Source organism: Mesorhizobium sp. M0894 (assembly GCF_040319725.1).
GTDB lineage: Bacteria > Pseudomonadota > Alphaproteobacteria > Rhizobiales > Rhizobiaceae > Mesorhizobium.
Map to the genome: position 1 here is coordinate 510,222 of NZ_JAMYOG010000002.1, position 55,099 is coordinate 565,320.

Below are 55,099 nucleotides of genomic sequence, written 5' to 3' on the forward strand. Positions count from 1 at the left end.
CGGTGCCGCCGCTCTACTCGATCCGGCAAGGCGGCAAGGTCGCCTATGCCCGCGACGATGCGCACAAGGACGAACTTCTGCGCACCGAATTCACCGGGCGCGGCAAAGTCGAAATCGGCCGCTTCAAGGGGCTGGGCGAAATGATGGCCGCCCAGCTCAAAGAAACCACCATGGACCCGAGAAAGCGCACGCTGCTCAGGGTGGACGTCATCGACGCCGAGGCGGCGACCAAGGATGCGGTCGACGCATTGATGGGCACCAAGCCCGAGGCCCGCTTCCGCTTCATCCAGGAACGCGCGGAATTCGCCGCGACGGAAGTGCTGGATATCTGAGCGTCTTCTGCTAGGCGAGCCGCGGACGGCGGCTGTCACTGTGCGCAAGACTTTTCCGGATTTTTCGCGAAGGATGAGGCGTGGAACGGTTCAGCGTTTCACGGAAACGCCGAACCGCTCAGTTTTTTATTTTTTGACGCAAGTCGGAAAACCGTTTCACGCTTTTCCTGGAATTGCTTTAAGCAGCCGCGATCGCCAGCGCGTGCCCGCGTGCGTTCTCGCGCAGCGCATCGAGATGGATCGATTTGACCAGCCTGGCGAGATCGCCTTCGGCGGACTGTCCGCCCAATTCCTTCAGCATCAGCCAGCTGACTTCCTGGACGCCGGCGAGGCGTTTGCCATTGGCGACCTCACGCCAGACCTTCAGCGCGCGCAGGATGATGGCGTGGGTGGCGGCGGCAAGCCCGGCGCTGCGGAACAGTGCCTGCAACGCTATGTCATGCCCGCTGGCCAGCAGCGCCCTCACCCGTTGCTCGGGCTGCTGGCTGAGCGCGACCAGCGCCGAACCAAAGAAGTCGACCTTGCCGTGCGCGATGGTGCGGATGACGAAGCTTGCGGTCAGGTCGCCGCGCAGGCGCAGATGTTCGACAAGTGCGGTATGTTCCTCCGCCCGCGTGCCTTCGATCAGTGTCACCGAAGCCTTGACGCAAGCATCGCGCGTGATGCGCTCGGCCCTGGCGGCGCCCATCAGCGCCAGCACCAATGGCGACCCCTTGAGCATCTCCCCTAGCTTGACCAGCAGCATATGCCGGCAGTCGGCGGGCAGCCGGATGTCGGCGATCAGCGCCTCGCGCACCAGAGGCAGATGGCCGTGACGCTCGGCCATGCGGCGAAAGCTGACGGATGCGATGTCGGCGCCGCTATTGGCGAGCAGCGTGGTGCAGGCTTCCGGCTCACCGACCTCGGCGATCGCCGCCGCAACCGACATCGAGACGCGCGGCCGGTCGGCGATCACCTTCTGCGTCGCTTTCTGGCCGCCGGCAACCCGATCAATCAGGTCGGAATCGGTAAGCAGCGGCGAGCGCGCCAGTACCAAAGCGGCCACCTCGGGCTGGTCCGAAGCCAGCGCGCTGACGATCTGCGGCGGCGCATGATGGCTCATGGAAAGCGCGTCGGCGATCGCCAGCCGCACCTTCGACGATGCGTCATCGAGCAGCAACGTCAGCGCCGCCTCGGCAGCGCAGCGGTCCTCGAAAGGCAGGTCCGAGTCGACATAGGCGCGAGCCAGCGCGCTTGCCGCCGCAGCACGCTCCGACACCTTTGCCGTGTGGATCCATTTCAGGAAATGCGAAACGACCATGTCGCCTGCTTACGCCCTTTGCCAGAACGCTTCTGGCGCCTGTCGAGACCGTAGGCACAAATGGTTTACGAACGGTTCACCATGTTCGTTAACTGGCTTGCGAGCCCGGTATGCAACGCCTATCAACCCTTAAGCATTGGAGGAGACAGACCATGGCCGGCCTTTACCTTGAGGAGTTCGTTGTCGGCCATGTGTTCAAGCACACGCTGCGCAAGACCGTGACCGAAAGCGACAACATGCTGTTTTCGGTGATGACGCTGAACCCGCAACCGCTGCACATCGATTTCGACTTCGCCGCCAAGAGCGAATGGGGCAAGCCCCTGGTCAATTCGCTGTTCACGCTTGGCCTGATGATCGGCATCTCGGTCAACGACATCACCGTCGGCACCACCATCGCCAATCTCGGCATGAAGGAGACCGTGTTTCCGCACCCCGTCTTCCATGGCGACACGATTCGCGTCGAGACCACCGTGGTTTCGGTGCGCGATTCCAGGTCGAAACCGGACCGCGGTATCGTCGAGTTCGAGCACCGCGCCTATAACCAGAACGACGTGCTGGTTGCAAGATGCACGAGGCAAGCGATGATGATGAAGAAGGCATAGCCGATGCGTTCACTGCTCTTCGTTCCCGGCGATTCGGAAAAGAAGCTGGAGAAGGGCTTTGGCGTGGGCGCCGACGTGGTCATCGTCGATCTCGAGGACTCGATCGCCTCGCAGAACAAGGGGCTGGCGCGCGACACAGCGGCGCGTTTCATCGCCGGGCACAGGCACCGAACCAGCTCCGCGATCTATGTGCGCGTCAACGATCTTTCGACCGGACTGACCGACGACGATCTGGCGGCGCTCGTGCCAGTGAAGCCCGACGGCATCATGCTGCCTAAGTCGAACAGCGGACTGGATGTCCAGCATCTCTCGGCCAAGCTCAGGGTGCACGAAGCTGAAAGCGGCCTGCCGGATGGCGCGATAAAAATCCTGCTGATCATCACAGAAACGGCCGCCGGCGTTCTGGCCGCCGCGACTTACGCCAAGGCAAGCGCGCGGCTTGTCGGCGTCACCTGGGGCGCGGAAGATCTGTCGGCGGCAATCGGCGCGCGCTCGACGCGCGACGCGAATGGCCGCTACACGGATGTATTCCGCTTCGCCCGCACCATGACCCTGCTTGCCGCGAGTGCCGCGGAAGTCGCGGCGATCGACGCGGTCTTTCCGGATTTTCGCGACATGGCCGGCTTCGAGGCCGAATGCGCCCAGGCCGAGCGCGACGGCTTCACCGGCAAGATGGCGATCCATCCGGCGCAGGTGCCCGTCATCAACGCCGCCTTCACGCCTTCGGCGCAAGCGGTGAAAAATTCGCTGGCGATCGTCGAGGCATTCAAGGCGGCGGGAAACCCCGGCGTCGTCGGCATCGACGGCAAGATGTACGACCGGCCGCATCTCAAGCTCGCCGAGCGGCTCCTGGCGCGAGCCAGGGCAGCGGGGCTTGACGCTTAGGGTCTGGTTCCGGGTCGAAAATTATCCCACCCACGGCCCCGAATAGTCGGCGTAGAGCTTTGCCGGATCGGGCCGTGGCCGCTCCGGCGCTGGCCCCTGATAGGAGCCGATATGGACAAAACCGACGACCCGCTCATGCGGCGCCAGACCGAGGATCGCCCTGCCCTCTGGCACGTCGGAATACCAGTTGCTGATCATGTTGGTACCGTAGCCCAGCGCATTGGCGGCAAGCAGCAGGTTCATCGCAGCCATGCCGCCGGACAAGAACATCTCCCATTGCGGGATCTTTGGATTTTCCCTGGGGATCGAGATCACGCCGATGACCAGAGGCGCCCGCGAAAAGCGTGCCAATTCCTGGTTGCGGCGGCCTTCCGGCAACGGCCCTTCGCGCTGTTCGGCAAGTGCTGCCAACTCCTTGCCGATCTCGACGCGAGCCTCGCCGCGATAGAGGATGAAACGCCAGGGCTCCAGCCGGCCATGATCCGGCACCCGCGAGGCGGCGGCGATCATGGTCGCGATCTCCGCATCGCCCGGTGCCGGCTCTTTCAAATCCGGGATCGGCGCGGAATTTCGGGTCAGCAGAAAATCGATGATCGGCGACGCCATGGGCGCAAGTCTCCTGGAATTTGAGCTGAAGCGCGCCATCGGGATATCGGGCGGCTCGGGGCATTGGCGCGACGCGCCGGACAAAGAGCCCTCTAGCAGAAGCCGACCGGACTCTTAAGCCTTGAAATTGCCACCGCATTGGGCTTCAACGCAAGGCATGTTTGAGGGGACATTGCGTCTTTTCCTGATATGGCTCGCTGCCGCACTGTTGATGGTGCCGGTTTCGCTTGCCGCCGCCCAGAATGTAGACGGCCTCAGTGATCTGAAACTTCCCGGAATTTCGGGCTATGCGCCTCCGAAAAGCGAGACATCGCTGGCATTGGGCAGCAGCGGGGCGATCACGCTGTCGGCGCAATTGACCGACAAGGGTGCCGACATCACGCGCGGCATCGTCTGGCGCGTCTTCAAGCCCGAATCGGCCGACGGCAAGCTGCCGATGGTCGCCTCCGCTCATGGCGGCACCGCCGTATTCCAGCTCGAGCCAGGTTCCTATCTGGTCCATGCCTCCTACGGGCGGGCCGGCGCCACCAAGCGCATCACCGTCGGCAAGGAAGCCAAGCGTGAGAGCCTCGTGCTCGATGCCGGCGGCCTCAAGCTCGATGCCGTGCTGTCGGGAGGGGTGCGCATACCGCCGAAGAAGCTGCGCTTCTCGATTTATGAGAGCCACGCCGCGGCCGATGGCGATCGCGCGCTGATCATACCCGATGTCGAGCCGAACAGCGTCGTGCGGCTCAATGCCGGCACCTACCACGTTGTTTCGACCTATGGCGCTGTGAACGCGGTCATCCGCTCCGACATCCGCGTCGAGGCCGGCAAGCTGACCGAAGCGACGGTCGAGCATCGTGCCGCCGAGATGACCATGAAGCTGGTGCGCGAGCCGGGCGGTGAGGCGATCGCCGACACCTCCTGGTCGCTGCTGAACGAGTCCGGCGACCCGATCAAGGAGACCGTCGGCGCCTTTGCCTCGATGGTGCTGGCCGAGGGCGACTACACCATCATCGCCAAAAACCGCGACCGCATCTACCAGAAGGATTTTACGGTGGTGGCCGGACACAATCAGGACATCGAAGTCCTGGCAACCGAAGCTTCGGCCATCGATTCCGAGGAAGGCGCCGACTAAGCCGCGCCCCCTCTAGGCTGCTTTGCGCATGCGTCGCGCCAGCAACGGCACGCGGCCAGTCGTCTCGGCCGGCGCCAGATCGAAGACGCCGCGCTGAAGGCGGTCGAGCAAGGCCTTGCGGTCTCGCAGCGGCTCCAGTTCGTCCCACCCCAGCACGTCGCCGACGCGCACGTCGATCGATTTGCCGGAGAGCCGCGCAAATTCACGGATGAGCAGCGATGTGCGCAGTGTCAGCGAGGCCTTGCCGACGAATTTCGCCACACGCCCGTCGCGTTCGGCCATGTTCATCGGTCCGCTGACCAGATGGAACAGCCGGCCGTTCTGGCCCGAAAAATGCAATGGGATGACCGACGCCTTTGCGTCCTGAACGAGACGGGCCGGAAACACCTTCCACGGCAGATCGCGTGCCCGGCCAAACCCCTTCGGCGCGGTGGCGACACCTCCCGCCGGAAAGACGACGATGGTGACGCCCTCCTTGAGCAGCCGCACCGCTTCATGGCGGACCGCCATGTTGTTCTTCAGCGCGTCCTTGGTCTCGGAAAAGTCGATCGGCAGCGAATAGGGCTCCATCTCGCGGATCTTGAGCAGATCCCTGTGGATCATGACGCGGAACGGTCGGCCGAGCTGCTCCGCCAGCGACAGCACGGCAATACCGTCGCCGATGCCGAACGGATGGTTGGCAACAATCACCAGCGGCGTGTCGGGCAGGTTTGCCGGCGGCCATTGACCGGCGGTCCGCACCCGGACGTCGATCAGCTCCAGCATGCGGCTGAACACGCGCTCGCTGTTCGGCACCACTTGCCGGCGCCAGAAATCATAGAGTGCGGCGAAGCGATCACGTCCCGACAGGCCTTCGACCGAATGGATGAACCAGCGCGTCAACGCCGGCTGATGCGGACCGGCATAGGAGAGCTCGGGAAACGGTCTTTCGCGCATCTTCAGCTTGAGCATGGGGCTCGCTACACAACTGGCGTGACAAGCATATGAAAATGGCGGTGGAGCGATCCACCGCCATTTCGTTGCTGATTGGCCGGCTCAGGCCGCGCGGCGCTTGCGGTCGGGTGTCACCGCCTCGTCGGAAAGCAGTTTCACGGCGGCCGCGAGGCCAAGCGATTCCTGGTCGCGCGACCCGAGACGGCGGACATTGACCGTTTCTTCCTCAGCCTCGCGCTTGCCGCAAACGAGGATGACCGGCACCTTGGCAAGGCTGTGCTCTCGGACCTTGTAGTTGATCTTCTCGTTGCGCAGGTCGGTTTCGGCGATCAGCCCCGCCGCCTTCAGCTGCGCAACGACTTTTCGCGCGTAATCGTCGGCATCGGAAGTGATCGTGGCCACCACCACCTGCAGCGGCGCGAACCAGAGCGGGAAATGGCCGGAATAATTCTCGATCAGGATGCCGAGAAAACGCTCCATCGAACCGCAGATGGCGCGATGCACCATCACCGGCTGCTTCTTTTCCGAATCGGAGCCGATGTAGAAGGCGCCGAACCGTTCCGGCAGGTTGAAGTCGACCTGCGTGGTGCCGCATTGCCAGTCGCGGCCGATGGCGTCCTTCAGCACATATTCGAACTTCGGCCCGTAGAACGTGCCCTCGCCCGGATTTACGCCCGTCTTGATCCGGTTGCCCGACCGCGCCGCGATCTTGTCGAGCACGTCCTGCAGCACGCCCTCGGCGTGATCCCACATCGCGTCGGTGCCGACCCGTTTTTCGGGGCGGGTCGCCAGCTTGACCGTGATTTCGTCGAAGCCGAAATCGGCATAGGTCGACAGGATCAGGTCGTTGATCTTGATGCACTCGTCGGCGAGCTGTTCCTCGGTGCAGAAGATGTGGGCATCGTCCTGGGTAAAGCCGCGCACCCGCATCAGCCCGTGCAGTGCGCCGGACGGCTCATAGCGATGCACATTGCCGAATTCCGCAAGTTTTACCGGCAGATCGCGGTAGGACTTCAGCCCGTGTTTGAAGATTTGGACGTGGCCGGGGCAGTTCATCGGCTTCAGCGCAAACACCCGGTCGTCGTCGGTGTCGTCGCCGGCGACCGTCACCTTGAACATGTTGTCCCGGTACCAGCCCCAGTGGCCTGAGGTCTCCCACAGGCTCTTGTCGAGCACCTGCGGCGCGTTGACCTCCTGGTAGCCCTGCTCGTCCAGGCGGCGGCGCATGTAATTGACCAGGTTCTGGAACATCCTCCAGCCTTTGGCGTGCCAGAACACGACCCCGGGGCCCTCCTCCTGGAAATGGAACAGGTCCATCTCACGGCCGAGCTTCCTGTGGTCGCGCTTCTCGGCTTCCTCCAGCATCGTCTGATAGGCTTCGAGCTGCGCCTGGTCGGCCCAGGCCGTGCCGTAGATGCGCGTCAGCATCGGGTTGTTGCTATCGCCGCGCCAATAGGCGCCGGCGACCTTCATCAGCTTGAAGGCGTTGCCGATCTGGCCGGTCGAGGCCATGTGCGGACCGCGGCAAAGGTCGAACCAGTCGCCCTGCGCATAGATCTTGAGATCCTGATCCTCGGCGATGGCGTCGATCAGCTCGAGCTTGTAGCGCTCGCCCTTGTCGGCAAAGATCCTTTTCGCCTTTTCACGCGACCACACCTCTTTGGTGAACGGCTTGTTGCGCGCAATGATCTCGCGCATCTTCTTCTCGATCACCGGGAAATCGTCGGGCGTGAACGGCTCGTTGCGGGCGAAGTCGTAGTAGAATCCGTTCTCGATCACCGGCCCGATGGTCACCTGCGTTCCCGGCCAAAGTTCCTGCACGGCTTCGGCCAGCACGTGCGCGGCATCATGGCGGATGAGCTCCAGCGCACGCGGATCCTCGCGGGTGATGATTTCGAGCTTGCCTGATTTGCCGATCGGGTCGGAAAGGTCGCGCAACGTGCCGTCGATGCTGTAGGCAACGGCCTTCTTGGCCAGCGACTTCGAGATCGATTCCGCCAGGCCGGCGCCGGTCATCGCCGCGTCGTAGTCGCGGACGGAGCCATCGGGAAATGTCAGGGAGACGGAATTCAGCATTAAATTCTCCTATCCAGTCCCGCAAACGAGCGCGGGTGGTAAAATGCACGTCGCCCAAAACTGCGTAGCGATTTTGGGGTTGCGACTTACATCAAGTAAGAGCCGGATGCGTCCGGCGGCGAGCGGTCTTTTATGGGCAGTTTTCGGCGCCGTAAAGCCGGATTTAGGTCACCCGAGGAGATTCGACAGCTCTTTCAGGAACATCGCCCGCGTCTTGAGCCCCTTCGGCGTGTCGGAACGTTTCGTATCGACTACGAGGCGGGCAAAGACGATCTTGCGAGCATCCTTCTGCGCCCAGCCAACAAACCAGCCAAGCGAGCGCTTGTCGGCATCGTCGCCACGCCTGGTCGTCCCGGTCTTGCCCTGCACCGTCCAGCCGCCCGCCCGGAAGGTCGGGACAATCGCATTGGTCATCGCATGGGCCTTGTCCGAGACCGGCAGATTCCGCGCCAGCAGCTTGCGCAGGAAATCGACCTGCTCGACCGGCGATATCTCGAGCGAAGAATTCACCCAGGAATGGGTGAGGCCGTCATTCTTGCCGGAATTGCCGGAGACGTCGGTGTTGCCATAGTCCAATCTGGACACATAGCCGGCAAACTGTTTGCTGCCGAGCCGGCGCGTGATCTCGCGTGAGAACCAAAGGACCGAATCCCTTTCCCAGATCGTCGGGTCGACGGTCTTGCGGTCCCGTTTCGGCGCGTTGAACTCCGCTTTGTACTCCCAATTCGGTGTATGCTCGTCGCCCAGGATTCCGGCGTCATAGCCGATCAGCGCCAGCGGAATCTTGAATGTCGAGGCGGGGCTGACGCGCTGATCGCAAACCCCTTGCCGGTACAGTGTCTCGCCGCTCGCGGCGTCGACGATCAGCGTGCATTCGACGTCCCCGAGCGGCGCCGATTGCGCACGGATCGGAAAGCCCAACAGCCACGCCAGGACATAGAGAACCACGGCGAAAACGAAGGGAAGACGATCTATCCGGCGCATTTGGCAATCTCTCCTGAAGGGTATCAGGAGCGGCTTAGCGAGGCGTCTTGTCTCGATTTTGTCTTAAATGCGCTATGTCCGCGCAAGCTGCGGTTAACCCTACCAGATCGTAAACAGCGGTGCGGTTGTGTAACGAACAGTTGCGGTCAACTGTCTAGGTCGCCACGTTTTTTCCCGATCCGCCAGTACCGCCACGGCGCAAACCAGACATAGCGCTCAGCCAGGGTTTCGGGCACGCGGTCGATGCCATGCGTCCCTAACGGCCCGCAGCGCAGCACGCGAAAGAATCCCATCCAGCCGCCGGCCCATAGTCCATGCCGGGCGATCGCTTCGTGCGCGTATTCGGAACAGGTCGGCAGATGCCGGCAGGAATTGCCCACAAAGCCGGACAGCGTCAGCTGGTAGAGCCGGACGAGCGACGTGCCGAAGACGCGGCCCGGCGTCTTGCGCCACGGGCCGGGCCAGTTGCGTCCTTGTCGAATCGGCCTGGCGCCGTGCGCATGCCGATGTTGGCCGACCACCACAGTCTCCGCGTCGCGTTTCCCTTCAGGATAGATGTGCGCATCGGGCCGGGAACGCAATGCCGTTCCGGCAATCCCGTCACTGCCTCGAACGGCGAACCGGGTACCGGTCGGGCGTCGGCTTCCGACATGCGGCGACGCTGGTCGGCGGCCTCCCCTCGCACCAGTCGCCATGCGGTTTCTCGTCATGCCATTGAAATGTCGCGATCCGCACGACATCGCCCAGGATGTTGAGAAACTGGATCATGGCAGCACTCCTTTGAGCACCGATTAGAGCGCCGCTGGCCTTGCTCTTCAAACGAGTATAACGTCGACGTCAGATAACTCTGAGTTATGCGAATGAAGCGCGGACGCCTCCCCCTGACGGCTCTTAGAAGCTTCGAAGCAGCCGGTCGTCACCTGAGCTTCAGCCGTGCGGCCGAGGAGCTTTATGTTTCGCAGGCGGCGATCAGCCGCCAGATCCGCGAGCTCGAAACATTCCTGCGCCAACCTTTGTTCTTCCGCCATCATCGCCGCGTCGAATTGACCGACACCGGCCGGCGGCTGCTCGACCAGTTGGTCAGAAGTTTCGGGGGCATCGACAGGCTGCTTTCGGAATTGACGGCGGCCCCGACGCAGTCCGTGGTCCGTGTCAGCGTCGAGCCGTCGCTTGCATCCGTATGGCTGGTGCCGCGGCTCAACCGATTTCGCCAGTTGCGACCCGATATCGACGTTTCCCTTGAGGTCGACCCGAGGTTGATAGAGTTCCGCAGCGATCAGCCTGAACTTGCTCTACGCTTCAGTGCGCACGCCACTTCATGGCCACGCAGCGAAGCCGAACAGCTTGCCTCGGTCGTCGATTCACCGGTTCTGTCGCCGGCGCTTCTTGCGTCCGGGCCAGCTCTGGAAAAACCGATCGACCTTGGTCGCTATACATTGCTGCACGAAGAAAACCGTCAGGCTTGGACGCGCTGGTTCGAAGCGGCCGGCGTGACCCCTGAAGCCGTGCCTGCGCGTGGACCGATGCTGGCGGATGCCTCGCTCTCGAAGCAGGCAGCCTTGCTTGGACATGGTGTCGCACTGGGCGATCTTTTGCAGATCGGCGAAGAACTTGCGTCCGGCGCGCTGGTCAAGCCTTTCGACATCGACGTTGCGTCCGGCGCCTATTGGCTGGTGGCCAGAAGACTAAACGACCTTTCCGAGCCGGCCAGGGCTTTTGCCGACTGGGTCCGGGCGGAATTCGCCGAAAGCCGGCGTTTTCTTGCCGAGGTTTAGGCCGCCTGTTCCGCCCGCTTCTTCTCGATTTGGCCGATCGCGTCGACCACTGCGTCGAAGGTCAGCATGGTCGAGGCGTGGCGCGCCTTGTAATCGCGCACCGGTTCCAGGTATTTCAGGTCGGCGAAGCGGCCTTCGGGCGGCGGGCCATTTTCCTTCAGCATTTTTAGCATCGTCTCGCGCACGCTGCGCAGTTCTTCCGCGCTGGCGCCGACGACATGCTGCGCCATGATCGAAGACGACGCCTGGCCAAGCGCACAGGCCTTCACGTCATGCGCGAAATCGCTGACGACGCCGTCATCCATCTTCAGATCGACGGTCACTGTCGAGCCGCACAGCTTGGAATGTGCTCGTGCGGTTGCGTCGGGCCGGTCGAGCCGACCGATCCGTGCGATATTTCCGGCAAAACCCAGAATTTTCGCATTGTAGACATCGTCGATCATATTTTTCCAATCCGTCGCCGCCCAGCGAACAGCGATTGCCGCTCTGGCGTCTTCCTTTCGCTCGGCACGAACATATATAATGGTCGTAGTCGGGTATCGACAAGGCGACCGCAAGTCTCGTCCTGCCCAAATCTGTTCACGCCACTTACGGGCTGGAAACCGGGCGAGTTTCTAACACCCGAAAGGTCGTGGTCCGTTCAACTCGTTCCTCCTGAGAGAGGAACTACGGGAGACGCCTTTATGGACGCCGTTATCAAGAAACTCATGCCGCAGTCGGCCTATATGGAAAAGCCGGTCACCGACCGGCCGAGTGAGGCCGAAGTCGAAGCCGCGGTGCGCACCTTGTTGCGCTGGACCGGCGACAATCCTGAGCGCGAGGGCCTGATCGACACGCCGAAGCGCGTCACCAAGGCGTTCCGCGAAATGTTCAACGGCTACGATATGTGCCCGGCCGAGGAGCTTGGCCGCACCTTCGAGGAAGTCGCCGGCTATGACGACCTCGTCATAGTCAAGGACATCACGTTCCACTCGCATTGCGAGCATCACATGGTGCCGATCATCGGCAAGGCGCATGTCGGCTATCTGCCTGACGGCAAGGTTGTCGGCCTGTCCAAGATCGCCCGCGTCGTCGACATCTTTGCCCACCGCCTGCAGACCCAGGAAGCGATGACCGCGCAGATTGCCGGCGTCATCCAGGACGTGCTCAATCCGCGCGGCGTCGCCGTCATGCTCGAGGCCGAGCATATGTGCATGGCCATGCGCGGCATCCGCAAACAGGGCTCCACCACGCTGACCTCGACCTTCACCGGCGTCTTCAAGGATACACCTGAAGAGCAGGTCCGCTTCGTCACCATGGTGCGCGGCGGCGGAACTGATCAGACCCGCGCCGCCCTCGCTAAATAGGGACCGGCGAATGTCGGCATTGGAATTCCCGAAAGCTCCATCTGACAAGAAGGTACTCGAGGAAGGCACCGTCCTTTCACCGCGCTTCGATGCCGGCGGCCTCGTCACTGTCGTCGTCACCGATGCCGAAAACGGCATGCTGCTGATGGTCGCGCATATGAATGCCGAGGCGCTGGCGCTGACACTCGAGACCGGCATCGCGCACTACTGGTCGCGTTCGCGCAACGCGCTGTGGAAGAAGGGCGAAACCTCGGGCAATGTCCAGCAGGTCGTCGAGATGCTCACAGATTGTGACCAGGACGCGATATGGTTGCGCGTCAAAGTGCTGGGTCACGAAGCAACTTGTCACACCGGCCGACGTTCATGCTTTTATCGGACGGTGGGGCTGAGCGATGGCAAAGGGACGCTTGCCAACGACGGCAGCAAGCCGCTGTTCGATGCGGAAAAAACGTATCGAAAGCCCAAAACACCATCAGTATGAACCATTCGCAGCACTTCAGCCACGTATATTCATGATTTCGATACGGCCCGCCTGTAGGATGACCGTGGGACAAGGGAGATTGTGATGCTCGACTGGGCGTCATTGCGCAACAGACCTGACGTTCGGGAGGCCAATGGCCTCTCCTCGGCCGCAGGCGCATCCGAAACCAAATCTCCAGGTAAAACAGGGATCTCGCTGGCATTGGGCGGCGGCTGCGCGCGCGGCTGGGCGCATATCGGCGTGCTGCGCGCGCTTGACGAAGCCGGCATCGAAGTGTCGATGATCGCCGGCACCTCGATCGGCGCGCTGGTCGGCGGCTGCTATGTTGCCGGCAAACTTGACGAGCTGGAAGAATTCGCGCGCAGCCTGACCAGGCGGCGCATTTTTGGCCTTCTCGACCTCAATCTACGCGGCAGCGGCCTGTTCGGTGGCATGAAGCTCGACGCACGGCTGCGCGAGCACATAGCCGGCATCCGCTTCGAGGACCTGCCAAAACCGTTCGTCTGCGTCGCTGCCGAAATCCGCACCGGCCATGAAATCTGGCTGTCGAGCGGCTCGTTGAGTACCGCCATGCGCGCCTCCTACGCGCTGCCCGGCGTGTTCGAGCCGGTCGCCTGCAATGGGCGCGTGCTGGTCGACGGCGCACTGGTCAATCCGGTGCCGGTCTCGGTCTGCCGTGCCTACGAGCAGCCGCTCGTGGTTGCGGTGAACCTTCACTACGATCTGTTCGGCCGCGCCGCGGTGATCAAGCACAGCGCAGGCGAGCTGATCGTCGAGAGAGACGCGCCAAGGGGTGGCCACGCCGATCCCGAACGTCAGTCGCGCGAGACGCGGCTCGGCATCACCGGCGTCATGGTCGAAGCCTTCAACATCATCCAGGACCGCATTTCGCGCGCCAGGCTGGCCGGCGACCCGCCGGACATGTCGCTGCAGCCGAAGCTCAGCCATATCGGCCTGACCGAATTCCACCGCGCCGACGAAGCGATCCGTATCGGCTACCAGGCAACGATGGCGCAAATCGGCGAACTGACCCGGCTGCAGACCGTCCTCGCTTAGGCCGAGCGGTCAGCGAGCTCTCAGGCAAGCGCCGCGTCGACGATACGAAACTGCACCGTGCGGTTGCCGTTCCAGTGATTGCCCGACAATGAGCCGGCGACGTGCACCGGTTTGCCCCTGTTCTTGAACAGGAATTCGCCAAGCGCAGTATCGACGGCGCGAAAGGCGATCGCCTGGATGCGGCCGCCGCTTTCCGACTGCAGGTCGGCGCGGATATGGTTGGTGCCGACCGCCCGCGCATCAACCAGCCGGTGACGCGGCAGCGCGAACACCGGCGCGACATGCCCGGCGCCGAACGGCCCTGCCCGCTCAAGCGCATCGAGCAGCGCAAGCGTCGCGCCCTCGGCGGCAAGCGCGCCGTCGATCGCCAGGCTCTCCTCGCCTTGCAGCCGGAACACATCCACCGCAGCGCGCTCTTCGAAAAAAGCCCGGAGCGCGCCGAGCTTCGCCCGCTCGACGGTGATGCCTGCCGCCATTCCGTGGCCGCCGCCCTTGACGATCAGCCCGGCATCGGCAGCCTCGCGCACCAGCCGGCCGAGGTCGAAGCCCGACACCGAACGGCCTGACCCCGTACCGACGCCATTGGCGTTGAAGGCGATGGCAAAAGCCGGCCGTCTTGCATGGTCCTTGAGCCGCGAGGCAAGCAGGCCGACAATGCCCGGATGCCAGTTGCTGCTGGCTGTGACCACGATGGCCGGACCATTGCCGCCGGCAAGCTCGGCGTCGGCCTCTGAGCGCGCCGCGGCCAGCATCTCCTGCTCCATCGACTGCCGCTCCTGGTTGAGCCGGTCGAGCGTCTCGGCGATGGTGCGGGCCTCGACCGGGTCGTCGGTTGCAAGCAGGCGGCTGCCAAGTGCTGCGTCGCCGATGCGCCCGCCGGCGTTGATGCGCGGACCGATCAGAAAGGCCAGATGGAAAGTGCTGATCGGCTCGCCGATACGCGAGACCTGCGCCAGTGCCGCCAGCCCTTCGTTCCTCTGCTGCCGCGCCACCTGTAGCCCCTTGACCACGAAGGCCCGGTTGATGCCGGTGAGCGGCACCACGTCGCAGACGGTGCCCAGCGCCACCAGGTCGAGCAGGCCAAGCAGGTCGGGCGCTGCGGCATCCGGCAGCCGGCTGCGCAGGATCTTCGCCGTCTGTACCAGGCACAGGAAGACGACGCCGGCGGCGCAAAGATGGCCTTGCCCGGAAAGATCGTCCTCGCGATTAGGATTGACGACCGCAGCCGCCGCCGGCAACGGCCCGCCGACCTGATGGTGATCGAGCACCACGACGTCGGCGCCGGCGGCCTTCGCCGCGTCGATGGAAGCAGCACTGTTGGTGCCGCAATCGACGGTGACGATCAGCGTCGCGCCGCGCGAGACGAGTTCGCGCATCGCTTCCGGATTGGGGCCGTAACCCTCGAAGATGCGGTCCGGTATGTAGATCTCCGACGGCACCGAGAAATGTGCGAAAAAGCGCTTGAGCAGCGCCGATGAGGCGGCGCCGTCGACATCGTAGTCGCCAAAGATCGCCACCTTTTCCCTTGCCGTCACCGCCTGGGCGATGCGAGAGGCCGCCTTGTCCATGTCGGTCAGCGATGCCGGGTCGGGCAGCAGGTTGCGGATGGTCGGATCCAGGAACCGCTCGGTCTGCTCGGCAGTGACGCCGCGCCCGGCCAGCACGCGTGCCACGATGTCGGGCACGCCATAACCTTGCGCGATGGCGAGCGCAGCCATGTCCTGACGCTCGGTCAGTCGGTGTTCCCAGGAAACGCCGGTGGCCGACTGCCTGACATCTAGGAAAAAGCGTCTTTCCCCCGTCACGTGACGCGCCGTCTGCAATTTGTCATTGCGCACAATATGCAACGGCTAACTGAGTCGAAATCAAAACTTTTCCAGATCCTGGTGCCTGGCCTTGATTTCGCGCACGGTTCGCGACGACGAGCGCAGCACGATCGTGTGCGTGGTGATGAAATTGCGGCCGAACTTGACGCCGGCCAGCATATTGCCGTCGGTGACGCCGGTCGCGGCAAACAGCACGTCGCCGCGTGCCATGTCTTGCGTGTGGTAGATCCGTTTCGGGTTGGAGATCCCCATCTTCGCCGCGCGCGCCAGCTTTTCCGGCGTGTCAAGGATCAGCCTGCCCTGCATCTGGCCGCCGGTGCAGCGCAAGGCCGCCGCCGCCAGCACGCCCTCCGGCGCACCGCCGGTGCCGAGATAGATGTCGATGCCGGTTTCGTCCGGGTCGGTGGTGTGGATGACGCCGGCGACATCACCGTCGCCGATCAGCCGGATCGCGGCGCCTGTCGCCCGCACGGCTTCGATCAAGGCGCCATGGCGCGGCCGGTCGAGGATACAGGCGGTGATCTCTGCCACCGGAACGCCCTTGGCCCTGGCCAGGCTGGCAATATTTTCGGCCGGCGAGGCATCGATGTCGATGATGCCATCGGCATAGCCCGGGCCGATGGCGATCTTGTCCATATAGACGTCCGGCGCGAACAGAAGGCTGCCTTTTTCGGCAATGGCGATGACGGCCAACGCATTGGGCAGGTTCTTGGCGCAGATCGTCGTGCCTTCGAGCGGATCGAGCGCGATGTCGACAGCCGGGCCTTTGCCTGTACCGACCTCCTCGCCGATATAGAGCATCGGCGCCTCGTCGCGCTCGCCCTCGCCGATCACCACCGTGCCGTTGATGGCGAGACGATTAAGCTCCTGGCGCATGGCGTCGACCGCGACCTGATCGGCGGCTTTCTCGTCGCCGCGTCCGCGCAATCTGGCGGCCGCGACCGCGGCGCGTTCGGTGACGCGCACCAATTCCATGGTCAGTATCCGGTCGAGGCCGGCGACAATGTTCTGGGCCACATTCATCGATGGATAATCCTCGTTGGCACTTTGTTTCTATGCATGTCGTTGTCCCAAAACCGCCGCACACTTTTGGGCGACATGCATTAGCCTCCCGCCAGAGACGCGCTTCTTGTGTCAAAGCCTCGTGACAACAGCAAGACCTGCGCTGGACCTTTTTGAAAGCGCAGCAATATCAATCGATTAAAGGCAAAACTTGAGACTGCTATCCGGCCCGCTCGATGCGGATGACTTGCGGCTTGTCGGTCAGAAGGCTGTCCCTGGTGATGCCGTCGACGGCCTTGCGCACCGCCGCCTCGGTCGTCTCGTGGGTGACCAGGATGACTGTCTTCTGTGCCTCGGTTTCCGGCCCTGCGGCATGTTGCACGATCGATTCCAGCGAAATGTCGTTGTCGGCCATGCGTTTGGCGATCGCGGCGAAAACGCCGAGGCGGTCGTGCACGGTCAGCCGGATGAAATAACCGCCGGCATGGCTGCGCATCTGCGCCTTTTTGTAGGGCTTCAATTCCTTCGCCGGCCGGCCGAAGACCGGGCCATGCTGGAAGCCAGGCCGGCTCTTGGCAATGTCGGCAATGTCGCCGATCACCGCCGAAGCGGTGGCGTTGCCGCCGGCACCGGGGCCGGAAAGCAGCAATTCGCCGAGGATGTCCGTTTCGATCGCGACCGCATTGGTGACACCGTGCACCTGCGCGATGACCGAGGCCGTCGGCACCATGGTCGGGTGAACGCGCTGCTCGATACCGCTTTCGGTGCGTTGGGCGACGCCAAGCAGCTTGATCCGGTAGCCGAGATCGCCGGCCGCGCGGATATCGGCCTGGCTGATGTTGGAGATTCCCTCCATGTAGATGTCATTGGCCGCAATCCTCGTGCCGAAGGCAAGGCTGGTCAGGATCGACAGCTTGTGCGCGGTGTCGTGGCCCTCGATGTCGAAGGTCGGGTCGGCTTCGGCATAGCCCAGCCGCTGGGCGTCCTTCAGGCAGGCATCAAAGGACAGGCCCTCGGCTTCCATGCGCGTCAAAATATAATTGCAGGTGCCGTTGAGGATGCCGAAGACGCGGGTCACCGAATTGCCGGCCATCGCCTCGCGCATCGTCTTGATGACCGGAATGCCGCCGGCCACCGCCGCTTCGTAGTTGAGCAGCACGCCCCTCTTTTCCGCGATCTCGGCCAGTGACACGCCGTGCTTGGCAAGCAGTGCCTTGTTGGCGGTGACGACATGGCGGCCGGCCTCGAGCGCCGCCTTCACCGAGGATCGTGCCGCGCCCTCGTCGCCGCCGATCAGTTCGACGAATACATCGATCTCGGCGGTCTGGGCCATCTTGACGGCGTCGTCGAACCACAGTGCTGTGCCAAAATCAACGCCGCGGTCGCGTTTGGGATCGCGGGCCGAGACCGCTGACACGACGATCTCGCGGCCGCACTGCCGCGTCAGTTCCGCCGCCTTGTCGCGCAGCACGCGAGCCACCGACGCACCGACGGTGCCGAGGCCGGCAATTCCAACACGCAACGCTTCAGCCATGTCCGGCGACGCCCCATTCGGTCGATTGATGTGTAGAAAACTCAGCGATGCGCGGCGAGCGGTACGACGTTATTCGGCTGCTTGGCGCTGGATGCGAGGAAGCGCTTGATGTTGCGCGCTGCCTGACGGATCCGGTGCTCGTTTTCGACCAGCGCGATGCGCACGTGATCGTCGCCATGCTCGCCGAAGCCGACGCCCGGCGCCACCGCGACGTCGGCGTGCTCGATCAGGAGCTTGGAGAATTCGAGCGAGCCGAGGTGCTTGAACGGCTCCGGGATCGGCGCCCAGGCGAACATCGACGCCGCCGGTGCGGGAATGGTCCAGCCGGCACGGCTGAAGGCGTCGACCATGACATCGCGGCGTTTGCGGTAGACGTCGCGCACTTCGGCGATATCGGCTCCGTCGCCGTTGAGTGCATGCGCGGCCGCCACCTGGATCGGCGTGAAGGCGCCGTAGTCGAGATAGGATTTCACCCGCGTCAGCGCCGAGATCAGCCTTTCATTGCCGACGGCAAAACCCATGCGCCAGCCCGGCATCGAAAAGGTCTTCGACATCGAGGTGAACTCGACTGCGACGTCGATGGCGCCCGGCACCTGCAGCACCGAAGGCGGCGGATTGCCGTCGAAATAGATCTCGGAATAGGCAAGGTCCGACAGGATGATGATGTCGTTCTTCCGGGCGAAAGCCACCACCTCCTTGTAGAAATCGAGCGAGGCGACCAGTGCCGTCGGGTTGGACGGATAATTGAGAATCAGCGCCAGCGGCTTCGGGATCGAATGGCGGATGCCGCGCTCCAGTGCCGGGATGAAACCGTCGTCCGGTTCGGCCTGCAGCGAGCGGATGACGCCGCCCGACATGATGAAGCCGAAGGCGTGGATCGGATAGGTCGGATTGGGGCACAGGATCACATCGCCGGGGGCGGTGATCGCCTGCGCCATATTGGCAAAACCCTCCTTCGAGCCGAGCGTCGCCACCACCTGGCTGTCCGGGTCGAGCTTCACGCCGAAACGGCGGGCATAATAATTGGCCTGGGCACGGCGCAGGCCCGGAATGCCGCGCGACGACGAATAGCGGTGCGTGCGCGGATCACGCACTACCTCGCAGAGTTTGTCGACGATGGCCTTGGGCGTCGGCAGGTCCGGATTGCCCATGCCAAGGTCGATGATGTCGGCGCCACGCGAGCGGGCACTGGCCTTCAGCCGGTTGACCTGTTCGAAGACATAGGGCGGAAGCCGGCGGACCTTGTGAAATTCTTCCATGGCAGTTCCAGACAGTGAGGTTGCGGTCGCGCGTATAAGCTTATTTGCAATTAGGGTCGAGAGCGGGGTCGCATTTGCCTTCGATCTGCTTCAGCGCCTCGGCGCCGTGTTTTTTTGCCAGCTGGTCCAGCGCAGCCTGGTCCGCGACCTTGACGCCGCCGCCCTTCGCGGCCTGGCCCTGCTCCTCGGCCTTCAGCTGGGCGAGCTTGGCGTTCTTTTCCTCGTCGGTGAATTGCTCGGCCGCCACCTGCGGCGGGATGTTCAGGTTCGGGTAGGAACCGGTGTCCTTCGCCCCGACAAGGCCGGTGGCGGGCGCTGCACCTTCTATGTTGCTGCTCGTGCAACCGGCCATCGCCAGCAGGACGAGCGCCATGCGGCAAAAACGACCAGTGCCGGAAAAAACGTTCTTGCCAATATTAATCGTCATATTGTTTTCCTGGCGGCCGGGTTAGAGCACGTTGGACCCTGTCAGATATCCCATGGTAATATGTCAACAAAACGCTTCGGGAGGAACCCCGCGAACCATGTCCAAAACACCCGATTCGGGCAAAGCGGAAGATGACCAACCTTCGACCGTCGAGCAATATCTGGTTAAGGACCCGGAACGCTTTGCTCTGAACATGGCCCGCATGATCGAGCAGGCCGGCAAGGCCGCCTCGGCATGGGCCGAGCCGCGGGAAAAGGGCGAGGTGCGCGATCATGTCGCCGAGCCGGTCGTCGACATGGTGAAGACGTTCTCCAAACTCACCGAATACTGGCTCTCCGACCCGCAGCGCGCGCTGGAGGCACAGACACGATTGTTTTCCGGCTATATGGCCGTCTGGGCCAATGCCGTTCAGCGCATCGGCGCCGGTGCCGAGGAGACCGAGGATGCGGTCAAGCCCGAGCGCGGCGACAAGCGTTTCCAGGACCCGGAATGGGGCCGCAACGCCTTTTTCGATTTCCTCAAACAGGCGTATCTCGTCACCTCGCGCTGGGCGGCCGAACTGGTCGAGCACGCCGACGGTCTGGACGAGCACACCCGCCACAAGGCCAGCTTTTATGTCAGGCAGGTGTCCAACGCCATCTCGCCGTCGAATTTCATCCTGACCAATCCGGAATTGTTTCGCGAGACCGTCGCCTCGAACGGCGAAAACCTGGTGCGCGGCATGAAAATGCTGGCCGAGGACATTGCCGCAGGCAAGGGTGACCTGAAGCTGCGGCAGGCGGATTATTCACCCTTCGAGATCGGCAAGAATCTCGCCACCACGCCCGGCAAGGTGGTCGGCCGCAGCGACGTCGCCGAAATCCTGCAATACGAGCCGGCGACCGAGACCGTGCTCAAGCGGCCGCTGCTGATCTGCCCGCCATGGATCAATAAATACTACATCCTCGACCTCAACCCGCAAAAATCCTTCATCCGCTGGGCGGTCGAGCAAGGCCACACGGTCTTCGTCATCTCCTGGATCAATCCGGACGAGCGGCACGGCGCCAAGAGCTGGGAGGCCTATATCAGGGAGGGCCTGCAATACGGCCTCGACACGATTGAAAAGGCCACCGGCGAAAGGCAAGTCAACGCCATCGGATATTGCGTCGGCGGCACGCTGTTGGCGGCAGCGCTGGCCTTGATGGCGCAGGAAGGCGACCACCGCATCAAATCGGCGACCTTCTTCACCACGCAGGTCGATTTCACCTATGCCGGCGACTTGAAAGTGTTCGTCGACGAGGAGCAAGTCGCGGCCGTTGAAAAGGCAATGAGCGAAAAAGGCTATCTCGACGGCACCAAGATGGCGACTGCTTTCAACATGCTGCGCTCGGGCGACCTGATCTGGCCCTATGTCGTCAACAATTACATGCGCGGCAAGGATCCCCTGCCCTTCGACCTGCTCTACTGGAACGCCGATTCGACCCGCATGGGCGCTGCCAACCATTCCTTCTACCTGCGCAATTGCTATCTCGAGAACAGGCTTTCGCAAGGCATGATGGAGTTGGCGGGCCGCACGGTTTCGCTGAAGGATGTCACCATCCCTGTCTACAACCTCGCCTCGAAGGAGGATCACATCGCGCCGGCGCTGTCGGTGTTCCTCGGCTCGAAATATTTCGGCGGCGAGGTCGACTACGTCGTGGCCGGCTCCGGCCACATCGCCGGCGTCGTCAATCCGCCGGCGGCGCAGAAATACCACTACTGGACCGGCGGCAAGCCGGCTGGGGACTTCGACCAGTGGTTCGCCGGGGCCACTGACCATCCCGGCTCCTGGTGGCCGCACTGGCAGCGCTGGATCGAAGCCAGGGACAATACCCGCGTACCGGCCCGCAAACCGGGCGAGCATATGCAAGTTCTAGGCGAAGCCCCCGGCACCTATGTCAAGGTGCGTGTGTAACCATCTGTAATGTGTGGTGAGTTGACGCGCCGCCAAAAGCGGGCGAAATGGTGTCGTCAACCCTGAGCAGCCTTGATTCATCCTCTAGCCGCCAAATTACTTTGAGGCTTGCAGATTTGACACAGGTCTCGTTTCCGGTTCGGGGAACAAGGGTCATTTCGACGAGACGTTTCGACGCCGCGCCAATGACGAACCGGTCGGATATCGAGGGGGAATTTTGTTTTGAGATCAGCAGGATCGCGCCTCGCGAAGGGAGAAAGCCGCGCCATTGTGGCGGCGCTTTTCTCGGTGCTTCTGGCGTCCTGCACCTCTGCCGGCGACCCGACCATGTCGGTCGGCATGCCAGGCTATAATGCCTCGGCCACCGAAATCAGCACGGCCGCCGGTGCGCCCCAGGCCAGCACGGCCGCCTCATCGTCGCAGATGACAACCGCACAAATGACGATGAATGCAGAGGGCGACGCCAACCTTCCCGAGCAGGTCGCCTATGTGCCAATGGCCAAGCCAGGGGCCAAGTCCGATGCCGGCTTCCCGATCGCCGTTCCCACGGCGGCCGAGACGATCGCGGGACATTCGCCGCAACCGCTGCAACCAAACGCCGAGGCGGCTGAACAGGCCAACGCTGTTGCGCAGAACAGTGCCGCCGCCGATGCCGGCGCATCGAAGCCCGATGCCAAGGCCGCCGCGCCGGCGATGAACAACCCGGTCTATGTGACCGCCGGCGAGATGCCGCAGCCACAGGCCTATGCACCGAAGAAAAACTTCCTGGCCTCGCTGTTCAGCGCTACGCCTGCTTCGGCGGCATCGCCGGCCAACAGCAGATCGGGCGGGCAGCCAGCGGTCTTGCAGGCCAAGGCGACGCCCGCGGCAAAGCCCACCGTCACCCTGGCCTCGGCCAACCCGGCTGAAAAGCCGGTGCAGTTGGCATCGGCCGGCGATACCAGCCACTTCACGGCCGATGCGCTGCCCGGCGTACGCCAGACGGCACTGTTCGAGATCAAGCGCAAATCCGGCCTCGACGACGAGAGTGATGTCGACCTCAACGAAGACGAAGGTTCGGGTGGCGCCTACCAGGTCGCCTCCGCCGCCGGCCTCGCCCGGCTGGCACCCAACGGTCTCCTGAAACAGAACGAAAGCGTCGATGTCGCCTGCTTGAAGCCGTCGCTGGTTCGCGTGCTGAAGACGATCGAAGGCCACTACGGCCGCAAGATGACGGTTACCTCCGGCTATCGCGATCCGGCCCGCAACCGTCGCGCCAACGGTGCCAAGAACTCGCTGCACATGTACTGCGCCGCCGCCGACATCCAGGTTCCCGGCGTCTCAAAATGGGAACTGGCGAGCTATATCCGCACCATGCCGGGCCGCGGCGGCGTCGGCACCTACTGCCACACCGAATCCGTCCACGTCGATGTCGGACCGGAGCGCGACTGGAACTGGCGCTGCCGCAGGCGCGGCTAGGGCGAGGTTCTTCCGCCACTGAAGGCCCTTCGGCGGCGTTGCATCATGCCGCAAAAACCAGCTTGGCTGTCGGAAAGACGCGGTTTGGAGCCAAAGGAAAAAAGTTGTCGCAGCCGGCAGCAGACGGGTTGCCGGTTTGTCGCGACGCAACTATAAGCGCTCACATCTGAGCGCGCCCATCGTCTAGCGGTCAGGACACCGCCCTTTCACGGCGGTAACAGGGGTTCGATTCCCCTTGGGCGTACCAGAGACCTCAAGTACTTAGCACATGCCATCGCTAACGCGCTGCGTAACCTTGCCGGACCACCACTCTGATGAGGATGTCGGCAAAGGCTGCCAGACAAATTGAAGATTATGTCGACGGCTCCCTACGCCCGCAGTCCCCTCGCCTCGCCGCCGCGCTTGCGCGGAACCATCATGTCCCTGGCCAGCAGGCCGCTCACCCGGCAAAAGGCCATGAAGGCCCGCCATGCGTCCTGGGTCTCGACGATGTCCACCGTGGCACCAAAACAGGCGTTGAACGCGGCCTGGTAGGTTGGCCCCTTCCGGCGGACCGGCCACGTTTGCAGGAAATCGAGCGCCTGCTCGACACTGTAGATTTCCTCGACCGGCTGGCCGGGCACAGGCGCGATCCGCACCGGCACCTCGAATTGCAGTCTGTCCATTCGATCTCTCCCGAACCGACGCCCCCGCAGCGACGCCGTTCGTTGCAAAAAGTTGCCGTAGCGGCTTAGTGCTTGGGCCGACTTCTCGCCTAGAAATGTGTCGTCACTGCGGTAGCCAATGAACCCGGCGAAGCATGGGCCGCTCCAGGCAAGGAGAATGCCTCAGGCGTGAATATATCGCTGGTCTTCGGCCGTTCGCCGGCAGTTCGTCCTTGAACCTTGCGCTTTCCAGTGCCAAATCTGGGGAGATTTCTCTCGCCGAGGCTCATCCAGCCTCGCATCTCTGCAAGACGGATAAAAATGGTCACCTATCTCGACGCCGCCGCGGCACCGCTCAGAAACACCGGCCAGATCCGTCTTTACGACGAGGAAGGCTTTATCGGCATGCGCAAGGCTTGCGATCTCACCGCGCGCTGCCTCGACGAACTGGTGACGATGGTGGCGCCCGGCGTCACCACCGAGGCGATCGATCGTTTCGTTTTCGAATTTGGCATGGACCATGGCGCGCTTCCGGCGACGCTCAACTACCGCGGCTACACGAAATCATCCTGCACCTCGATCAACCACGTCGTCTGTCACGGCATACCCGATAACAAGCCGTTGAAGGACGGCGACATCGTCAACATCGACGTCACCTATATCCTCGACGGCTGGCATGGCGACTCCTCGCGCATGTATCCAGTGGGCACGATCAAGCGTGCCGCGGAGCGGCTACTCGAAGTCACGTATGAGTGCCTGATGCGCGGCATCGCGGCAATCAAGCCGGGCGCCCGCACCGGCGCCATCGGCGCCGCCATCCAGACCTACGCCGAAGCCGAGCGTTGCTCGGTGGTGCGCGATTTCTGCGGCCATGGGGTCGGCCGGCTGTTTCACGACGCGCCGAATATCCTGCATTACGGCAGCGCCAGCGAAGGCGTCGAGATGCGGCCGGGCATGATCTTCACCGTCGAGCCGATGATCAATCTCGGCCGGCCGCATGTGAAAGTGCTGTCGGACGGCTGGACCGCGGTGACGCGCGATCGTTCGCTGTCGGCGCAGTACGAGCACACGATCGGCGTCACCGAAACCGGCTGCGAGATCTTCACGCTATCGCCAAAAAACCTCGACCGCCCCGGCCTGCGGGCCTAGTGTCTGGCAGATCGGGCGTTACCTTGCCCGGCAAATGCTGGGTGGGGCAGCCATGAACGGTGACGACGACGAGCGGGCCTTCTTTCCCGAAAGGCCGGTGCGATCGCCCGCGAAGGCGGTGGCCGCCGACAAGCCGCATTATCTCGGCCATCGCGACCGCCTGCGCGAACGCTTTGCTGCCGGCCCCAACACCCTCCCCGACTACGAACTGCTCGAGCTTCTATTGTTTCGGCTGATCCCGCGCGCCGACACCAAGCCGGTCGCCAAGGCATTGCTGGCACGCTTCGGTACATTGGCCGAGGTCCTCGGCGCGCCCGTCGAGCGCCTGCAGGAGGTGAAGGGCATCGGCCCGGCGGTGGCGCTCGACCTGAAGGTGGTTGCCGCAACGGCGCAGCGCATGGCGCGCGGCGAGATCGCCGGCCGCGAGCTTTTGTCGACCTGGACGCAGGTTCTCGAATACTGCCGGTCGGTCATGGCCTTCGAGGAGCGGGAGCAGTTCCGCATCCTGTTCCTCGACAAGAAGAACGCACTGATCGCCGACGAAGTGCAGCAGGTCGGCACCGTTGACCACACGCCGGTCTATCCGCGCGAGGTGGTCAGGCGCGCCTTGGAGCTCTCGGCGACGGCGATTATTCTGGCTCACAACCATCCATCGGGCGATCCGACGCCGTCGCGCGCCGACATCGAGATGACCAAGCTGATCATCGAGACGGCCAAACCGCTTGGCATTGCCGTTCACGATCACATCATCATCGGCAGGAAAGGCCACTCCAGCATGAAGGGCCTGCTGCTTATTTGAGGCTTATTGTTACCGGCCTGGCCTGCCACGCGCATATTGATGCGACGCTCAACGCCGATCGCGCCGGTAAATGCGGGGACTGGCGCTCAGCTGGCTGTGCGCAGCCGCCGGGATCGAACAAAGGCCTTTAGTCCGTCGGAATCGAGCGCGTAGCCGAAGGCATAACCCTGCAACATGTCGCAGCCCAGGCCTTTGAGTATCCGTGCGTGCTGCATCGTCTCGACACCTTCCGCCACGACCTCGATACCCAAGGACTTGCCGATGTCAATGATTGACGAGACAACCTGCCTTCTTTGCGGCGATTTGGCGATTGGGGTGACCAGCTGCCGATCTATCTTTAGCCGGCGAGGCTGCAACTTGAGCAAACTGACTATCGAAGCGTAACCAGTACCAAAATCGTCTATTTCGATGTCAATCCCGAGTTCTTTTATCTGCTCGATATTCCAGGTGACAAGGTCGTCGTTCTCGTCCAGGAAAATTGACTCAACAAGCTCGAATGAAACTGTCCCTTTTTCGATATTTTGTTCTCGCAAGCTCTTGATGAGCTCCTCATCTTGAAGGCGTCGCGCCGAAACATTGACCGATACCCGCGGAATGTGGAGTCCCGCAGCGGACCATTCTTTGAAGTCCAAAAGCGACTGCTTCAATATGGCTTGGTCGATGATCGAGACCACATTCAGTTCTTCCGCAATTCTCAGGAAGACATCGGGCGCCAAAATACCCTTTTCTGGATGTCTCCACCTCGCCAGCGCCTCAACCCCCACGATTTCGAGCGTCTTTGCGTCAAATTGGGGCTGGTAGAAGGGGATGAACTCGTTGCGCTCAAGGCCGCCGAGAATTTCGTCGGCAATCCGCTTTGTATCGACGATTTCGCTTTGCATCGCGTCGGTGAAGAATTCGTATCGATTGCGCCCACGCCTCTTTGCTCGGTAAAGCGCGATATCGGCGTTTACCAGCAGGTGTTTGGCTTCGATATTTTTTCCGTTGTCGACTGCGATTCCCACGCTGACACCAAAACGGCATCGATGGCCCTGGTAGTAGACCGGTTCGCGCATCTGGCTGATGACGCGGTCAGCGAGCAGCGCCAGTTGCTTGGTATCGTCGCGCACCACGCACAGAACGATGAATTCGTCTCCCCCGATGCGGGCGACGAATCCCTCGTCGCCGACCTTCGATCTGAGGACTGTTGACGCGTGAACCAACATTGCGTCACCGGCGGCGTGGCCCAGCGTATCATTGATGTGCTTGAACCGATCCAGATCGATGTGAAGCAGTGCCGCATGCCCGCCTGAGCGCCTGGCGTTTGCCGCGTAATCTTCCAGTACCTGGTCGAGGTAACGCCGGTTGGGCAAGCCGGTCAACGAGTCATGAAGCGCGATGTGCTCTATGCGCGCTTTGGCCGACTCGAGTTCTGCATTTTTCGACTCGGACAGCTGTTTTGCTCGAACCAGATCCTGGTTCAGCAGGACATCGGCTGTAACGTCCCATTCCGCGCCTATCATTTTTGGAGTGTTGTTTGCGACCCGGTAAACGATCGCCTTGGACCGGACATGACGGACCTCGCCATCCGGACGCACAATCCGGTACTCCGACAAATAGGGTCGTCCGCTGGCCACCGCGCTGTCGAAATCTGCGTTGGCGGTAGCCAAATCATCTGGGTGGATTGCACCCGCCCAGTCTATGTAGCCCCGGTGCTCCCCGGTTGATTTGCCATATATTTCATTTACGCGATCATCCCACGTAAGCTCGTTGGTCGCGAGATCGTGTTCCCAAACCCCAATAGCCGAGGCTTCCAGAGCGAGTTCCAGGCGTCGTGACAATCGACGCAATTCCGCATAATTGCGCTGTCTTTCGCCGATCAGGCGACCTGTGACCAGGAAGGGGAACACAACCAAGGCCCCGGCCGTCGCCATGATCGCGCGCAACAACCATGCGTTACTTGGCGTCGAAGGCCAGCCATTTTTGGGAATGGCCGCGATCTGCCACGAACCGGACGGGAGCAAAACGTCGGCCGTCACCGGATCGCTTTTGCCGATCCGCTCATTGCCGTAGAATTGGTCTCCATTTTGGCCGAGAGCGTCCCTGCCGATCAGCGCTATGTCAATCCCGAGATCGTCGTCAAGCAGCCCGCTCGCCCGATAGAGACGCTGCACGTCGACAACGGCGGAAATGATGCCCCAGAACCTTTCCGTATTGCCCGCGCTCCGCACGAAAACCGGAAAGCGACCGATAAAGCCTTGTCCTCCCTGCTTCAGATCGACGGGACCGGCAAGCACCAGCTTGCGTTCGTCTCGCGCCCTTAGCGCAGCCGCACGCTGCCGCTCGTTCTTGCGGTAATCGAGGCCCATCGCCTGCTCGTTACCCTCCATCGGGTACATCAGGGAAACGACCAGATCGGGCGCGCCGGCAATATTGTTCAATTGCGAGTTCGCGCCAAACAGATTACTCGCCAGCGAAGCGAAGCGTTGCTGTCCCATATAGGGCTCGGTTACGACCGCAGCGACCAGTCCATGCACGAGTTGAAGGTTTCCGTTGATATTGCCTTCGAGCTTGGCGCGGATGAGGTTGACCTTGGTCAGCACGTCCGCACGGACGGCCTGGTCCGAGACGATCTTGTTCTGGTGCTCCGCGAACGCTGCGCTGATAAGGATGACGACAAACGCGATCGCCGCCGGAATATTTGCCGACGAAAAGACGGCCTCCTTAATGCCGCCGAACCTAGCGCGGAAAAAAGCCAATAGGCGATTCCTCAATTGCCATTTCAGGTTCTCGGGTCGACCCGATGAGGAATATTAGCGTTCAATGTTTAATTTGACCTTCACACTCCTGAAAAATTTCGCATTTTCCGATGGCTGACGCCGGCTGTTATGTCGACATCGACACCACCGCCCGCGCGATGTTGAAGGCAGGCTGCATGAAGCGGACCAACATGAAACGAGATCAGCCTTGCTCGGAAGACCGCAGACACGAGCGCCATTGCACACCTCGATGCTCCGACCCGAGTACGTCAAGAGCGTTGACCTTGGGCTAGTGGCCCTCAATCGACTTGTGAGACACAAGATATGGTATCTTGCCGACGCTCCGCTTCGTCGCGCCAATGGAATAGGCCATCGGTATCTTGGGAGAGTTCTCTGGCAGGCCGTACATATCCTTGCCGGCCCGCACTGCAAATGAAAAGTGCTGCCACGAAACCGTGTCATGCTCATTGAGAAAATCGAGCGTCAGACCAGCTGAAATCAGCGCGTTCACCACGTCACTGATCGGATGGATCCACTCATAATAGCGAGGATGCTTCAAGATGCGGTCATCGCCGGTGTAGGTCAGTTCCTCGTTCCAGGCGAGCGGCCGAGCTATCGGCGTTCGCCAGTCGTGCTTCAACTCCAGAGCCGCGGCCTTTCGATTGCACTGAAACATCAATGGATGGCCCTCTGCCATGTAGAGCCGGCCGCCGGGTCGCAGGAGATCGGCAACCACCCGCGCCCAACGGAACACGTCGTCCAGCCAGTTTACCGAACCCCAGGTAACGTAAGCGATGTCAAAGGTCCGGCCCAGGGCTTCGACCGCCTCGAACAGTGGCGCTTCCACGAAACGCACGTCGGTGCCTGCCTTCGCAGCGAAATCCCGCGCCGCCGCGATCGCCGCGGGTGAAAAGTCGAGGCCGGTCACGCTGCCTGCGCCGAGATTCTTCAGGCTGATCGTGTCAAGCCCGATGTGACACTGCAGGTGGACGATATCCTTGCCGGCAATATCGCCGACCTCGCGCGTTTCCAATTCATAGAGATTGGATCCGCCTGCCAGCACATTCTCGATGTGGTAGCTGCCCGTTGTGTCGGTCGAGTGCAGTTCGGCCCGATCATCCCAATTAAGGCGGTTCGCACCCAGAAACGGTTCCAAATTCCCCCCAACCCTGACTGACGCATGGTAAACAAGTCGTTAAGATACCTTTGCAGCGAAAGTATCGCGCGTCAATCCGGACCGGTCGCCTCTCAAACAAGCTTCGGCGGCAATCAAGACGAGCAAGAGCGTCTCGTCTTCAAGAACTGCGATCCACGACCAATGTTTTCACCGGATCGAGAAAAGAATGAGCCTGTCCGCGCCGCTGGCACGTCGCCGCTGACCATGTCCACTGCGGCTTTGGATCGCTCGATCACCATCAAGTGATCCAGGCGTGCCGGTGCCGAATGGAACATAAAGCCCGGAATTCAGTTAGATAGCCGGATTTGGCTGGAGTACCGCCAGATGCGGAACTCCGGCCGGGCAAGGGCACTGCCGTAACACGGAGTGAGCGGCTTCGGGCGCATCTCGCCGGACTCAGGCACCACCTTGCCGAACTCGGGAGCCATAAACGCTCCCTATGGAGGATGCCATGAACCAGTGGACAAACGCCAGGCTCTGTGACGTAGCCAACCTGATCCTTGGGGCAATTCTGTTCTTCTCTCCCTGGATCTTCGCCTTTGCGGCAGGCCCGCAGACGCAGAACGCCCTCGGCAGCGGAATCTTGATTGTCGTGCTTTCGATTGCCGCTCTCGCGGCATTTGCCGTCTGGGAAGAGTGGGTGAACCTGGTCGTCGGACTGTGGGTTCTCGTATCGCCCTGGGTGCTTGGATTCCAGGCGACCACGGCGATGACCGTGCATGTCGTGATCGGCATTCTGGTTGCCGTCCTGGCCGCGATCGAGCTCTGGATGATGTACCAGAACCCGCCGACCCAGTCCGCCGCCTAACAGGCGCAGCCAGCCAGCGCCCTTTTGGGCCTGACGGATCGATGGTTCGTCTGCCGGCCTCTCGGCAACAGCCGCCCAGAGGCCGGATGCCAGTTTGTTTGGACGAGATCTGAGAAGGATTGCGCATTATGGTCGGTGACAATCCGCGTTCGACGGCCAGGATTGCGGGACATCCCATTCATCCGATGCTCGTGCCGTTTCCGATCGCCTGCTTCGTCGGCACCTTGCTGACGGATCTGGCCTATTGGCGAACAGCGGAAATGATGTGGGCGGACTTCTCTGCTTGGCTGGTTACCGTCGGCGTGATCATGGGCTGCCTTGCAGCGATCGTGGGGTTGATCGATTTTCTGGCTAATCCGCTGATAAGGGCACAGCCCCCTGCCTGGCCGCACGTGCTCGGTAATCTGCTGGCGCTGGTGTTGTCCGTGATCAACATGCTCGTGCACACCCGCGATGCATGGACCTCCATCGTTCCCACCGGCTTGATCCTCTCGGCGGTTGTCGTGCTCATCCTCATCTTCACTGGTTGGCTGGGCTGGTCCATGGTGTACCGGCATCACGTCGGAGTGGCGGATTGATGCGCGTAGCAAGCTCCATCAGACAGGCCGGGCGCATCGCGGCGTCCATCCTTACTTGCACTGCGGCGATCACTCTTGCAGCGTGCAGCGGCAACGACCCGGATCCCAGCAGTCAGATAGGGCCGAATCCAAACCTGCCGGAGCCGATCCAATATTTCTTCCCGCCCATGCATCTCGCTTCCGTGGTAGGATGGAAGAACGACGAAAAGCCGACAGTCGCGCAGGGGCTGCAGATCCAGGCTTTTGCCAACGGCTTGCAGCATCCGCGCTCACTTTATGTGCTGCCCAATGGCGACGTCCTGGTGGTCGAGTCCAAGGCGCCGGGCGGCGAACCGATCAAACGGCCCAAGGATTTGGTGATGGGCTGGATCGAATCGTGGGTCACTTCGGGCGGCGACAGCGGCCCAAGCAACCGCATCACCTTGCTGCGCGACGCCGATGGCGATGGCAAGCCCGAGCTGACCAGCGTCTTCCTCGACCACCTGAGCTCGCCCTTCGGCGTGGCGCTGGTGGGAAGCGATCTCTACGTTGCCAACACTGATTCCATTGTTCGCTATCCCTACACCACCGGCGACACCAAGATCACCGCGCCCGGAACGCCGCTCACCGCCCTGCCCGGCGGCCCGATCGACCACCATTGGACGAAGAGCCTGGTGGCAAGCCCGGACGGCTCGCTGCTCTATGTCGGCATCGGCTCGAACAGCAACGTGGCCGAGAACGGCATCGAGGCGGAGAAGGACCGCGCCGCGATCTGGCAGGTGGACAGGGCTACCGGCAGGTCGCGCATTTTCGCCAGCGGTTTGCGCAATCCGAATGGCCTGAGCTGGGAGCCGCAGACCGGGGCGCTCTGGGCCGTGATCAATGAGCGCGACGAGCTCGGCCCCAATCTCGTGCCGGATTATCTGACGTCGGTAAAGGACGGCGGCTTCTACGGGTGGCCATACAGCTATTACGGCCAGCATCTCGATCCCCGAGTCATGCCCCAGCGTCCGGACCTGGTCGCGAAAGCGATCGTTCCGGATTATGCGCTGAGCTCCCACGTCGCCCCTCTGGGATTGGCCTTCTACACGGCAACCAGCCTCCCCCAGGCGTATCGCGCCGGCGCCTTCGTTGGCGAGCACGGGAGCTGGAACCGCACGCGCTTCAATGGCTACAAGGTGGTGTTCGTACCATTCAGCCGCGGCCATCCGAGTGGCGCCGCACAGGACGTGGTGACTGACTTCTTGGACAAGGACAACAAGGCGCGCGGCCGGCCTGTCGGCCTGGCCGTCGACAAAACCGGGGCCCTGCTCATCGCCGACGACGTCGGCAACACAGTTTGGCGGGTGACATCTGCCGGCCAATAAAGGGGCTCCACTCCCTTCGTCGAGCTGTCGGTCGAGCAGGGGATCGAACCCTGCGCGCGACGATCCCCGACGATCGCCGTTCCGGGCACATTCGGCATGCTCGCCATTGCCGTTTACTCGACGCTGACGATGTTTGCCGCGCGCTACCGCTGATCACCGCCGAACCGAAGGACCGCCAGCACCGAGAAATGGTATTTTTGCCCTTCCCACCGCCGGCTCTAGAATTTTCATCGCAAATCAAGTTATGATGCACTTGGTATTTCCCGAGACGGCTTTGCGCCGCTTGGAATACCGGGAGGAAACGGGACATGGCCGTTGCGCTTGTACTCGTTCTGATCGTCGTGGGCTCGGTGTTGTTCCACTTCCTGAGCCCGTGGTGGTGGACGCCGATTGCCTCGAACTGGGACTATATCGACAACACCATCATCATAACTTTCTGGATCACCGGCGTCGTCTTCGCCGCCGTGGTTCTTTTCATGGCCTATTGCGTCTTCCGCTTCCGTCATCGGGAAGGCAATCAGGCGGCATATGAACCTGAGAACAGGCGGCTCGAATCCTGGCTGACGGTCGTCACTGCCGTCGGTGTCACGGCTTTGCTGGTTCCCGGCCTGTTCGTCTGGAGCCGCTTCGTCAACGTTCCGAGCGATGCAACCGAGGTCGAAGTCGTCGGCCAGCAATGGCAATGGAGTTTCCGTCTGCCCGGCAAGGACGGCAAGCTCGGCACATCCGACACTCGCGACGTCAACGCTGAAAATCCGCTCGGTGTCATCGCCGCTGATGCCAACGGCCAGGACGACGTCGTGGTCGAAGCGGCCGACCTGCATCTGCCGGTTGGCAAACCGGTCAAGATGCTGCTCCGCTCGATCGATGTGCTGCACGATTTCTACGTGCCGGAATTCCGCGCCAAGATGGACATGATCCCGGGCTCAGTCACCTATTTCTGGTTCACTCCGACCAAGACCGGAACCTTCCAGGTCCTGTGTGCCGAACTCTGCGGCCAAGGGCATCCGATGATGCATGGCGTGGTCATGGTCGATACGCAGGAAGATTATCTGGCGTGGCTTGGCCAGCAGCAGACTTTTGCGCAGCTGTCCGCGCCCCAACAGATGGGCTCGGCAGAGTAGACGCCGGAACGACGGCGCGCCGTCGGCATTGAAAAGATTGCGGCAGGCCCGAACTGTCGGGCATGGCCGAAAAGGGCACGGAGGTGTTCCTATGGTCGATATCACACCTGCAGATGCGGTACCGCCGGCCGAAGTCGCGGAAATGGAACTTTACCATCCGCACAGCTGGTGGACGAAATACGTTTTCTCGCAGGATGCCAAGGTCATCGCCATCCAGTATTCGGCGACCGCGACGGCGATCGGCATGGTGGCGCTGGTGTTGTCCTGGCTGATGCGGCTGCAGCTCGGCTTCCCCGGCACGTTCGACTTCATCACCCCGGAAGCCTACTACCAGTTCATCACCATGCACGGCATGATCATGGTGATCTACCTGCTCACCGCACTCTTCCTGGGCGGCTTCGGCAACTATCTGATCCCGCTGATGGTTGGCGCTCGCGACATGGTCTTTCCCTATGTCAACATGCTGAGCTACTGGATCTATCTCCTGGCCGTGCTGGTCCTCGTGTCGAGCTTCTTTGCCCCCGGCGGACCGACAGGTGCCGGCTGGACGCTCTATCCGCCGCAGGCGATCATGACCGGTACGCCAGGCGGCCAGGACTGGGGCATCATCCTGATGCTCGTCTCGCTGATCCTGTTCATCATCGGCTTCACCATGGGCGGCTTGAACTATGTCGTGACGGTGCTACAGGGCCGCACGCGCGGCATGACACTGATGCGCCTTCCGCTCACCGTCTGGGGTATTTTCACCGCCACCGTCATGGCGCTGCTCGCCTTCCCGGCACTGTTCGTCGCCTGCGTGATGATGCTGCTCGACCGGGCGCTCGGCACCAGCTTCTTCATGCCGGCGATCGTCGAGATGGGCGAACAATTGCAGCATGGCGGCGGCAGCCCGATCCTGTTCCAGCATCTGTTCTGGTTCTTCGGCCACCCTGAGGTCTACATCGTGGCGCTTCCGGCCTTCGGCATCGTCTCCGACCTGATCAGCACCCATGCGCGCAAGAACATCTTCGGCTACCGCATGATGGTCTGGGCCATCGTCGGCATTGGCGCACTGAGCTTCGTGGTCTGGGCGCACCACATGTATGTCAGCGGCATGCATCCCTATTTCGGCTTTTTCTTCGCCACCACGACATTGATCATCGCGGTTCCGACAGCCATCAAGGTCTACAACTGGGTGCTGACGCTGTGGCGTGGCGACATCCACCTCACCATACCGATGCTTTTTGCCCTGGCCTTCATCGTCACCTTCGTCAATGGCGGGTTGACTGGGCTATTCCTCGGCAATGTCGTCGTCGACGTTCCGCTGTCGGACACGATGTTCGTCGTCGCCCATTTCCATATGGTCATGGGGGTCGCCCCGATCATCGTAATCTTCGGCGCGATCTATCACTGGTATCCGAAGGTCACCGGTCGGATGCTGAACGAGACGCTGGGCCGGTTCCATTTCTGGGTCACCTTCCTTGGCGCCTATCTGATCTTCTTTCCCATGCACTATCTCGGCTTGATGGGCGTGCCGCGGCGCTACAACGAATTGACCGATATGACGGTGATGACGGAATCGGCCCACCACCTCAACTCGTTTATCAGCATCATGGCTTTTATCGTCGGTTTTGCCCAGATCGTGTTTCTGTTCAATCTCATCTGGAGCATCCGCCATGGCCGTGAGGCTGGTGGCAATCCGTGGCGGGCAACGACGCTCGAGTGGCAGACGGCCGAAACACCGCCGGGCCATGGCAATTTCGGCAAGGATCTGCCGATCGTCTATCGCTGGGCCTATGACTACAGCGTACCGGGCGCCAAGGAGGACTTCATACCGCAAAACGTTCCGGGCTCCTTCGGACCTTCCAGGGAGCCGGCATGAGCGTCATTCTGGTTTTCCTGCTCGTGATCGCCGGCATTGCTGGGTGGTGGCTCTCGCATCAGCGGCTAATGACGAGGCCGTGGCTCGAGCAAGGTTTGGTCGGGGATTTTGTCGCCCTGGACCGATCGGCGCTTCCGACCGCAAAGATCGGTCTCGGCGTCTTCCTTGCCGTCGTCGGCTGTCTGTTCGCGCTGTTCACCAGTGCTTACTTCATGCGCATGGCGCTGTCGGATTGGCAGCCGCTGCCCATCCCGCCTCTGCTCTGGCTTAATACCGGCGTACTGGTCTTGAGCAGCATTGCCATGCAGTGCGCTTCGCTCGCGGCGCGCAAGGGTCAAGTGGACATGGTCAGGCTCGGCCTCGCCACCGCTGGACTCACGGCGCTCGCCTTCCTGGTTGGACAGCTTATGGCATGGCGGGAACTGAGCGCGGATGGCTATTTTCTGGCGTCCAATCCGGCCAACAGCTTCTTCTACCTGCTAACGGGAATGCATGGGCTGCATATACTGGGAGGGCTGGTCGGCCTGGGCAGAACGACCGTCGGTGCCTGGAACGGTGCGCGGCCGCAGCGGCTTCGGCTGAGCGTCGAGCTGTGCGCCATGTACTGGCATTTCCTGCTTTTCGTCTGGCTCGCCATCTTCGCTCTTCTGGCCGGCTGGGCTTCGACTTTAATCGACATTTGCCGAGGGTTGCTGACCTAGGAGGAACGGGCGGATGGCTGAGACGACACTGACCCACATCGGCCGAACGGGGCCGCGGCCCGCAGGCTGGCAAGGCATCGCCGCCGACTGGTCCTCGGATCAGCGGGCGTTCAAAAACGTGTCTTGGGGCAAGGCCATGATGTGGATCTTCCTGCTCAGCGACACGTTCATCTTCGGCTGCTTCCTGCTCTCCTACATGACCGACCGTATCTCCACACGCGTGCCGTGGCCCAATCCGAGCGAGGTCTTTGCCCTGCGCATCGGCGGCTCCGACATTCCATTGATCCTTATCGCCATCATGACCTTCGTCCTGATCTCGAGCAGCGGAACGATGGCCATGGCGGTGAATTTCGGCTACCGCCGCGACCGCCGCAAGACGGCAGTCCTGATGCTTTTGACCGCGGCACTCGGCGCGACCTTCGTCGGCATGCAAGCCTTCGAATGGACCAAGCTGATCACCGAGGGCGTGCGGCCTTGGGGCAATCCGTGGGGCGCTGCACAGTTCGGCGCATCCTTTTTCATGATCACCGGCTTCCACGGCACACATGTGTCGATCGGGGTGATTTTCCTGATCATCGTGGCGCGAAAGGTCTGGCGCGGGGACTACGACGTCGGACGGCCCGGCTTCTTCACCAGCCGGAGGGGCCGCTACGAAAACGTCGAAATCATGGGGCTCTACTGGCATTTCGTCGACCTGGTTTGGGTGTTCATTTTCGCATTTTTCTATCTTTGGTGAGAGGCAGGACATGGCTGAAGCAACCGCAAATGGCCTTGGACAACACACGCTCGACAGCGCCCGTACGCATGATGCGACGGCGACCAGCGTTACCCCTACGGAGGTTCATCAGGAGCACCCGATCAAGCTCTACCTGGTGGTCTGGGCGTGGCTGTTCATCCTCAGCACCTGCTCCTATCTGGTCGACTATTTCGGGCTCCACGGCTATCTCAGATGGTCGCTGATCCTGATCTTCATGATCCTCAAGGCAGGGCTGATCGTCGCCATCTTCATGCACATGGCCTGGGAACGGCTGGCGCTGACATATGCAATCATCCTGCCGCCGGTGCTGGTGCTGGTATTCGTGACGCTGATGGTCTTCGAAGCGGACTACACCCTTCTCACCCGAATGGCGTTTTTCGGGGCCGGGCCCTGACATGCAATCCGGATCCAGGCCGTCCTGTTCTGGAGCCTTCGCCTTGAAACAATCTACGGCTGGACCATTTCTGTTGGTATCGGAAACGACAGGCGATGCCGGCGTTTCCACATGCGTCGCGAACACCAGCAAGGGGCGCCCAAGATGACCATCGCAAACAGACTGAAGGACTTCATCGATAAGAAAGGCATTTCCTACGACACCGTCGAGCATCACCGCACGGCGACAAGCAGACAATCCGCCATTGCGGCACATGTGCCTGGCAGCATAATGGCCAAATCGGTGGTCGTTCACCACGACCGTGGCTACGCGCTGGCCGTGGTTCCAAGCACGCACAGGATAGAACTCGCGACATTGCAGGATGTTATGGACAAGCCTCTTGGACTTGCCTCCGAAGACGAGGTGGTCTCGTTGTTCGGCGATTGCGATGTCGGCGCTGTGCCGCCGATCGGCGCTGCCTATGATGTGCCGGTGGTCCTCGATGAAAGCCTCGGCGACGCTCCCGAAATCTATTTCGAGGGCGGTGACCATAGGACGCTGGTGCATGTGAGCGGCAAGGATTTCCGCGACCTGACAAAAGACGCGCGCCAGGCCCGTTTCAGCCACCCCGCCTATTGAAAGCTCTGCCCCACCCTCCCCGCACCGGCGCTCGGTGCGGAGGACAGGTTTTTCAGCTCACGGTCTGGTAGCCGGCGGCGATTCGACAACTTTCCGATAGACATGCCAGGTGGCATGACCAAGGATCGGCAGCACGACCGCCAACCCGGCGAACACTGGCAGCGAGCCGATGATCAAGGCGACGGCGACAATAAGGCCCCACACTGCCATCACGATCGGGTTGGCCAGGACAACGCGCACCGAGGTGTGGATGGCTTCGTAGGCGCCGACATCGCGGTCGAGCAACAACGGGAATGCGACGACCGTGGTGCACAACACAACCGCGGCGAACACAAAGCCGATGGCGTGACCCAGGATGATGAGTGTCCAGCCGCGTCCCGTGGCGAATATATCACTGATGAAGCTGGACAGCGATTGCGGCGGCGCCGGGCCGAACACGGTCTGGTAAAATATCTGGGCCGTCAAAAGCCAGGCGATGAATATCGCAAGCAGCATGATGCCGACCGCCGCAATAGCCGGCAGCGCCGGAGAACTTCTGACCTCAAAGGCGTGCCTCCACGAGGCATCGAGCCCGGCTTCCCGTCGCCGGCTGATCTCATAGAGGCCGATCGCCGCGAACGGACCAATTAGCGCAAAGCCGGACACAAGCGGAAACAACAATGGCAGCGTGTTGTTGCCTGATGTCCAGACGGCAAGCACGACCCCCGCAAGCGGGTAGATCAGGCAGAGAAAAACGATGTGCGACGGCTTGACCATGAAATCATCGACGCCACGCCTGAGCGCATCAAAAAGATCGGAGACACCGATTTTTCGAATTCTGGTGTGTTCCAGCGTCTCGCTGGCGCCTGCTATCACGTGAAAACTTGCCATGACCATTCCTCCAGACCGGGTCCGGTAAGGTCGCGTTTTACGGTGCTGCCGTTCTGCGTGATTGGCCACGCAAACCGCGACCTGCACCATGATCAATATACTCTCATGCGGGGGACTTGTCGCGCTTTGTACGAAGGCCCCCGGGGGTAAGAGGTCCCGGGTAGCCCGACTAGCTCTGGACACCTTTCTTCGATATGCTCTTCTAGACGAAGGTGAAGGTCATGGATGGAAGGACAGTTCTCATACTCGGCCTTGGCATCGTTATTCTGCTGTTGCTGGGATTTTGTGCTCTGCCAACGTGATGTTTTTAGCCGGGCTCAATAGCCGGCTGACGCGACCACTCGCATTACAATGGTGTCGGCAAGCAGCGCCGCGAAGATCGCGAAAAGATAGACAATCGAATACGCAAACAACGCCTTTGCCGGCTTCATCTCCTTGTCGGCGACGAGGACCTTCCAGGCGTGCCAAATGAACCCTGCGCCCAACGCTGCTGAAGCAGTGCCGTAGTATCCGCTGGCGAAGCCGAAGGCCCAAGGAAGCACGCCGATTGGCGCCAAGACCAGCGAATAGGCGAAGATTTGTTTTCTGGTCGAGTGCTGGCCGGCCACATTCGGCATCATCGGGATGCCCGCCGCGGCATAGTCGCCGACCTTGAAAAGGGCCAGCGCCCAGAAATGAGGCGGCGTCCAGAGGAAAATGATCAGAAACAGAATGACACTTTCGATGCCGATTGCGCCGGTTGCAGCCGCCCACCCGATCACCGGAGGAAGGGCGCCTGCCGCGCCGCCTATGACGATATTCTGTGGCGTCGAGCGTTTCAGCCACATCGTGTAGATAACGACATAGAAAAAGATGGTGAACGCCAACAGCGATGCGGCAAGCCATCCCACCAGCACGCCGAGCGTCATGACCGACAGTGCGGAAAGCACCAAGCCGAAGCCGAGAGCTTCGCCAGGCGTGACGCGGCCTGACGGAATTGGTCGCTTGGACGTGCGAGACATCAAGGCGTCTATGTCTGCGTCGTACCACATATTGAGCGCGCCGGCCGCCCCTGCTCCAACCGCAATTGCGCCGATGGCGATTACGGCGATAACTGGATTCATCACGCCGGGCGCCATCATCAGGCCGACGAAGGCGGTAAAAACGGCGAGTGCCATGACCCGTGGTTTCAAAAGCGCAAAGAAATCACCCGCCGTCGCCTCCGAGAGGCGGATGCCGGTATCCTTGAGACGGCTTTCTTCAGTCGACATTCAGACGACCACCGATGGGAACGGCAGCCTAGCCGGCCAATGTCTTTTTTGCAACGAGCCGCCCTCCCCGCCGACACTGCCGGTGGATTGCGGTCGAGGCCATGCCTCGACCTGTTTGCGATACCAAGATCCGGCGGAAGTTCCGCGCTATTTGGAGAATTGCTTCAGATAGGCAATGACATTGGCGATGTCCTCGTCTTTCTTGAGGCCGGGAAACGCCATCTTCGTTCCTTTGACCATCGCCTTGGGATCGCGAAGGTAGCTCGTCAGTGTGGCCTCATCCCATTTGACGCCCGACTTGCCGGCCTCGGTCATCGCCTTGGAATAGCTGAACCCCGGATGCGTCCCGGCCGTTCGGCCGATGACGCCGTTCAACGACGGACCGACCTTGTTCTGATCCTTGTCCGCGACGTGGCAGACCTTGCATTTAGCAAAGACTTTCTCACCCGCCGCGGCATCCTGTGCCCGCGAGGGGCCGGCAATGACGGTCGCGACGGACATGACGACAAAAAACACAATGGCACGCACGGCATTTCCTCCCTGATCGCCAATTTGCCCTGGCTGACCTGCACAGGCCGACATCTAGTCCGCTGGCATGCGCTCTTGAATGGCAGAACGGATATCCACTGCCTGGAGTTGCGGCACCTACATACCACAGAACCCGGCCGGCAGGTAGAGTTCGACCATGCAAAGGTTTAATGCGGACAATCCGCTCAAGGCAATCTGGTGTTGCAAGTGGTGGCGATTCGGCCGACCGCCTCTTCAACTCCGGCGAGGTCAAACTCGGCTTTGCCGCGCCCCGACAGCAGCCCGAACCGCCAGGACAGCAGCAGCCGGTCCGCGGAAATCAGTCGCCTGATGCCGTCGGCACCGTCGCGGACCAGCATCCTGCTGCGCGGGCCGACCGACCAGCTTTCGTTGAGCTTGCCGGATTGGCCGACAGTCACCGACATGGCGATGGTTCGGCTGGCGGAAACGGTGTCGCTCAGCTGCAGCCATTCGCTCCAACGCGGTTCGCCGGCAGTCCGGCAGGCGATCGTCAATACCGGGCTGTAACTCAATGCGCCGCCGCCGGTGATGAGCTTGTTGGTCGCGTAAAGCGAGGCGGTGACAAGGCCATCGCTGGTCTTGTCGAACCGCCAGTTGTCGAGAACCGTATCAGCCTGGGCGATGCCGCAGACCGACGCAAGCAGGAACGCCGCCGCCGCGACCACGCTTCCGATACCGAAGAACTGTCTCAACGATGCCTCCAACAACCGCTGCGATCCGCAACCCAGCGCAGATAATCATCAAAGCTTCGTATCGCCACCTCGACCGCCAGATGCGTGAAATCCGTTGCGTCTGCGCCACAACGAAAAAGGCCGCCTCGAGAAGGCGGCCTTTTGGAATTCAGCAGGGACGTTATTCAGCGTCCTTGGCGGCCTTCTTCTTCGGCGCAGCCTTCTTCTTGGGCTCTTCAGCGTCGTCGTCGGCCTTCTTGGTGTCGGCTTTTTTCGCAGCCGCCTTCTTCGCCGGCTTGGCCTTGGTCGTCTCCGTATCCTCGTCGTCGGCCAGCAGCTCTTCCTTGCTGACCTTGACGTCGGTGACCGAGATCTGGCCGAGCAGATGGTCGACCACCTTCTCTTCGAACATCGGCGCGCGCAACGTGTTCAGCGCTTCGGGATTGTTGCGATAGAATTCGAAGGCTTCCTGCTGCTGGTTGGCCGGATAGCGACGCACCTGCTCGAACAGGCCGCGCTGCAATTCCTCGTCCGTCACCGTGACGCCCGCCTTCTCGCCGATTTCAGCGAGAACCAGGCCGAGACGCACGCGGCGTTCGGCAAGGCGCATATATTCGGCACGGGCTTCTTCTTCCGTCGTCTCTTCGTCGGCAAAGGTGCGCCCGGCGGCTTCGAGATCGCGGTTGACCTGGTTCCAGATGTTGTTGAACTCGGCCTCGACGAGCTTGGACGGCGCCTCGAACGAGTAGGCAGCGTCGAGCTGGTCGAGCAACTGGCGCTTGACCTTCTGGCGCGTCATCGAACCGAACTGATTTTCGATCTGACCGCGCACCACCTCGCGCAGGCGCTCCAGCGACTCCAGGCCGAGGTTTTTGGCCATCTCGTCGTTGATCTCAAGTTCGCCGGGCTTCGACACGTCCTTGACGGTCACGTCGAAAGTGGCTTCCTTGCCGGCCAGATGCGCCGCCTGGTAGTTTTCCGGGAAGGTAACCGTGACCTGCTTCTCGTCGCCGGCCTTGCTGCCGACCAGCTGGTCCTCGAAGCCAGGGATGAATTCCTTCGAGCCGAGCACCAGCGGCTGATCGGTGCCGGCGCCGCCGCCGAAGGCTTCGCCGTCGATCTTGCCGACATAATCGAGGGTCACGCGGTCGCCCTCGGCGGCCTTGCCGGTCTTCGGCTCATAAGTGCGCGCCGACTCGGCGACACGCTTGACCTGTTCATCGATCTCCTCATCAGGCACTTCGAATACCTGACGCGTCACCTTGATGTCGGAGAAATCCTTGATCTCGATCGGCGGAATGACCTCATAGTTCAGGCGGAACTCGAAATCTGCGCCGCCGGCCAGGATCTTCTCGGCTTCCTTCTCGTCCTCGGTCATGATCACTTCGGGCTGCATGGCAGCCTTTTCGCCGCGCCCGGTGATGATCGAACGGGTCGAGTCGTTGAGGATCTCGTTGACCACTTCGGCCATGAACGATTTGCCATAGACTTTGCGCAGATGCTGCACCGGCACCTTGCCGGGGCGGAAGCCGTTGATGCGGACCTTGTTCCTGGCGTCGGAAAGCCGCGCCATCAGCTTGGCTTCCATGTCACCGGCCGGCACGGTGATCTTGATCTCGCGCTTGAGACCGGAGTTGAGCGTTTCGGTGACCTGCATCATAAAACCTTTGTTTCCACCAATGAGGCCGTCAAACGGCCCCTGCCGTTCACAGCCTGCCGGTATGATCTTGCCGGGAATGGCTTTTGGTGCGGGACTTGGCGATTTGTCCGCCCAACGCGGCACAAATCCTCCAGAAATACGCTCCAAAATGTGAATAAGTCTTTGTTTTTCCTACTTCTTATCACATTCTGCAGAAGCGGATCGTCGCGTCCCGTCACATTCGACACGCCTTTTGTCACAGGCGACGCTGATTTTCAACCATCTTTGCATTCCGGCCAATGATGCCGATGTGGGCTCTGACATTGACAGAATGATGGCTACATGGGATTGGCCGGGCAATGCGGATGTGGCGGAATTGGTAGACGCCCTGGATTTAGGTTCCTTCCGGCCCAATCTCCCCTAGCGGAGCTACTCCCCAAAAAGCAGTTAAACCCTTGTGAAACATAAGGGTTTTTCCTCCGCGCAAATAGATACGGTATCGATACTAGATACGGTGACAAACTCGCCGTGTGACAAATTTCTGCGACAAACGTGACAAACAGGAGAACCTAACGTGAACTTCGACGGCATGAACCTCGATCAACTCGGGGCTCAGGCGTACGCCCACTACAAGGCCGGCGAGAAGGCGAACCAGAAGGCCAACGACCACGCCAAATCGAGCGGCCTGTATCTGGCCGAGGCGAAGCGCAGGATCGACACGGAGCATCCCTACGGGGAGCGCACGAAGGTTTGGCACGGGTTCCTGAAGTCGCATTGCCCTGTCGCCCCAACCCGCGCCCACCAGCTCATCAGTGTTGCCACTGGCAAGACCACCGAGGAGGAGGTCAAGCAAAAGACGGCTGCGTCTGTGCGGGAGACCCGCGTAAGGGCCAAGGACGAGAGTTTTTCACTACGTAGTGAAAAAGTTCAGGCACGCCTCCACTTCCAGTCACCACCCGATCTCGACGAACGGGACACCCTCATAGCCCGCATCACGGCCAAGCTGCCCGCGCTCTCCATCGAACAACTCCAGACCATCGAAAGGCTGATCCCCAATGTTCAAGACTGACGATATCCCGCACTCCAATTACACCCGCAGGCGCAGCCGCTCCTTGGCTCCCGCGATCAGAGGGCTCAACCCGAGCGAGTTCGTGCGGGTCATGTCCATCTACAACAGGGGCAAGGTCCGCTGCACCGTGATCAAGGGGGAGACGTGCCCCGCGATCATCGACCTCCTGCCGGACGAGTTGGTGAAGGACAAAGGATCGTGGGTGGAAATGAGGGTCTCCGTCCGCGAGTTCGCTATGCGGAATTGCAAGGCATGTGTGAGGAAGATCGGCAACAAGCGCCTCTTGGTCATTCCGGGGAGCTGCGTTCAGACTTTCGCGACCTACGTCTACCACAGGGCTCAGGGTCTGGACTTCAGGGCCTGCTTCGCTGCCCTTCCCAACCTCCTCGACGAGCCCACGGCCCCGGTCTGGGATAGCAACGGGCTGTACCAGTGATGGCCCAGGACCGCTCCGGTATCCACTACCTCGCCGCTGCCTCTGGCCTCTCCTACGGGGAGGTCAAGCAGCTCCTCTTCGAGATCATGATGAACACCACAAAGGCCAAGAGCGCCGCCCGGGAACTCGCCCGGGAGATCGTAGGAGAATTTGTTGAACGCGCCATTCGACCACAACCTCCAGCGGCAGATCGAGCTGGAGATCGAAATGTCCGGCTTGGGCCGGGATCGGTACCTCTCCCGCGTTCGTAAGAACATCGACAAGGGACGCGGCTACGAGACTGACACCGGGCGCTGCATCCTCCAGAGTGCTGTCGGGCCAGTCGCTGACGGCATCGCCCAGTTCATAGAGGATACCTACAACGGTCGCCCCGGCCCCCGCGCCGTGGCAGCCAAGCTGATCAAGGACATGGACCACCATGTCGTGTCGTTTCTCGCCTGTCGGGCCGTCCTGGCGGGCATGATGCGCCGCCGCTCCGGTTCCCTCCTAACGCTTGCCATCTCTGTGGCCCGGGCTGTCGAGACGGAAGCGCGCTTCGAGGTCTTCCTCAGGACTGATCCCGACCGCTTCAGGTGGAAGCTCAAGGAGTTGTCCGACAGCGGCGCGACGGAGCAGCACAAGGCCACCGTGCTGACCTACGCCATGGGCAAGCTCGGCATCCCTTGGGATCGCTGGACGCACACCGACAAGCTGCACCTCGGAATCAAGCTGGTGGAGCTGTTCTGCCAGCAGACCGGCCTGACCGCCATCGAGCAGGCGTACATCGGAGGGGACAAAGAGGCACCCCGCGACCAGTACATTGTCCACCTGACCGAGCGCGCCATGGCGTGGGTCGACCAATCCATCCTTGGCGGCGAGCTTCTGTTCCCCGCGTTCATGCCCACGCTGGTCCCCCCGAAGGACTGGACGGGCCTGTCGGGTGGCGCGTACTTCACAGAGCTTGGTCGGCCCGTGCCCCTCGTCCGTCGTTCCCGCCCGGGGCAGCTAGAACTGCTCAAGCGAGCCGACCTGTCGCTGGTCCTAAAGGGACTGAACGCCATCCAGCGGACACCTTGGGAGATCAACGGGGCGATCCTCGACGTGATGGTCGTCCTCGCTCGATCCGGGGAGAGCATCGCCGGGCTGGTTCCAGCGGAAGACAAGCCTATGCCCGCGCGGCCCGCTGGTGTCCCTGAGGACGCCGACATCAAGTCCCTCCCCGCTCACCTTCAGAGGGAGTTTCAGGAGTGGAAGTGGGCAGCCCGGGACGTCTACTCGGAGAACCTCCAGCTCCGACAGGACCGCCTCAAACAGCAGCAGCTACTCGGTCTGGCCGAGAAGTTCCGCAATGAGGCTGCCATCTACTTCCCCCACAACCTCGACTTCCGGGGTCGTGCGTATCCCCTGCCAGACGTCCTTCACCCGCAGGGCAGCGACCCCGTAAAGGCGCTTCTCAGGTTCGCCGAGGGGAAGCCTCTCGGGGAGGATGGGGAACGCTGGCTGGCCATCCACGGGGCGAACACCTACGGCATCGATAAGGTGTCGTTCGATGAGCGCGTCAAGTGGGTCGAGGAGAACCGCTTCCTGATCTGGGCGCAGGCCGTCGATCCTTTTGCGAACCTGTGGTGGACAGAGGCTGACAAGCCTTGGTGCTTCCTCGCCTTCTGCTTCGAGTGGCTTGCACTGGACCAGCAGGGTGGCGCCTTCATCTCGCACCTTCCCATCGCCCTCGACGGCTCCTGCAACGGGCTGCAGCACTTCTCGGCCATGCTCCTCGACAGTGTCGGCGGCGCGGCGGTGAACCTGATCCCGGCGAAGAAGCCTCAGGACATCTATCAGGTGGTCGCTGACCGCGTGATAGCACAACTGCGTCTTATTGCATCCGGTAACGGAGCTGATCCCGAAAGGGAACGGTGGGCGCATGAGTGGCTGGCCATGGGGATCGACCGCAAGGTGACCAAGAGGCCGGTCATGGTGCTGCCCTACGGGGGAACGCCACGGTCGTGCCTCAAGTATGTCGACGAGGCCGTGAAGGCGAAGCTCGCTGGCGGCTATCGGCACAACCTGGGTGACGAACTGAAGAAGGCCATCGGCTTTCTCGCCAGCCTTGTTTGGGACAGCATCGGGGACGTGGTGGTCGCCGCAAGGGACGCCATGGGGTGGCTCCAGAAGACGGCCCGAGCGGTCAGCAAGGAGAACCGCCCGGTGTACTGGACGACGCCCAGCGGCTTCGTCGGGTATCAAGCCTACCTCAACATGACGACCCGCAAGCTGAAGACCAAGATCGCCGGTCAGATGGTGCAACTGCGGGTCAACGACGACACCGACGACATCGACGTGTCCAAGCAGGCAACCTCGATCAGCCCCAACTACGTCCACTCAATGGACGCCTCGGCCATGATCCTGACGGTGGCAGCCTTGGCAGTCGCTGGCTTCAAGTCGTTCGCCATGATCCACGACAGCTATGGCACCCACGCCTGCGACACTACCGTCCTCGCCTCGACCCTCCGCAAGGTGTTCGTCGAGATGTACAAGCAAGACCCCCTCGCGGCCCTCCGCGCGGCGATCATAGACAACAACCCCTCGGTCGACGGGATCGAGCCACTTCCATCGAAAGGAGACCTGAACCTGAATGCTGTCATGGCGTCTGATTTCTTCTTTGCCTGAACACCTCCGCAAAGGGAATTGATCCCTGATCGGAGATTATGGTGACCAATAGCCCTACGAAACATTCTCGAAGGATTTCACATGAACAACAACATCACGATCCGCATGGGTGCTGCCTATCAGGACATCACCGTGGGCACCGTTCACATCGACCTCGCGGCTGCCGACAAGACTGCCCGCTACGAGGTTCGCAGGTCCCTGATCGAGGGCCTGAAAGAGAACGGCTACTTCGGCAAGAAGGAACAGCGCAAGGCTCAGTTCCGCAACCGGAGGGCTGCAGCATGACGCCGGCTGAGGTCTCCGCAATCATCTTCCTCCACTTCGCCGCTACCCTCGCCGGCTACTGGGTCGGCTGGAAGATTGGCGAGTGGCTGTTCGACTGATGACCATCGAAGCTGCAACGGCGCTGGTCGCCCTCTCCCTCATCACCCTCTTCTTCCTGGCTAACCGCGGAGGCCCCGATGCCACGGCTTAATCGTGACGTTTTGAACATGGCCGGTCCCCGCGACGTCGCAATGGCGTCCATGACCGTTCTCGACCGACTGCAGGACTTCCGCCCTGAAATCCAGATCATGGGCGCAGCAGCGGTCTTCCTCACCCTCGCAGACCACCTCGGCATTCCTGCTCAGGAAGCCTTCACGGTCACCAAGAACCTCATCAACGGGGACGACGGCAAGCGCGCCGAGTTCCGTGGCATCGACGCATACATGAAAGGCGAACTGGCATGATCAGCGGCATCAAGATTGGTTCCAACGTCCGTTGCATTCGCGCAGCAGCCAGCGGCGGCTCGCTCGTACAGGGTGGGCTCTACACAGTCACCGACATCTCCCCCAACAACCGCCATCTGCGTGTCAAGGGTGTGTCTGGCTCGTACATGATCAGCCGATTCGAGCTGGTTGAGGCCAAGACCGGCAAGACCAAGAAGGCCCCCTTCGGTCAGGTCAAGGCTGTCACCGTCAACAAGTCGGACATCCACGACGTCCTGACCCAATACGTCCGGTTCGCGCTAGGCATCGACGCCTCGGTCGCGAAGATCGTCGAGAAGTTCCCCGAAGCCATCGAGCTGGTTCTCAGCAGCGAGGCTACCGCGTGAAGTACCTCACCATCGCAAAGCTCCTCTGGAAGCGCGGTCAGCCGCTGCCAGTCGACCTCTACATGAAGCTGACCGACCTGGGCCACAACGTCGAAGCCCTTGAACGCCGTTATTCCGTCTGAACTCCTCCCTTAAAGGACTTACTACTGCATGGCAAAAGATACCAAGAAGAAGCTTCCTCAGTTCACCACCCCGCGTGGCACATTCGTCTACCCGAAGCTGTCCGAGCCCGACTACGGCACGAAGGACTACCCGAAGCCGGATGGCGAATACTCCCTGAAACTCCGAATGTCGCAGTCCGACGCGGACCTGTTCATCCGCCGCGAGGACAAGGAAGGCAACTCGATCAAGTCGCTCTACGACGCGGCTCTGCAGGAGGCCGAGCGCCTGTTCGCCGAGCTGAAGGTCGAGACCCGCAAGAAGCTCAAAGAGGTCAAGCCGAACGAGCTGTTCACGGTCCTTTACGACAAGGAGACCGAGGAGCCGACCGGCGAGGTCGAGTTCAAGTTCAAGATGAAGGCATCGGGCGAGTTCAAGAAGGGTCCGAAGGCGGGCTCCCGCTGGAACCGCAAGCCTGACCTGTTCGACGCCAAGGGCCGCAAGATCGGCAAGGGCGTCAACATCTGGGGTGGCTCCGAGGGCAAGGTCTCCTTCGCCGTTCGTGACTACTTCGTCCCGGGCACGGCGGCTGCCGGGCTGACGCTGATGCTGGGCGCTGTCCAAGTCATCGAGCTGGTGTCGGAAGGCTCCCGCGCCGCTGACAGCTACGGCTTCGGTGAGGAGGAAGGCTTCGGCTACGATCCTGACGATTACCGTGAGGATGATGCCGGCGAGGACAAGTCCAACGAGGGCTCGTCCGATAGCCAGGCCGGCGAAGACGACTTCTAAGCCTTGGCACGACGCACGTTCCCTAAGCGGACCTCGACGCGGCAGACTGCTGTCGCCAAGGGGTTCCGCTCTGGGCTCGAAGACAAGGTGGCGGGGGAGTTGGACAATGCCGGCGTCCCCTACACCTACGAGACCTTCAAGATCACCTACGAGATACCCGCTCGGCTGGCGAAGTACACACCCGACTTCCGCCTGCTCAGCAACGGCATCATCGTAGAGACCAAGGGCCAGTTCGTCACTGCTGATCGGCAGAAGCACAAGCTGATCAAAGAGCAGCACCCTGACCTCGACATCAGGCTGGTGTTCAGCCGCTCAGGCACCCGCATCTCCAAGCAATCCCAGACCACGTACGCCATGTGGTGTGAGACCCACGGCTTCCTCTACGCGGACAAGTCGATCCCTCGGGATTGGCTCGACGAAGCACCGACTGCCGGTCGCATGGAAGCCCTCAAAGCCATCCTCAACTCCCAAACGAAAGTGAAGAAATGAAGACCCTGATCGCATCCATCGTTGCCCGCATCGTGCGCGCCCCGTCCACCGAGAAGGCCATCGCCGGCTTCACCAAGGCGCTCGACGTCCTCGAAGCTGTCGTCGCCCACGAGACCAAGATCGTCGAGAAGCACGACGCCGAGATCGCCGCCAAGATCGAGCAGCAGAACGCCGCCAAGGAGCGCCTCGACCGCGCTGCCAAGATCAGCAAGCGCTTCACCAAGCTGGTGGCCTAATCATGAAGGGTGTCGTTCTCTTCCAGCTCGCCCTGATCGTCGCCTTCATCTACGGCTGGATCGTCAACCTGATCGACGTGATAAACGCGGCCACCGCTGGTTCGCCTTTCACGACCATGCTGATCCTCCGCATCATCGGCATCCCCTTCGGCCTGCTCGGCGCAATCCTCGGCTGGTTCTGATGCAGGAAGCCATCCGTCTCGCTCACTGCTTCGGCGCGATCCTCACGGGCATCGTCATCCTCGTCCTGGCTGTGGCCATCAGCGCCACCCACGGGTCGACCTTCGGGGTCGGCGTGGGCTTCCAAGCGTTGGTCGCCGGCTACGCTGTCGGGGTCAACGTGACGAACAACCAGCATCCGCGCACCACGATCACCTTGGCCCTGTTCTGCTGGGCCTCGACGCTGGTCGCCATCCTCGCTGCGCTCAACAGCATGATCTGACGGAGGGGGCTTCGGCCCCTTCCTGTCCCTCAATCGAACAAAGGAATGCACATGCGCCAATTGCCTGCGCCGACCGTCAACGACGGCTTCCGCGTCACCCCTGCCGAGAATGGCGGATACATCCTGACCATCAACGACCCCCGCAAGGACGGTCTCTATGCCCAGCCTGAGGCTGCCTTCACGGGCGCCTTGGACATGATTGCATGGCTTGCCCGCGAGCTGAGCGTGACCGTGACGGTGAGCCAATGAGCCGAGCGTCAATCTCCCTGAGCGACCTCCGCAGATACGCCGACAAGCTGCCGGACTTCTACTCCCCGGATCGGCCGCGCTACTACAAGGTCGCCGTCATGCCGCGCATGGTGGAGCCCTACGCCTACTACGACGCCCGCATTGATCGTGTCGACATCCAGACCATCGAGTTCCACTGCCGTGAGACCCACGTCGACGGCGTCCGTGCCCTCGCTTGGTACTATCACGACATCCTCGTGAAGGTGGCCGTATGAGCCCCAAGGAAATGGCAGAAGACCTCGCCGGGGACTTCTTGGAGTTCGCCAAAGACCTCCTCAAGGTCAGCCGCGAGGACAACGTCAAGGCCATTGCAGGACGTCCCGTCACGCATGTCTACGACGCCGCCGAGATGGCCCGTATCGTCTTCACGACCGCCTATCAGGTCCACCACCGGCTGATGTCTGTGGCGAACACGATGCGGATCGAGGAGGTCGGGTGAGGCCACTCTCCGACGCGGATAGGCTCTCGCTTCTCCGCTACCAGCTAGTCCTCAGTGCAGGCCGGCGCATGGGCAAATTCCTGCTCACCGCCGAGACCGTCAAGCACCAACTCCAGCAGTTCCAGAACACCCCGCCGCAAGGCTGAATGCACGAAACCGACAGTGAGTTCCTGCGCAAGGAGCCATGCCCATCCTGTGGCTCCCGCGACAACCTCGCCCGGTACTCAGACGGCCACGCCTACTGCTTTGGCTGCCGCCACTACGAACCCGGAGACAACGATTTGACAGACCAGACCGAGGCTGCAGAGCCCCGGAACGTAGACTTCGTCCCACTCGGGGAGCCCGCGGATTGGGCAAGCCGAGGCATCAACCTCGAAAGCGCGCAGAAGTGGGGCTTCACCCGTTCGACCCTGAACGGCCAGCCCGTCCGCTTGTTCAACTACCGAAACAGCGCGCAACAACTCGTCTGGCAGAAGGTCCGGTTCCAAGGAAAGGACTTCCGGTCCAAAGGCAACAAGGAGGACATGTGCCTCTACGGCCAGTGGCTATGGCGGGACGGCGGCAAGCGCGTCGTCATTGTCGAGGGCGAGCTGGACGCGATCTCTCTCAGCCAAATGCAGGGTCACAAGTGGCCCGTCGTCTCGATCCCCAACGGGTGTGACGGCGCGGCCAAGGCCCTGCGGAAGAACCTCCAGTGGCTGGAGCAGTTCGAAGAGATCGTCCTCATGTTCGATCAGGACGAGCCCGGCCAAAAGGCAACCGACGAATGCAAGCTGATCCCGTTCACACCGGGCAAGCTGAAGATCGCCACGCTGCCCCTCAAGGACGCCAACGAGATGCTCATGGCGGGCCGCGTCAAGGAGACCATCGACGCCCTTTGGGGTGCCAAGGTCTATCGTCCTGATGGTCTCGTCGGTGTCTCCGACATCATGGGCGACCTCCTCAAGCCGGTCGAGTACGGGCTGCCGTGGTGCCTGGAGGAGCTGACCAAGCTCACCTACGGACGCCGTGACGGCGAGGTCTATGGCTTCGGCGCAGGCACCGGCATCGGCAAGACCGACTTCCTGATGCAGCAGATCGCGTTCGACATCACCGAGTTGAAGCAGCACGTCGGCGCAATCTTCCTCGAACAGAAGCCAGTCGAAACGGCGAAGCGTGTTGCAGGCAAGTTGGCCGGCAAGATGTTCCACGTCCCCGACGCTGGCTGGACACCCGAGGAACTGACCCGCGCCGCCACCGAGCTGGATGGCAAGCTGTTCTTCTACGACAGCTTCGGCCAGACGGACTGGGAGCTGGTCAAGGGGCACATCCGCTACATGGCCGTGAGCCTCGGCATCAAGCTGATCTACGTCGATCACCTGACAGCCATGGCCGACACGGGCGACGAGAAGGGCACCCTAGAGCAGATCATGAAGGAGATGGCGGGCCTCGCTATGGAGCTGGGCATCATCATCCACTTCGTCTCGCACCTGTCGACGCCTGATGGGAAACCTCACGAGGAAGGCGGGCGCGTCATGATCCGCCACTTCAAGGGCTCCCGAGCGATCGGCTTCTGGTCCTACTTCATGTTCGGCCTCGAAAGAGACCAGCAGAACGAAGATCCGATTATCGCCACCACCACCATCTTCCGCATTCTCAAGGACCGCTACACCGGCAGGGCCACGGGCAAGACCATCATGCTCGGCTTCAAGCAGGAAACAGGCCGCTTGTTTGTGCGGGACGACGATCCCTTCAAAGACAAGGACGCCCAACAGCATGGCTTCTCTAACGAGAGCGATGATGACCTGCCTTTCTGAGGCGCTGTCGTTCGTGATGGCAGCCCTCCTTATCCTCTGGATCGCGGCAACCCCGCATCCAGCCCCACAGCCCGGCAATGAGTGCCGCGTGTATGCGACCGGCCTCTATCTTCCTTGTTCGAAGGTGGGGCCGACCGAAGCCAAGTTCCGCGACGTCTGGCTTAGCGAGGGGCAGGACATCTGACCTTCGATCATACCAATGAGAACGTCCCCTCAGCGCTGATCGTTCGGCGCGAGGGCTCCCGCCTAATCCTCCAAGGCAGAACTGCAACCATCGTCCTGTTCGCGAAAGCGTGGATGGACGTGGTGAGCGCAATTCAAGAGGTAATGCAATCTCCCGAACCACCCTCGTCTTCGACATCGAGACGAACGGACTGATCCCAGAGATGACCACGATCCACTCGTTGGTCATCAAGAATACCGAGACCGGAGAAATCTGGTCATGCGACGACCACCGGAATCGGAACGGCTATTTCGTCAAAGACGGCCTCCTCCTCCTGATGAACGCGGACGTCATCGTCGGCCACAACATCCAAGACTTCGACATCCCGGCGATCCAGAAGCTCAACCCGTGGTTCAAGCCGAAGGGCCTGATCCGCGACACCCTGATCATGTCCCGTCTCATGTACGCGGACATGCTCGACGCCGACTTCCGGCAAGAGAAGCGCCTCGGTCTCAACAAGTGGATCAAGAAGCAGCTCATGGGCCGACACAGCCTAGAGAGCTGGGGCCAGCGCATGGGGCTCTGGAAGGGTGACTACGGCGAGATCATGAAGGCGGCTGGTGTCGCCCAAGGTCTCAAGGGCGATGCGCTCACCGCGTTCGTGTGGGGCAACTGGTCCCAAGGGATGCAGGACTACTGCGAGCAGGACGTCGAGGTCACCGACCGGCTCTGGCAGAAGCTGATCAAGAAAGGGTTCTCGGAAGAGAGCATCCAGCTTGAGCATGACGTGCGCCGCATCGTGGCCCGTCAGGAGGCCTACGGGTTCGCCCTCGATCTCCCCAAGGTCCACGCGCTGCACAGCACCCTCGCGCAGCGCAAGGCCGACCTGGAGCGGATGTTGCAGGCTGAGTTCAAGCCTTGGTATCGCAACCTCGGCCCGAAGACCCCGACCATCGACCGTAGTGTCTCGCAGAAGCACCTCAAGCCTGTCGGCCACGAGGTTGACCGCAAGGGCAACTTCAAGATCGACAAGAAGACCGGCGAGAAGAAGCCGATCTGGCCGAAGATACACTACTCGACCGACGCTCCGTACACCGAGGTCAAGCTGGTCCCGTTCAATCCGGGGTCACGACAGGACGTCGCCAACCGGCTGAAGAAGTTGTTCGGCTGGAAGCCCACGGAGTTCACCTCCGATGGTCATCCGAAGGTCGACGACGAGACGCTCAAGGGCCTCCCCTACCCGTCCGCAAAGGTCCTGACCGAGTACTTCGTCGTTCAGAAGCGCATCGGCCAAGTCGCGGAAGGCAAGGAGGCGTGGCTCAATCACGAGCGCAATGGCCGCGTCCACGGAAAGGTTGCCACCAACGGGGCGGTGACGGGTCGCATGACCCACTCCAAGCCAAACATGGCTCAGGTCCCGGGCATCCACGACAAGAAGACCGGTGAGCTGCTCCCATACGGCTACGAGTGTCGGGAATGCTGGACCGTCGGAAAGGGCAAGAAGCTCGTCGGCTGTGACGCTGATGCGTTGGAGCTGCGAGACCTGGCTGGGTACATGGCCGCCTACGACGGTGGCGCGTACATCAAGACTGTCCTCGAAGGAAAGAAGTCCGAAGGGACCGACATGCACACCCTCAACGCGAAGGCGCTGGGGTGCAGCAGAGACGTCGCCAAGGTCTGGTTCTACGCCTTCATCTACGGCTCCGGTGACGAGAACCTCGGGAACATCCTCGGTGCCACCTCGTCGAAGGCCAAGGCAATCGCCGCTGGCAAGCAGTCCCGTCAGAAGTTCCTCAAGGCTCTTCCGGCGCTCGGCAAGCTGTCCGGAGCGGTGCAGCGCAAGGCCAAGACCCAAGGTTGGATCAAGGGCCTTGACGGTCGCATCCTCATGGTTCGCTCGGCCCATGCCTCCCTGAACACGCTCTTGCAGTCTGCCGGTGCGATCCAGATGAAGCGCGCGCTGGTGATCCTCGACAACAACCTACAGGCCCTCGGGATGGTCCCGGGCGTCCACTACGAGTTCGTCGTTAACGTCCACGACGAGTGGCAGATAGAGGTCGATGAAGACAAAGCAATTCTGGTGGGGAAGGAGGCCGAGAAAGCCATCCGTCTCGCTGGAGAATACTACAATTTCCGCTGCCCTCTCGCCGGCAACTCCGTCGTGGGAACGAACTGGGCAGAGACACACTAAGGCACCCCTCAACGCTCCGGGCTACGTCTACATCGCGGTCAACGCGGCGTGGCCCGGGCGCTGCAAGGTGGGTCTCGCCAAGGACCTCAAGAACCGTCTGCGGCAGATGAATACCAACGACCCCGAGCGGGGTTACCGCTTCCATGAAACGAGGAGATTTGATGATCGCAAACAAGCTGAGGCAGTTCTTCACGAGTTGCTGGCTGGCTATCGCATCGCCGGCACAGAATGGTTCGACCTACACCCAGAAGATGCTGCCGGTCTGCTACGGGGGCTCCATCGCAGGACTGCTGCAGACGGCAGATCGGGAAGCGA

63 protein-coding genes and 1 tRNA gene (2 of these 64 only partly in view) are annotated in these 55,099 nt (G+C 61.6%); 43 read left to right on the plus strand and 21 right to left on the minus strand.

Translation table 11 applies throughout. The features are described 5' to 3' along the window. Positions 1-332, plus strand: partial view of a DNA topoisomerase IV subunit B gene (gene parE / locus NKH91_RS05785; RefSeq protein WP_352586974.1) — the 3' portion only. It extends 1,717 nt beyond the left edge of the window; the window shows 332 of its 2,049 coding nt (coding positions 1,718-2,049); its start codon lies off the left edge, out of view; it ends in the stop codon at positions 330-332. Between the two features lie 178 nt (positions 333-510). Here parE and NKH91_RS05790 read toward each other — a convergent pair whose 3' ends face one another. After that, positions 511-1,632, minus strand: coding sequence for a DUF2336 domain-containing protein (locus NKH91_RS05790; RefSeq protein ID WP_352844210.1), 1,122 nt, complete (start codon positions 1,630-1,632; stop codon positions 511-513). A gap of 152 nt (positions 1,633-1,784) precedes the next feature. On the opposite strand from NKH91_RS05790, the gene NKH91_RS05795 reads away from it, so the two are divergent. Together NKH91_RS05795 and NKH91_RS05800 are read left to right on the plus strand one after the other, a co-directional pair. After that, positions 1,785-2,234, plus strand: coding sequence for a MaoC family dehydratase (locus tag NKH91_RS05795; protein ID WP_352844212.1), 450 nt, complete (start codon positions 1,785-1,787; stop codon positions 2,232-2,234). Between the two features lie 3 nt (positions 2,235-2,237). Beyond that, entirely contained in the window at positions 2,238-3,119 is an 882-nt protein-coding gene (locus NKH91_RS05800; protein WP_352844214.1) for an HpcH/HpaI aldolase/citrate lyase family protein, read from the plus strand. Between the two features lie 21 nt (positions 3,120-3,140). Here NKH91_RS05800 and NKH91_RS05805 read toward each other — a convergent pair whose 3' ends face one another. Next, complete coding sequence (locus tag NKH91_RS05805; protein ID WP_352495372.1) at positions 3,141-3,725, minus strand: nitroreductase family protein; 585 nt, start codon at positions 3,723-3,725, stop codon at positions 3,141-3,143. A 157-nt stretch (positions 3,726-3,882) separates the two neighbouring features. Here NKH91_RS05805 and NKH91_RS05810 point away from each other — a divergent pair, with 157 nt between their 5' ends. Further along, complete coding sequence (locus NKH91_RS05810) at positions 3,883-4,845, plus strand: RgsD C-terminal domain-containing protein (RefSeq protein ID WP_352883867.1); 963 nt, start codon at positions 3,883-3,885, stop codon at positions 4,843-4,845. Between the two features lie 12 nt (positions 4,846-4,857). Here the strand turns inward: NKH91_RS05810 and NKH91_RS05815 are convergent, their stop codons facing one another. From NKH91_RS05815 to NKH91_RS05835, 5 genes are all read right to left on the minus strand, one after another. After that, positions 4,858-5,796 (minus strand): lysophospholipid acyltransferase family protein, encoded by a 939-nt coding sequence (locus NKH91_RS05815; RefSeq protein ID WP_352844218.1) that lies wholly within the window; start codon positions 5,794-5,796, stop codon positions 4,858-4,860. Positions 5,797-5,880: 84 nt separating this feature from the next. Beyond that, positions 5,881-7,854 (minus strand): threonine--tRNA ligase, encoded by a 1,974-nt coding sequence (gene thrS / locus NKH91_RS05820; RefSeq protein WP_352844219.1) that lies wholly within the window; start codon positions 7,852-7,854, stop codon positions 5,881-5,883. Positions 7,855-8,022: 168 nt separating this feature from the next. Further along, on the minus strand, positions 8,023-8,838 hold the full coding sequence (blaOXA, locus tag NKH91_RS05825) for a class D beta-lactamase (RefSeq protein WP_352844221.1): 816 nt from the start codon (positions 8,836-8,838) through the stop codon (positions 8,023-8,025). 146 nt (positions 8,839-8,984) lie between these two features. After that, positions 8,985-9,359 carry a membrane protein insertion efficiency factor YidD gene (gene yidD, locus NKH91_RS05830; protein ID WP_031194332.1) on the minus strand — a complete coding sequence of 125 codons (375 nt, stop codon included), beginning with the start codon at positions 9,357-9,359 and terminating at the stop codon, positions 8,985-8,987. Positions 9,360-9,438: 79 nt separating this feature from the next. Next, positions 9,439-9,606, minus strand: coding sequence for a hypothetical protein (locus NKH91_RS05835; protein ID WP_198030511.1), 168 nt, complete (start codon positions 9,604-9,606; stop codon positions 9,439-9,441). Positions 9,607-9,698: 92 nt separating this feature from the next. On the opposite strand from NKH91_RS05835, the gene NKH91_RS05840 reads away from it, so the two are divergent. Continuing rightward, on the plus strand, positions 9,699-10,613 hold the full coding sequence (locus tag NKH91_RS05840; protein WP_023720145.1) for a LysR substrate-binding domain-containing protein: 915 nt from the start codon (positions 9,699-9,701) through the stop codon (positions 10,611-10,613). On the opposite strand, the gene NKH91_RS05845 is transcribed toward NKH91_RS05840, so the two are convergent. Beyond that, positions 10,610-11,056 carry an iron-sulfur cluster assembly scaffold protein gene (locus NKH91_RS05845; protein ID WP_023720146.1) on the minus strand — a complete coding sequence of 149 codons (447 nt, stop codon included), beginning with the start codon at positions 11,054-11,056 and terminating at the stop codon, positions 10,610-10,612. The genes NKH91_RS05840 and NKH91_RS05845 overlap by 4 nt on opposite strands. A 240-nt stretch (positions 11,057-11,296) precedes the next feature. On the opposite strand from NKH91_RS05845, the gene folE reads away from it, so the two are divergent. From folE to NKH91_RS05860, 3 genes are all read left to right on the plus strand, one after another. Next, positions 11,297-11,959: a GTP cyclohydrolase I FolE gene (gene folE / locus NKH91_RS05850; RefSeq protein ID WP_352482163.1), complete on the plus strand. Its 663-nt coding sequence runs from the start codon at positions 11,297-11,299 to the stop codon at positions 11,957-11,959. Positions 11,960-11,969: 10 nt separating this feature from the next. Continuing rightward, positions 11,970-12,440 (plus strand): phosphoribosyl-AMP cyclohydrolase, encoded by a 471-nt coding sequence (gene hisI / locus NKH91_RS05855; protein ID WP_352844223.1) that lies wholly within the window; start codon positions 11,970-11,972, stop codon positions 12,438-12,440. 84 nt (positions 12,441-12,524) lie between these two features. Then, positions 12,525-13,496 (plus strand): patatin family protein, encoded by a 972-nt coding sequence (locus NKH91_RS05860; RefSeq protein ID WP_352482159.1) that lies wholly within the window; start codon positions 12,525-12,527, stop codon positions 13,494-13,496. A gap of 20 nt (positions 13,497-13,516) precedes the next feature. On the opposite strand, the gene recJ is transcribed toward NKH91_RS05860, so the two are convergent. The 5 genes from recJ to NKH91_RS05885 all read right to left on the minus strand — a co-directional run bounded on the left by recJ (position 13,517) and on the right by NKH91_RS05885 (position 19,490). After that, entirely contained in the window at positions 13,517-15,301 is a 1,785-nt protein-coding gene (gene recJ, locus NKH91_RS05865; RefSeq protein ID WP_352844225.1) for a single-stranded-DNA-specific exonuclease RecJ, read from the minus strand. 60 nt (positions 15,302-15,361) lie between these two features. Beyond that, complete coding sequence (gene glpX, locus NKH91_RS05870; RefSeq protein ID WP_023720150.1) at positions 15,362-16,345, minus strand: class II fructose-bisphosphatase; 984 nt, start codon at positions 16,343-16,345, stop codon at positions 15,362-15,364. Between the two features lie 199 nt (positions 16,346-16,544). Then, positions 16,545-17,858 carry a homoserine dehydrogenase gene (locus NKH91_RS05875; protein WP_352482155.1) on the minus strand — a complete coding sequence of 438 codons (1,314 nt, stop codon included), beginning with the start codon at positions 17,856-17,858 and terminating at the stop codon, positions 16,545-16,547. Positions 17,859-17,899: 41 nt separating this feature from the next. Next, positions 17,900-19,117 (minus strand): LL-diaminopimelate aminotransferase, encoded by a 1,218-nt coding sequence (locus NKH91_RS05880; protein ID WP_352466981.1) that lies wholly within the window; start codon positions 19,115-19,117, stop codon positions 17,900-17,902. A 40-nt stretch (positions 19,118-19,157) separates the two neighbouring features. Further along, positions 19,158-19,490: a hypothetical protein gene (locus NKH91_RS05885; RefSeq protein WP_352482154.1), complete on the minus strand. Its 333-nt coding sequence runs from the start codon at positions 19,488-19,490 to the stop codon at positions 19,158-19,160. Between the two features lie 151 nt (positions 19,491-19,641). Here NKH91_RS05885 and NKH91_RS05890 point away from each other — a divergent pair, with 151 nt between their 5' ends. The 3 genes from NKH91_RS05890 (at position 19,642) to NKH91_RS05900 (ending at position 23,182) form a co-directional block, all read left to right on the plus strand. Further along, on the plus strand, positions 19,642-21,477 hold the full coding sequence (locus NKH91_RS05890) for a PHA/PHB synthase family protein (protein ID WP_352586952.1): 1,836 nt from the start codon (positions 19,642-19,644) through the stop codon (positions 21,475-21,477). 327 nt (positions 21,478-21,804) lie between these two features. Continuing rightward, the gene (locus NKH91_RS05895; protein WP_352482303.1) at positions 21,805-22,935 is read left to right on the plus strand and encodes a YcbK family protein; all 1,131 of its coding nucleotides are present in this window, start codon (positions 21,805-21,807) and stop codon (positions 22,933-22,935) included. A gap of 172 nt (positions 22,936-23,107) precedes the next feature. Beyond that, positions 23,108-23,182, plus strand: a tRNA-Glu gene (locus tag NKH91_RS05900). Positions 23,183-23,303: 121 nt separating this feature from the next. On the opposite strand, the gene NKH91_RS05905 is transcribed toward NKH91_RS05900, so the two are convergent. Continuing rightward, positions 23,304-23,600, minus strand: a complete 297-nt coding sequence (locus tag NKH91_RS05905) for a DUF982 domain-containing protein (RefSeq protein ID WP_352844227.1) — start codon at positions 23,598-23,600, stop codon at positions 23,304-23,306. A gap of 300 nt (positions 23,601-23,900) precedes the next feature. Between NKH91_RS05905 and map the strand changes: the two genes are divergently transcribed. Together map and radC are read left to right on the plus strand one after the other, a co-directional pair. Further along, entirely contained in the window at positions 23,901-24,728 is an 828-nt protein-coding gene (map, locus tag NKH91_RS05910; protein ID WP_023720154.1) for a type I methionyl aminopeptidase, read from the plus strand. A 52-nt stretch (positions 24,729-24,780) separates the two neighbouring features. Beyond that, the gene (gene radC, locus NKH91_RS05915) at positions 24,781-25,527 is read left to right on the plus strand and encodes a RadC family protein (protein WP_023720155.1); all 747 of its coding nucleotides are present in this window, start codon (positions 24,781-24,783) and stop codon (positions 25,525-25,527) included. Between the two features lie 86 nt (positions 25,528-25,613). Here the strand turns inward: radC and NKH91_RS05920 are convergent, their stop codons facing one another. Both NKH91_RS05920 and NKH91_RS05925 read right to left on the minus strand, forming a co-directional pair. Further along, complete coding sequence (locus NKH91_RS05920; RefSeq protein WP_036245080.1) at positions 25,614-28,193, minus strand: bifunctional diguanylate cyclase/phosphodiesterase; 2,580 nt, start codon at positions 28,191-28,193, stop codon at positions 25,614-25,616. Between the two features lie 361 nt (positions 28,194-28,554). Then, entirely contained in the window at positions 28,555-29,421 is an 867-nt protein-coding gene (locus NKH91_RS05925; protein WP_352495377.1) for a class I SAM-dependent methyltransferase, read from the minus strand. A gap of 24 nt (positions 29,422-29,445) precedes the next feature. On the opposite strand from NKH91_RS05925, the gene NKH91_RS05930 reads away from it, so the two are divergent. The 10 genes from NKH91_RS05930 (at position 29,446) to NKH91_RS05975 (ending at position 37,629) form a co-directional block, all read left to right on the plus strand. Further along, the gene (locus NKH91_RS05930; RefSeq protein ID WP_156948109.1) at positions 29,446-29,688 is read left to right on the plus strand and encodes a hypothetical protein; all 243 of its coding nucleotides are present in this window, start codon (positions 29,446-29,448) and stop codon (positions 29,686-29,688) included. Positions 29,689-29,893: 205 nt separating this feature from the next. Continuing rightward, positions 29,894-30,250, plus strand: coding sequence for an SPW repeat protein (locus tag NKH91_RS05935; RefSeq protein WP_051409696.1), 357 nt, complete (start codon positions 29,894-29,896; stop codon positions 30,248-30,250). 128 nt (positions 30,251-30,378) lie between these two features. Continuing rightward, positions 30,379-30,828 (plus strand): DUF2231 domain-containing protein, encoded by a 450-nt coding sequence (locus NKH91_RS05940; protein ID WP_023720160.1) that lies wholly within the window; start codon positions 30,379-30,381, stop codon positions 30,826-30,828. Beyond that, positions 30,828-32,174, plus strand: coding sequence for a PQQ-dependent sugar dehydrogenase (locus NKH91_RS05945; protein ID WP_352495411.1), 1,347 nt, complete (start codon positions 30,828-30,830; stop codon positions 32,172-32,174). Before NKH91_RS05940 ends, NKH91_RS05945 begins: the two co-directional genes overlap by 1 nt. Before the next feature lie 308 nt (positions 32,175-32,482). Further along, positions 32,483-33,298: a cytochrome c oxidase subunit II gene (coxB, locus tag NKH91_RS05950; protein ID WP_023720162.1), complete on the plus strand. Its 816-nt coding sequence runs from the start codon at positions 32,483-32,485 to the stop codon at positions 33,296-33,298. Between the two features lie 91 nt (positions 33,299-33,389). After that, the gene (gene ctaD, locus NKH91_RS05955; RefSeq protein ID WP_023720163.1) at positions 33,390-35,159 is read left to right on the plus strand and encodes a cytochrome c oxidase subunit I; all 1,770 of its coding nucleotides are present in this window, start codon (positions 33,390-33,392) and stop codon (positions 35,157-35,159) included. Then, positions 35,156-35,860, plus strand: a complete 705-nt coding sequence (locus NKH91_RS05960) for a cytochrome c oxidase subunit 3 (protein ID WP_352482148.1) — start codon at positions 35,156-35,158, stop codon at positions 35,858-35,860. The genes ctaD and NKH91_RS05960 overlap by 4 nt, the downstream gene beginning before the upstream one ends. 13 nt (positions 35,861-35,873) lie before the next feature. Next, positions 35,874-36,596, plus strand: a complete 723-nt coding sequence (locus NKH91_RS05965; protein ID WP_352482147.1) for a heme-copper oxidase subunit III family protein — start codon at positions 35,874-35,876, stop codon at positions 36,594-36,596. Between the two features lie 10 nt (positions 36,597-36,606). Then, a complete protein-coding gene (locus NKH91_RS05970) occupies positions 36,607-37,011 on the plus strand; it encodes a cytochrome C oxidase subunit IV family protein (RefSeq protein ID WP_023720165.1) in 405 nt (134 codons plus the stop codon). A 144-nt stretch (positions 37,012-37,155) separates the two neighbouring features. After that, entirely contained in the window at positions 37,156-37,629 is a 474-nt protein-coding gene (locus NKH91_RS05975) for an aminoacyl-tRNA deacylase (protein ID WP_023720166.1), read from the plus strand. Positions 37,630-37,686: 57 nt separating this feature from the next. Here the strand turns inward: NKH91_RS05975 and NKH91_RS05980 are convergent, their stop codons facing one another. From NKH91_RS05980 to tig, 5 genes are all read right to left on the minus strand, one after another. After that, positions 37,687-38,499: a DUF2189 domain-containing protein gene (locus NKH91_RS05980; protein WP_352844230.1), complete on the minus strand. Its 813-nt coding sequence runs from the start codon at positions 38,497-38,499 to the stop codon at positions 37,687-37,689. Between the two features lie 317 nt (positions 38,500-38,816). Further along, positions 38,817-39,749, minus strand: a complete 933-nt coding sequence (locus NKH91_RS05985) for a heme o synthase (RefSeq protein WP_352844232.1) — start codon at positions 39,747-39,749, stop codon at positions 38,817-38,819. Between the two features lie 147 nt (positions 39,750-39,896). Further along, positions 39,897-40,250: a c-type cytochrome gene (locus NKH91_RS05990; RefSeq protein WP_352844830.1), complete on the minus strand. Its 354-nt coding sequence runs from the start codon at positions 40,248-40,250 to the stop codon at positions 39,897-39,899. A 212-nt stretch (positions 40,251-40,462) separates the two neighbouring features. Further along, on the minus strand, positions 40,463-40,990 hold the full coding sequence (locus NKH91_RS05995) for a hypothetical protein (protein ID WP_352844234.1): 528 nt from the start codon (positions 40,988-40,990) through the stop codon (positions 40,463-40,465). Positions 40,991-41,150: 160 nt separating this feature from the next. Then, complete coding sequence (tig, locus tag NKH91_RS06000; RefSeq protein ID WP_023720171.1) at positions 41,151-42,626, minus strand: trigger factor; 1,476 nt, start codon at positions 42,624-42,626, stop codon at positions 41,151-41,153. Positions 42,627-43,182: 556 nt separating this feature from the next. Between tig and NKH91_RS06005 the strand changes: the two genes are divergently transcribed. The 20 genes from NKH91_RS06005 to NKH91_RS06100 form a co-directional block, all read left to right on the plus strand. Next, entirely contained in the window at positions 43,183-43,677 is a 495-nt protein-coding gene (locus NKH91_RS06005; protein WP_352883734.1) for a hypothetical protein, read from the plus strand. After that, complete coding sequence (locus NKH91_RS06010) at positions 43,664-44,113, plus strand: hypothetical protein (RefSeq protein ID WP_352883737.1); 450 nt, start codon at positions 43,664-43,666, stop codon at positions 44,111-44,113. The genes NKH91_RS06005 and NKH91_RS06010 overlap by 14 nt, the downstream gene beginning before the upstream one ends. A 153-nt stretch (positions 44,114-44,266) precedes the next feature. Continuing rightward, a complete protein-coding gene (locus NKH91_RS06015) occupies positions 44,267-46,759 on the plus strand; it encodes a DNA-directed RNA polymerase (RefSeq protein WP_352883740.1) in 2,493 nt (830 codons plus the stop codon). A gap of 81 nt (positions 46,760-46,840) precedes the next feature. Continuing rightward, the gene (locus NKH91_RS06020; RefSeq protein ID WP_352834959.1) at positions 46,841-47,044 is read left to right on the plus strand and encodes a hypothetical protein; all 204 of its coding nucleotides are present in this window, start codon (positions 46,841-46,843) and stop codon (positions 47,042-47,044) included. Between the two features lie 176 nt (positions 47,045-47,220). Then, a complete protein-coding gene (locus NKH91_RS06025; RefSeq protein ID WP_352950959.1) occupies positions 47,221-47,487 on the plus strand; it encodes a hypothetical protein in 267 nt (88 codons plus the stop codon). After that, positions 47,484-47,852 carry a hypothetical protein gene (locus NKH91_RS06030; protein WP_352883743.1) on the plus strand — a complete coding sequence of 123 codons (369 nt, stop codon included), beginning with the start codon at positions 47,484-47,486 and terminating at the stop codon, positions 47,850-47,852. The genes NKH91_RS06025 and NKH91_RS06030 overlap by 4 nt, the downstream gene beginning before the upstream one ends. Then, a complete protein-coding gene (locus tag NKH91_RS06035) occupies positions 47,849-47,974 on the plus strand; it encodes a hypothetical protein (protein WP_352883746.1) in 126 nt (41 codons plus the stop codon). The genes NKH91_RS06030 and NKH91_RS06035 overlap by 4 nt, the downstream gene beginning before the upstream one ends. A 28-nt stretch (positions 47,975-48,002) precedes the next feature. Next, positions 48,003-48,740, plus strand: a complete 738-nt coding sequence (locus NKH91_RS06040) for a hypothetical protein (RefSeq protein WP_352883749.1) — start codon at positions 48,003-48,005, stop codon at positions 48,738-48,740. 3 nt (positions 48,741-48,743) lie between these two features. Beyond that, positions 48,744-49,229: a hypothetical protein gene (locus NKH91_RS06045; RefSeq protein ID WP_352883751.1), complete on the plus strand. Its 486-nt coding sequence runs from the start codon at positions 48,744-48,746 to the stop codon at positions 49,227-49,229. Beyond that, on the plus strand, positions 49,226-49,465 hold the full coding sequence (locus NKH91_RS06050) for a hypothetical protein (protein WP_352844951.1): 240 nt from the start codon (positions 49,226-49,228) through the stop codon (positions 49,463-49,465). Before NKH91_RS06045 ends, NKH91_RS06050 begins: the two co-directional genes overlap by 4 nt. Positions 49,466-49,467: 2 nt before the next feature. Continuing rightward, entirely contained in the window at positions 49,468-49,647 is a 180-nt protein-coding gene (locus NKH91_RS06055) for a hypothetical protein (protein ID WP_352883755.1), read from the plus strand. Then, on the plus strand, positions 49,647-49,907 hold the full coding sequence (locus tag NKH91_RS06060) for a hypothetical protein (RefSeq protein ID WP_352883758.1): 261 nt from the start codon (positions 49,647-49,649) through the stop codon (positions 49,905-49,907). Before NKH91_RS06055 ends, NKH91_RS06060 begins: the two co-directional genes overlap by 1 nt. Positions 49,908-49,958: 51 nt before the next feature. Continuing rightward, a complete protein-coding gene (locus NKH91_RS06065; RefSeq protein ID WP_352883761.1) occupies positions 49,959-50,156 on the plus strand; it encodes a hypothetical protein in 198 nt (65 codons plus the stop codon). After that, entirely contained in the window at positions 50,153-50,410 is a 258-nt protein-coding gene (locus NKH91_RS06070; protein ID WP_352883764.1) for a hypothetical protein, read from the plus strand. The genes NKH91_RS06065 and NKH91_RS06070 overlap by 4 nt, the downstream gene beginning before the upstream one ends. Continuing rightward, positions 50,407-50,634, plus strand: coding sequence for a hypothetical protein (locus tag NKH91_RS06075; protein ID WP_352883767.1), 228 nt, complete (start codon positions 50,407-50,409; stop codon positions 50,632-50,634). The genes NKH91_RS06070 and NKH91_RS06075 overlap by 4 nt, the downstream gene beginning before the upstream one ends. Further along, positions 50,631-50,780 (plus strand): hypothetical protein, encoded by a 150-nt coding sequence (locus NKH91_RS06080; RefSeq protein ID WP_352883770.1) that lies wholly within the window; start codon positions 50,631-50,633, stop codon positions 50,778-50,780. The genes NKH91_RS06075 and NKH91_RS06080 overlap by 4 nt, the downstream gene beginning before the upstream one ends. Then, complete coding sequence (locus NKH91_RS06085) at positions 50,781-52,430, plus strand: toprim domain-containing protein (protein WP_352883773.1); 1,650 nt, start codon at positions 50,781-50,783, stop codon at positions 52,428-52,430. After that, entirely contained in the window at positions 52,411-52,614 is a 204-nt protein-coding gene (locus NKH91_RS06090; RefSeq protein ID WP_352950960.1) for a hypothetical protein, read from the plus strand. Before NKH91_RS06085 ends, NKH91_RS06090 begins: the two co-directional genes overlap by 20 nt. A gap of 202 nt (positions 52,615-52,816) precedes the next feature. Continuing rightward, the gene (locus tag NKH91_RS06095; RefSeq protein ID WP_352883778.1) at positions 52,817-54,784 is read left to right on the plus strand and encodes a DNA polymerase; all 1,968 of its coding nucleotides are present in this window, start codon (positions 52,817-52,819) and stop codon (positions 54,782-54,784) included. A gap of 67 nt (positions 54,785-54,851) precedes the next feature. Then, positions 54,852-55,099 carry the 5' portion of a GIY-YIG nuclease family protein gene (locus NKH91_RS06100; protein ID WP_352869749.1) on the plus strand. Its footprint extends 22 nt past the window's final position, so 248 of the gene's 270 nt are visible here — the first part of the coding sequence; the start codon lies at positions 54,852-54,854; its stop codon lies off the right edge, out of view.

Coding starts and splice junctions, on each gene's coding strand:
- NKH91_RS05860 (WP_352482159.1), top strand. CDS start 12,525: ATGCTCGACTGGGCGTCATTGCGCAACAGACCTGACGTTCGGGAGGCC.
- NKH91_RS05805 (WP_352495372.1), bottom strand. CDS start 3,725: ATGGCGTCGCCGATCATCGATTTTCTGCTGACCCGAAATTCCGCGCCG.
- NKH91_RS05930 (WP_156948109.1), top strand. CDS start 29,446: ATGGTAAACAAGTCGTTAAGATACCTTTGCAGCGAAAGTATCGCGCGT.
- radC (WP_023720155.1), top strand. CDS start 24,781: ATGAACGGTGACGACGACGAGCGGGCCTTCTTTCCCGAAAGGCCGGTG.
- NKH91_RS05845 (WP_023720146.1), bottom strand. CDS start 11,056: ATGATCGACGATGTCTACAATGCGAAAATTCTGGGTTTTGCCGGAAAT.
- NKH91_RS05975 (WP_023720166.1), top strand. CDS start 37,156: ATGACCATCGCAAACAGACTGAAGGACTTCATCGATAAGAAAGGCATT.
- NKH91_RS06030 (WP_352883743.1), top strand. CDS start 47,484: ATGATCAGCGGCATCAAGATTGGTTCCAACGTCCGTTGCATTCGCGCA.
- NKH91_RS05905 (WP_352844227.1), bottom strand. CDS start 23,600: ATGGACAGACTGCAATTCGAGGTGCCGGTGCGGATCGCGCCTGTGCCC.
- blaOXA (WP_352844221.1), bottom strand. CDS start 8,838: ATGCGCCGGATAGATCGTCTTCCCTTCGTTTTCGCCGTGGTTCTCTAT.
- NKH91_RS05840 (WP_023720145.1), top strand. CDS start 9,699: ATGAAGCGCGGACGCCTCCCCCTGACGGCTCTTAGAAGCTTCGAAGCA.
- NKH91_RS05800 (WP_352844214.1), top strand. CDS start 2,238: ATGCGTTCACTGCTCTTCGTTCCCGGCGATTCGGAAAAGAAGCTGGAG.
- NKH91_RS05990 (WP_352844830.1), bottom strand. CDS start 40,250: ATGTCCGTCGCGACCGTCATTGCCGGCCCCTCGCGGGCACAGGATGCC.
- NKH91_RS05940 (WP_023720160.1), top strand. CDS start 30,379: ATGGTCGGTGACAATCCGCGTTCGACGGCCAGGATTGCGGGACATCCC.
- NKH91_RS06010 (WP_352883737.1), top strand. CDS start 43,664: ATGTTCAAGACTGACGATATCCCGCACTCCAATTACACCCGCAGGCGC.
- NKH91_RS05875 (WP_352482155.1), bottom strand. CDS start 17,858: ATGGCTGAAGCGTTGCGTGTTGGAATTGCCGGCCTCGGCACCGTCGGT.
- NKH91_RS06020 (WP_352834959.1), top strand. CDS start 46,841: ATGAACAACAACATCACGATCCGCATGGGTGCTGCCTATCAGGACATC.
- NKH91_RS05965 (WP_352482147.1), top strand. CDS start 35,874: ATGGCTGAGACGACACTGACCCACATCGGCCGAACGGGGCCGCGGCCC.
- glpX (WP_023720150.1), bottom strand. CDS start 16,345: ATGAATGTGGCCCAGAACATTGTCGCCGGCCTCGACCGGATACTGACC.
- NKH91_RS06085 (WP_352883773.1), top strand. CDS start 50,781: ATGCACGAAACCGACAGTGAGTTCCTGCGCAAGGAGCCATGCCCATCC.
- NKH91_RS05885 (WP_352482154.1), bottom strand. CDS start 19,490: ATGGCGCTCGTCCTGCTGGCGATGGCCGGTTGCACGAGCAGCAACATA.
- NKH91_RS06025 (WP_352950959.1), top strand. CDS start 47,221: ATGCCACGGCTTAATCGTGACGTTTTGAACATGGCCGGTCCCCGCGAC.
- NKH91_RS06065 (WP_352883761.1), top strand. CDS start 49,959: ATGCGCCAATTGCCTGCGCCGACCGTCAACGACGGCTTCCGCGTCACC.
- NKH91_RS06060 (WP_352883758.1), top strand. CDS start 49,647: ATGCAGGAAGCCATCCGTCTCGCTCACTGCTTCGGCGCGATCCTCACG.
- hisI (WP_352844223.1), top strand. CDS start 11,970: ATGTCGGCATTGGAATTCCCGAAAGCTCCATCTGACAAGAAGGTACTC.
- ctaD (WP_023720163.1), top strand. CDS start 33,390: ATGGTCGATATCACACCTGCAGATGCGGTACCGCCGGCCGAAGTCGCG.
- NKH91_RS05935 (WP_051409696.1), top strand. CDS start 29,894: ATGAACCAGTGGACAAACGCCAGGCTCTGTGACGTAGCCAACCTGATC.
- NKH91_RS05880 (WP_352466981.1), bottom strand. CDS start 19,117: ATGGAAGAATTTCACAAGGTCCGCCGGCTTCCGCCCTATGTCTTCGAA.
- NKH91_RS06095 (WP_352883778.1), top strand. CDS start 52,817: ATGACCACGATCCACTCGTTGGTCATCAAGAATACCGAGACCGGAGAA.
- NKH91_RS05985 (WP_352844232.1), bottom strand. CDS start 39,749: ATGTCGACTGAAGAAAGCCGTCTCAAGGATACCGGCATCCGCCTCTCG.
- NKH91_RS06040 (WP_352883749.1), top strand. CDS start 48,003: ATGGCAAAAGATACCAAGAAGAAGCTTCCTCAGTTCACCACCCCGCGT.
- NKH91_RS05945 (WP_352495411.1), top strand. CDS start 30,828: ATGCGCGTAGCAAGCTCCATCAGACAGGCCGGGCGCATCGCGGCGTCC.
- NKH91_RS05795 (WP_352844212.1), top strand. CDS start 1,785: ATGGCCGGCCTTTACCTTGAGGAGTTCGTTGTCGGCCATGTGTTCAAG.
- tig (WP_023720171.1), bottom strand. CDS start 42,626: ATGCAGGTCACCGAAACGCTCAACTCCGGTCTCAAGCGCGAGATCAAG.
- NKH91_RS06055 (WP_352883755.1), top strand. CDS start 49,468: ATGAAGGGTGTCGTTCTCTTCCAGCTCGCCCTGATCGTCGCCTTCATC.
- NKH91_RS05810 (WP_352883867.1), top strand. CDS start 3,883: ATGTTTGAGGGGACATTGCGTCTTTTCCTGATATGGCTCGCTGCCGCA.
- NKH91_RS06070 (WP_352883764.1), top strand. CDS start 50,153: ATGAGCCGAGCGTCAATCTCCCTGAGCGACCTCCGCAGATACGCCGAC.
- NKH91_RS05790 (WP_352844210.1), bottom strand. CDS start 1,632: ATGGTCGTTTCGCATTTCCTGAAATGGATCCACACGGCAAAGGTGTCG.
- NKH91_RS06075 (WP_352883767.1), top strand. CDS start 50,407: ATGAGCCCCAAGGAAATGGCAGAAGACCTCGCCGGGGACTTCTTGGAG.
- folE (WP_352482163.1), top strand. CDS start 11,297: ATGGACGCCGTTATCAAGAAACTCATGCCGCAGTCGGCCTATATGGAA.
- NKH91_RS05890 (WP_352586952.1), top strand. CDS start 19,642: ATGTCCAAAACACCCGATTCGGGCAAAGCGGAAGATGACCAACCTTCG.
- NKH91_RS05835 (WP_198030511.1), bottom strand. CDS start 9,606: ATGATCCAGTTTCTCAACATCCTGGGCGATGTCGTGCGGATCGCGACA.
- NKH91_RS05970 (WP_023720165.1), top strand. CDS start 36,607: ATGGCTGAAGCAACCGCAAATGGCCTTGGACAACACACGCTCGACAGC.
- NKH91_RS05895 (WP_352482303.1), top strand. CDS start 21,805: ATGTCGGTCGGCATGCCAGGCTATAATGCCTCGGCCACCGAAATCAGC.
- NKH91_RS05960 (WP_352482148.1), top strand. CDS start 35,156: ATGAGCGTCATTCTGGTTTTCCTGCTCGTGATCGCCGGCATTGCTGGG.
- NKH91_RS06090 (WP_352950960.1), top strand. CDS start 52,411: ATGATGACCTGCCTTTCTGAGGCGCTGTCGTTCGTGATGGCAGCCCTC.
- NKH91_RS05980 (WP_352844230.1), bottom strand. CDS start 38,499: ATGGCAAGTTTTCACGTGATAGCAGGCGCCAGCGAGACGCTGGAACAC.
- NKH91_RS05815 (WP_352844218.1), bottom strand. CDS start 5,796: ATGCTCAAGCTGAAGATGCGCGAAAGACCGTTTCCCGAGCTCTCCTAT.
- thrS (WP_352844219.1), bottom strand. CDS start 7,854: ATGCTGAATTCCGTCTCCCTGACATTTCCCGATGGCTCCGTCCGCGAC.
- coxB (WP_023720162.1), top strand. CDS start 32,483: ATGGCCGTTGCGCTTGTACTCGTTCTGATCGTCGTGGGCTCGGTGTTG.
- NKH91_RS06050 (WP_352844951.1), top strand. CDS start 49,226: ATGAAGACCCTGATCGCATCCATCGTTGCCCGCATCGTGCGCGCCCCG.
- map (WP_023720154.1), top strand. CDS start 23,901: ATGGTCACCTATCTCGACGCCGCCGCGGCACCGCTCAGAAACACCGGC.